The sequence below is a fragment of the Sphingobium sp. LMC3-1-1.1 genome (assembly GCF_040676285.1).
Taxonomy (GTDB): domain Bacteria; phylum Pseudomonadota; class Alphaproteobacteria; order Sphingomonadales; family Sphingomonadaceae; genus Sphingobium.
In genome coordinates, this window is the sequence record NZ_JBEGHQ010000006.1 from 54913 (window position 1) to 108747 (window position 53835).

At 59.6% G+C, this 53835-nt stretch carries 60 protein-coding genes, 2 tRNA genes and 1 pseudogene (2 of these 63 cut by a window edge); 37 read left to right on the top strand and 26 right to left on the bottom strand.

Annotated elements, in window-relative coordinates; genetic code table 11:
- From MRBLMC3_RS09175 to MRBLMC3_RS09195, 5 genes are all read right to left on the bottom strand, one after another.
- A protein-coding gene (locus MRBLMC3_RS09175; protein ID WP_363827803.1) for an aspartate carbamoyltransferase catalytic subunit crosses the window boundary here: on the bottom strand, positions 1–110 show its 5' end (the start). It extends 886 nt beyond the left edge of the window; the window shows 110 of its 996 coding nt (coding positions 1–110); it begins with the start codon at positions 108–110; the stop codon falls past the left edge of the window.
- 67 nt (positions 111–177) lie between these two features.
- Positions 178–1788, bottom strand: coding sequence for a phytoene desaturase family protein (locus tag MRBLMC3_RS09180; protein WP_363827806.1), 1611 nt, complete (start codon positions 1786–1788; stop codon positions 178–180).
- Positions 1789–1795: 7 nt separating this feature from the next.
- The gene (locus MRBLMC3_RS09185) at positions 1796–2005 is read right to left on the bottom strand and encodes a hypothetical protein (RefSeq protein ID WP_363827810.1); all 210 of its coding nucleotides are present in this window, start codon (positions 2003–2005) and stop codon (positions 1796–1798) included.
- Positions 2006–2097: 92 nt separating this feature from the next.
- Positions 2098–2613, bottom strand: coding sequence for a phosphoribosyltransferase (locus MRBLMC3_RS09190; protein ID WP_363827813.1), 516 nt, complete (start codon positions 2611–2613; stop codon positions 2098–2100).
- A 4-nt stretch (positions 2614–2617) separates the two neighbouring features.
- A complete protein-coding gene (locus MRBLMC3_RS09195) occupies positions 2618–3607 on the bottom strand; it encodes a bile acid:sodium symporter family protein (RefSeq protein ID WP_363827816.1) in 990 nt (329 codons plus the stop codon).
- A 120-nt stretch (positions 3608–3727) separates the two neighbouring features.
- Between MRBLMC3_RS09195 and MRBLMC3_RS09200 the strand changes: the two genes are divergently transcribed.
- Positions 3728–4483 carry an enoyl-CoA hydratase-related protein gene (locus MRBLMC3_RS09200; RefSeq protein ID WP_363827819.1) on the top strand — a complete coding sequence of 252 codons (756 nt, stop codon included), beginning with the start codon at positions 3728–3730 and terminating at the stop codon, positions 4481–4483.
- Here the strand turns inward: MRBLMC3_RS09200 and MRBLMC3_RS09205 are convergent.
- The 3 genes from MRBLMC3_RS09205 to MRBLMC3_RS09215 form a co-directional block, all read right to left on the bottom strand.
- On the bottom strand, positions 4480–5373 hold the full coding sequence (locus MRBLMC3_RS09205) for a DMT family transporter (protein ID WP_363827941.1): 894 nt from the start codon (positions 5371–5373) through the stop codon (positions 4480–4482). The two genes, MRBLMC3_RS09200 and MRBLMC3_RS09205, sit on opposite strands and share 4 nt — an antisense overlap.
- A gap of 95 nt (positions 5374–5468) precedes the next feature.
- Positions 5469–5783, bottom strand: coding sequence for a hypothetical protein (locus tag MRBLMC3_RS09210; RefSeq protein ID WP_133654620.1), 315 nt, complete (start codon positions 5781–5783; stop codon positions 5469–5471).
- Between the two features lie 73 nt (positions 5784–5856).
- Positions 5857–6378, bottom strand: a complete 522-nt coding sequence (locus tag MRBLMC3_RS09215; RefSeq protein WP_133654621.1) for a MarR family winged helix-turn-helix transcriptional regulator — start codon at positions 6376–6378, stop codon at positions 5857–5859.
- A gap of 129 nt (positions 6379–6507) precedes the next feature.
- On the opposite strand from MRBLMC3_RS09215, the gene MRBLMC3_RS09220 reads away from it, so the two are divergent.
- Both MRBLMC3_RS09220 and MRBLMC3_RS09225 read left to right on the top strand, forming a co-directional pair.
- Positions 6508–6582: transfer RNA gene (locus MRBLMC3_RS09220), tRNA-Gln, on the top strand.
- Positions 6583–6744: 162 nt separating this feature from the next.
- Complete coding sequence (locus tag MRBLMC3_RS09225) at positions 6745–8034, top strand: tyrosine-type recombinase/integrase (RefSeq protein ID WP_363827822.1); 1290 nt, start codon at positions 6745–6747, stop codon at positions 8032–8034.
- 550 nt (positions 8035–8584) lie between these two features.
- On the opposite strand, the gene MRBLMC3_RS09230 is transcribed toward MRBLMC3_RS09225, so the two are convergent.
- The gene (locus tag MRBLMC3_RS09230) at positions 8585–10615 is read right to left on the bottom strand and encodes a putative bifunctional diguanylate cyclase/phosphodiesterase (RefSeq protein WP_363827825.1); all 2031 of its coding nucleotides are present in this window, start codon (positions 10613–10615) and stop codon (positions 8585–8587) included.
- A gap of 159 nt (positions 10616–10774) precedes the next feature.
- Between MRBLMC3_RS09230 and MRBLMC3_RS09235 the strand changes: the two genes are divergently transcribed.
- The 6 genes from MRBLMC3_RS09235 (at position 10775) to MRBLMC3_RS09260 (ending at position 16178) form a co-directional block, all read left to right on the top strand.
- The gene (locus tag MRBLMC3_RS09235; protein ID WP_363827828.1) at positions 10775–11347 is read left to right on the top strand and encodes a hypothetical protein; all 573 of its coding nucleotides are present in this window, start codon (positions 10775–10777) and stop codon (positions 11345–11347) included.
- On the top strand, positions 11337–11684 hold the full coding sequence (locus tag MRBLMC3_RS09240; protein WP_363827832.1) for a hypothetical protein: 348 nt from the start codon (positions 11337–11339) through the stop codon (positions 11682–11684). The genes MRBLMC3_RS09235 and MRBLMC3_RS09240 overlap by 11 nt, the downstream gene beginning before the upstream one ends.
- Positions 11685–11698: 14 nt before the next feature.
- Positions 11699–12793, top strand: a complete 1095-nt coding sequence (locus tag MRBLMC3_RS09245) for a hypothetical protein (RefSeq protein WP_363827834.1) — start codon at positions 11699–11701, stop codon at positions 12791–12793.
- A 76-nt stretch (positions 12794–12869) separates the two neighbouring features.
- Entirely contained in the window at positions 12870–13598 is a 729-nt protein-coding gene (locus MRBLMC3_RS09250) for an ATP-binding protein (RefSeq protein ID WP_363827836.1), read from the top strand.
- Positions 13599–13759: 161 nt separating this feature from the next.
- The gene (locus MRBLMC3_RS09255; protein ID WP_363827838.1) at positions 13760–14809 is read left to right on the top strand and encodes a nucleoid-associated protein; all 1050 of its coding nucleotides are present in this window, start codon (positions 13760–13762) and stop codon (positions 14807–14809) included.
- Complete coding sequence (locus tag MRBLMC3_RS09260) at positions 14781–16178, top strand: hypothetical protein (protein ID WP_363827840.1); 1398 nt, start codon at positions 14781–14783, stop codon at positions 16176–16178. The genes MRBLMC3_RS09255 and MRBLMC3_RS09260 overlap by 29 nt, the downstream gene beginning before the upstream one ends.
- 280 nt (positions 16179–16458) lie before the next feature.
- On the opposite strand, the gene MRBLMC3_RS09265 is transcribed toward MRBLMC3_RS09260, so the two are convergent.
- Together MRBLMC3_RS09265 and MRBLMC3_RS09270 are read right to left on the bottom strand one after the other, a co-directional pair.
- Positions 16459–18711, bottom strand: coding sequence for a catalase (locus MRBLMC3_RS09265; RefSeq protein WP_414714639.1), 2253 nt, complete (start codon positions 18709–18711; stop codon positions 16459–16461).
- Positions 18712–18883: 172 nt separating this feature from the next.
- A complete protein-coding gene (locus MRBLMC3_RS09270; protein ID WP_363827843.1) occupies positions 18884–19540 on the bottom strand; it encodes a DUF6766 family protein in 657 nt (218 codons plus the stop codon).
- A 197-nt stretch (positions 19541–19737) separates the two neighbouring features.
- Here MRBLMC3_RS09270 and MRBLMC3_RS09275 point away from each other — a divergent pair, with 197 nt between their 5' ends.
- Both MRBLMC3_RS09275 and MRBLMC3_RS09280 read left to right on the top strand, forming a co-directional pair.
- Positions 19738–20280: a CinA family protein gene (locus tag MRBLMC3_RS09275; protein ID WP_363827845.1), complete on the top strand. Its 543-nt coding sequence runs from the start codon at positions 19738–19740 to the stop codon at positions 20278–20280.
- Positions 20281–20287: 7 nt separating this feature from the next.
- The gene (locus MRBLMC3_RS09280) at positions 20288–22327 is read left to right on the top strand and encodes an NAD(+) synthase (protein WP_363827848.1); all 2040 of its coding nucleotides are present in this window, start codon (positions 20288–20290) and stop codon (positions 22325–22327) included.
- 47 nt (positions 22328–22374) lie between these two features.
- Here the strand turns inward: MRBLMC3_RS09280 and MRBLMC3_RS09285 are convergent, their stop codons facing one another.
- Together MRBLMC3_RS09285 and MRBLMC3_RS09290 are read right to left on the bottom strand one after the other, a co-directional pair.
- Positions 22375–22674: a hypothetical protein gene (locus tag MRBLMC3_RS09285; RefSeq protein ID WP_363827852.1), complete on the bottom strand. Its 300-nt coding sequence runs from the start codon at positions 22672–22674 to the stop codon at positions 22375–22377.
- A gap of 17 nt (positions 22675–22691) precedes the next feature.
- Positions 22692–23243 (bottom strand): hemerythrin domain-containing protein, encoded by a 552-nt coding sequence (locus MRBLMC3_RS09290; RefSeq protein WP_363827855.1) that lies wholly within the window; start codon positions 23241–23243, stop codon positions 22692–22694.
- Between the two features lie 179 nt (positions 23244–23422).
- Here MRBLMC3_RS09290 and MRBLMC3_RS09295 point away from each other — a divergent pair, with 179 nt between their 5' ends.
- From MRBLMC3_RS09295 to MRBLMC3_RS09320, 6 genes are all read left to right on the top strand, one after another.
- The gene (locus MRBLMC3_RS09295) at positions 23423–24013 is read left to right on the top strand and encodes an SRPBCC family protein (protein ID WP_363827858.1); all 591 of its coding nucleotides are present in this window, start codon (positions 23423–23425) and stop codon (positions 24011–24013) included.
- Complete coding sequence (locus MRBLMC3_RS09300; RefSeq protein ID WP_363827861.1) at positions 24013–25227, top strand: zinc-dependent alcohol dehydrogenase; 1215 nt, start codon at positions 24013–24015, stop codon at positions 25225–25227. Before MRBLMC3_RS09295 ends, MRBLMC3_RS09300 begins: the two co-directional genes overlap by 1 nt.
- Complete coding sequence (locus MRBLMC3_RS09305) at positions 25214–26011, top strand: SDR family NAD(P)-dependent oxidoreductase (RefSeq protein WP_363827864.1); 798 nt, start codon at positions 25214–25216, stop codon at positions 26009–26011. Before MRBLMC3_RS09300 ends, MRBLMC3_RS09305 begins: the two co-directional genes overlap by 14 nt.
- Positions 26004–26201 carry a hypothetical protein gene (locus MRBLMC3_RS09310; protein WP_363827867.1) on the top strand — a complete coding sequence of 66 codons (198 nt, stop codon included), beginning with the start codon at positions 26004–26006 and terminating at the stop codon, positions 26199–26201. The genes MRBLMC3_RS09305 and MRBLMC3_RS09310 overlap by 8 nt, the downstream gene beginning before the upstream one ends.
- Positions 26202–26315: 114 nt before the next feature.
- A complete protein-coding gene (locus MRBLMC3_RS09315) occupies positions 26316–28286 on the top strand; it encodes a hypothetical protein (protein WP_363827869.1) in 1971 nt (656 codons plus the stop codon).
- Positions 28287–28436: 150 nt separating this feature from the next.
- The gene (locus MRBLMC3_RS09320; protein ID WP_363827871.1) at positions 28437–28676 is read left to right on the top strand and encodes a hypothetical protein; all 240 of its coding nucleotides are present in this window, start codon (positions 28437–28439) and stop codon (positions 28674–28676) included.
- Positions 28677–28891: 215 nt separating this feature from the next.
- On the opposite strand, the gene MRBLMC3_RS09325 is transcribed toward MRBLMC3_RS09320, so the two are convergent.
- Genes MRBLMC3_RS09325 through MRBLMC3_RS09335 form a run of 3 tightly spaced genes read right to left on the bottom strand, consistent with a single transcriptional unit; the run spans position 28892 to position 30485 of the window.
- Positions 28892–29944, bottom strand: a complete 1053-nt coding sequence (locus MRBLMC3_RS09325) for an ATP-dependent DNA ligase (RefSeq protein WP_363827874.1) — start codon at positions 29942–29944, stop codon at positions 28892–28894.
- Positions 29941–30333, bottom strand: coding sequence for a hypothetical protein (locus tag MRBLMC3_RS09330; RefSeq protein WP_363827876.1), 393 nt, complete (start codon positions 30331–30333; stop codon positions 29941–29943). The genes MRBLMC3_RS09325 and MRBLMC3_RS09330 overlap by 4 nt, the downstream gene beginning before the upstream one ends.
- A complete protein-coding gene (locus MRBLMC3_RS09335) occupies positions 30330–30485 on the bottom strand; it encodes a hypothetical protein (RefSeq protein ID WP_363827878.1) in 156 nt (51 codons plus the stop codon). Before MRBLMC3_RS09335 ends, MRBLMC3_RS09330 begins: the two co-directional genes overlap by 4 nt.
- 491 nt (positions 30486–30976) lie before the next feature.
- On the opposite strand from MRBLMC3_RS09335, the pseudogene MRBLMC3_RS09340 reads away from it, so the two are divergent.
- Positions 30977–31610: pseudogene (locus MRBLMC3_RS09340) on the top strand (tyrosine-type recombinase/integrase).
- A gap of 121 nt (positions 31611–31731) precedes the next feature.
- On the opposite strand, the gene MRBLMC3_RS09345 reads toward MRBLMC3_RS09340, so the two are convergent.
- Entirely contained in the window at positions 31732–33279 is a 1548-nt protein-coding gene (locus MRBLMC3_RS09345) for a PAS domain-containing sensor histidine kinase (RefSeq protein WP_363827881.1), read from the bottom strand.
- 421 nt (positions 33280–33700) lie between these two features.
- Here MRBLMC3_RS09345 and MRBLMC3_RS09350 point away from each other — a divergent pair, with 421 nt between their 5' ends.
- Positions 33701–34240 (top strand): PAS domain-containing protein, encoded by a 540-nt coding sequence (locus tag MRBLMC3_RS09350; RefSeq protein WP_363827883.1) that lies wholly within the window; start codon positions 33701–33703, stop codon positions 34238–34240.
- A 219-nt stretch (positions 34241–34459) separates the two neighbouring features.
- On the opposite strand, the gene MRBLMC3_RS09355 is transcribed toward MRBLMC3_RS09350, so the two are convergent.
- Complete coding sequence (locus MRBLMC3_RS09355; RefSeq protein WP_363827886.1) at positions 34460–35089, bottom strand: general stress protein; 630 nt, start codon at positions 35087–35089, stop codon at positions 34460–34462.
- Between the two features lie 14 nt (positions 35090–35103).
- A complete protein-coding gene (locus MRBLMC3_RS09360; protein WP_363827889.1) occupies positions 35104–35418 on the bottom strand; it encodes a hypothetical protein in 315 nt (104 codons plus the stop codon).
- Positions 35419–36758: 1340 nt separating this feature from the next.
- On the opposite strand from MRBLMC3_RS09360, the gene MRBLMC3_RS09365 reads away from it, so the two are divergent.
- From MRBLMC3_RS09365 to MRBLMC3_RS09400, 8 genes are all read left to right on the top strand, one after another.
- Complete coding sequence (locus MRBLMC3_RS09365; protein WP_133654965.1) at positions 36759–36977, top strand: hypothetical protein; 219 nt, start codon at positions 36759–36761, stop codon at positions 36975–36977.
- Positions 36978–37033: 56 nt separating this feature from the next.
- Positions 37034–37252 carry a hypothetical protein gene (locus tag MRBLMC3_RS09370; RefSeq protein ID WP_133654964.1) on the top strand — a complete coding sequence of 73 codons (219 nt, stop codon included), beginning with the start codon at positions 37034–37036 and terminating at the stop codon, positions 37250–37252.
- Positions 37253–37723: 471 nt separating this feature from the next.
- Entirely contained in the window at positions 37724–37930 is a 207-nt protein-coding gene (locus MRBLMC3_RS09375) for a cold-shock protein (protein ID WP_133654963.1), read from the top strand.
- A gap of 69 nt (positions 37931–37999) precedes the next feature.
- On the top strand, positions 38000–38335 hold the full coding sequence (locus MRBLMC3_RS09380; RefSeq protein ID WP_133654962.1) for a DUF6481 family protein: 336 nt from the start codon (positions 38000–38002) through the stop codon (positions 38333–38335).
- 428 nt (positions 38336–38763) lie between these two features.
- Positions 38764–38973, top strand: a complete 210-nt coding sequence (locus MRBLMC3_RS09385; protein ID WP_133654961.1) for a hypothetical protein — start codon at positions 38764–38766, stop codon at positions 38971–38973.
- A gap of 112 nt (positions 38974–39085) precedes the next feature.
- Entirely contained in the window at positions 39086–39784 is a 699-nt protein-coding gene (locus MRBLMC3_RS09390; RefSeq protein ID WP_363827894.1) for a spermidine synthase, read from the top strand.
- Positions 39785–40041: 257 nt separating this feature from the next.
- On the top strand, positions 40042–40737 hold the full coding sequence (locus tag MRBLMC3_RS09395) for a CDP-alcohol phosphatidyltransferase family protein (RefSeq protein ID WP_133654958.1): 696 nt from the start codon (positions 40042–40044) through the stop codon (positions 40735–40737).
- A complete protein-coding gene (locus MRBLMC3_RS09400; RefSeq protein ID WP_133654957.1) occupies positions 40734–40922 on the top strand; it encodes a hypothetical protein in 189 nt (62 codons plus the stop codon). Before MRBLMC3_RS09395 ends, MRBLMC3_RS09400 begins: the two co-directional genes overlap by 4 nt.
- A gap of 751 nt (positions 40923–41673) precedes the next feature.
- On the opposite strand, the gene rtcR is transcribed toward MRBLMC3_RS09400, so the two are convergent.
- Positions 41674–43269 carry an RNA repair transcriptional activator RtcR gene (gene rtcR, locus MRBLMC3_RS09405; RefSeq protein ID WP_363827899.1) on the bottom strand — a complete coding sequence of 532 codons (1596 nt, stop codon included), beginning with the start codon at positions 43267–43269 and terminating at the stop codon, positions 41674–41676.
- 247 nt (positions 43270–43516) lie between these two features.
- On the opposite strand from rtcR, the gene MRBLMC3_RS09410 reads away from it, so the two are divergent.
- The 8 genes from MRBLMC3_RS09410 (at position 43517) to MRBLMC3_RS09445 (ending at position 47810) form a co-directional block, all read left to right on the top strand.
- Positions 43517–43594: transfer RNA gene (locus MRBLMC3_RS09410), tRNA-Pro, on the top strand.
- A 50-nt stretch (positions 43595–43644) separates the two neighbouring features.
- The gene (locus MRBLMC3_RS09415; protein ID WP_363827902.1) at positions 43645–43905 is read left to right on the top strand and encodes a hypothetical protein; all 261 of its coding nucleotides are present in this window, start codon (positions 43645–43647) and stop codon (positions 43903–43905) included.
- Positions 43832–44476, top strand: a complete 645-nt coding sequence (locus tag MRBLMC3_RS09420; protein WP_363827905.1) for an RNA 3'-terminal phosphate cyclase — start codon at positions 43832–43834, stop codon at positions 44474–44476. Before MRBLMC3_RS09415 ends, MRBLMC3_RS09420 begins: the two co-directional genes overlap by 74 nt.
- A 197-nt stretch (positions 44477–44673) precedes the next feature.
- Complete coding sequence (locus MRBLMC3_RS09425; RefSeq protein ID WP_192668410.1) at positions 44674–44817, top strand: hypothetical protein; 144 nt, start codon at positions 44674–44676, stop codon at positions 44815–44817.
- Positions 44807–45292 (top strand): hypothetical protein, encoded by a 486-nt coding sequence (locus MRBLMC3_RS09430; protein ID WP_363827908.1) that lies wholly within the window; start codon positions 44807–44809, stop codon positions 45290–45292. The genes MRBLMC3_RS09425 and MRBLMC3_RS09430 overlap by 11 nt, the downstream gene beginning before the upstream one ends.
- Complete coding sequence (locus tag MRBLMC3_RS09435) at positions 45289–46398, top strand: RNA ligase RtcB family protein (protein WP_363827911.1); 1110 nt, start codon at positions 45289–45291, stop codon at positions 46396–46398. The genes MRBLMC3_RS09430 and MRBLMC3_RS09435 overlap by 4 nt, the downstream gene beginning before the upstream one ends.
- Positions 46395–47021, top strand: a complete 627-nt coding sequence (prfH, locus tag MRBLMC3_RS09440; RefSeq protein WP_192668412.1) for a peptide chain release factor H — start codon at positions 46395–46397, stop codon at positions 47019–47021. The genes MRBLMC3_RS09435 and prfH overlap by 4 nt, the downstream gene beginning before the upstream one ends.
- 156 nt (positions 47022–47177) lie before the next feature.
- Positions 47178–47810, top strand: coding sequence for a tyrosine-type recombinase/integrase (locus tag MRBLMC3_RS09445; RefSeq protein WP_363827914.1), 633 nt, complete (start codon positions 47178–47180; stop codon positions 47808–47810).
- Positions 47811–48174: 364 nt separating this feature from the next.
- Here MRBLMC3_RS09445 and MRBLMC3_RS09450 read toward each other — a convergent pair whose 3' ends face one another.
- Complete coding sequence (locus MRBLMC3_RS09450; RefSeq protein ID WP_363827917.1) at positions 48175–48672, bottom strand: GNAT family N-acetyltransferase; 498 nt, start codon at positions 48670–48672, stop codon at positions 48175–48177.
- A gap of 463 nt (positions 48673–49135) precedes the next feature.
- Here MRBLMC3_RS09450 and MRBLMC3_RS09455 point away from each other — a divergent pair, with 463 nt between their 5' ends.
- Complete coding sequence (locus tag MRBLMC3_RS09455) at positions 49136–49603, top strand: hypothetical protein (protein ID WP_363827920.1); 468 nt, start codon at positions 49136–49138, stop codon at positions 49601–49603.
- A gap of 35 nt (positions 49604–49638) precedes the next feature.
- Here MRBLMC3_RS09455 and MRBLMC3_RS09460 read toward each other — a convergent pair whose 3' ends face one another.
- Both MRBLMC3_RS09460 and MRBLMC3_RS09465 read right to left on the bottom strand, forming a co-directional pair.
- On the bottom strand, positions 49639–49971 hold the full coding sequence (locus MRBLMC3_RS09460) for a hypothetical protein (RefSeq protein ID WP_363827922.1): 333 nt from the start codon (positions 49969–49971) through the stop codon (positions 49639–49641).
- A 38-nt stretch (positions 49972–50009) separates the two neighbouring features.
- On the bottom strand, positions 50010–50681 hold the full coding sequence (locus MRBLMC3_RS09465) for a hypothetical protein (protein WP_363827925.1): 672 nt from the start codon (positions 50679–50681) through the stop codon (positions 50010–50012).
- A gap of 2 nt (positions 50682–50683) precedes the next feature.
- Between MRBLMC3_RS09465 and MRBLMC3_RS09470 the strand changes: the two genes are divergently transcribed.
- Positions 50684–50806, top strand: coding sequence for a hypothetical protein (locus MRBLMC3_RS09470; protein ID WP_363827928.1), 123 nt, complete (start codon positions 50684–50686; stop codon positions 50804–50806).
- Positions 50807–51255: 449 nt separating this feature from the next.
- Here MRBLMC3_RS09470 and MRBLMC3_RS09475 read toward each other — a convergent pair whose 3' ends face one another.
- From MRBLMC3_RS09475 to MRBLMC3_RS09485, 3 genes are all read right to left on the bottom strand, one after another.
- Complete coding sequence (locus MRBLMC3_RS09475; RefSeq protein ID WP_363827930.1) at positions 51256–51831, bottom strand: hypothetical protein; 576 nt, start codon at positions 51829–51831, stop codon at positions 51256–51258.
- Between the two features lie 213 nt (positions 51832–52044).
- Positions 52045–52569: a hypothetical protein gene (locus MRBLMC3_RS09480; RefSeq protein WP_363737248.1), complete on the bottom strand. Its 525-nt coding sequence runs from the start codon at positions 52567–52569 to the stop codon at positions 52045–52047.
- Between the two features lie 970 nt (positions 52570–53539).
- Positions 53540–53835 carry the 3' portion of a hypothetical protein gene (locus MRBLMC3_RS09485; RefSeq protein WP_363827932.1) on the bottom strand. Its footprint extends 259 nt past the window's final position, so only the last 296 of its 555 coding nucleotides appear in the window; its start codon lies off the right edge, out of view; its stop codon occupies positions 53540–53542.

Genomic DNA, 53835 nt, shown 5'->3' on the forward strand with positions numbered 1-53835 from the left:
AAACGGATTTCCCAGGGCTTGAGGTCGGCGATGGACAGCAGGTGCCGATGCGGAAACAACGCCCGGCCGGTCAGGTCGGGCGGGGCGGAGGAAACGGTGATGTCGGGCATGAGCCCACCCTTTAGGCGAGGGTGGGGGACAGGGCAAGTATGCTCCCCCTTTCCTTCCCCCGCGCGGTCAGCCCCGGCCGAGCCAGCGGCCGAGCAGCGTGCCGTCCTTCAACACCTCCCGCGCCGCATTATGCCCCGGCGCGCCGGTCACCCCACCGCCCGGATGCGTGCCCGCGCCGCACATGTAGAGGCCCTTCAATGGTCCGCGATAGGCGCCGTGGCCCAGGACCGGGCGAGCCGCCCAGAGCTGGTCCAGGGTCATGTTGCCATGCATGATGTCGCCGCCGACCAGGCCGAATTTCCGTTCCAGGTCGAGCGGGGAGAGGATGTCCCGCGCGATCACCGATCGGGCGAAGCCGGGCGCATGCGCGTCGACCGTCGCGATGATGTGATCCGCCGCCGCCTCTCGTTCCTCATCCCAGCTGCGGCCGTCGGGCAGGACCGGCGCGAATTGCTGGCAGAAGAGGCTGGCCACATGGCATCCGGGCGGGGCGAGGCTTTCGTCCACGGTCGAGGGGATCAGCATCTCGACGATCGGCTGGCGCGACCAGCCCTCGCGCTTCGCGTCCATATAAGCGCGGTCCATATAGTCGAGCGTCGGCGCGATGGTGATGCCCGACTGGTGATGTTCGCCCACGCCGGGCAGGCAGGTGAAGTCGGGCAGGGACGACAGCGCGACATTCATGCGGAAGGTGCCCGATGCCGCCTTGAACCCGCGGATACGCTTCAGGAAATCCTGCGGCAGGTCGGCCGGGTCCATCAGCCGCTCATAGAGCAGTTTGGGGCCGACATTGGCGATGATCGCCCGGCCCATCACTTCCTCGCCGCTTTCCAGCCGGACGCCCACGGCGCGCGCGCCGTCGACCAGCACGGACGCGACCGGCGCCTCCAGGCTGATCTCCACCCCCAGGTCGCGCACGACCTGGGCCATGATGCGGGTGATCGTGCCCATGCCGCCGACGCTGTGGCCCCAGGCGCCCTTCTTCCCGTTCACCTCCCCGAAGACATGGTGCAGCAGCACATAGGCGCTGCCCGGCGCATCGGGCGAGGCGTAGTTGCCCACCACAGCGTCGAAGCCGAAGGCGGCCTTCACCGCCTCGCTCTCGAACCAGCCGTCGAGGAAGCCGCGCGCCGAGCGGGTGAACAGTTCCAGCACGTCCCGCTGCTGTTCCAGCGTCAGTCCGCCGATCCGCCGGCCCTGCCGGAGCGCGGCGGCGATCATCGCCAGCCCGTCGCCTGCATTGGGAGGTGTGCGCAGCGTCATGTCGCGCAACAGGTCGGCGACGACCTCCAGCGCGTCATAATAAGCGGGGAGGGTGGCGGCATCCCTGCTGCTGAACTTCGCGAACTCCGCCTGCGTCCGTTCCAGCCCGCCGCCCAGCTTCAGATAGCGGCCGTCCGGCTGGGGGAAGAAGTTGCTGATCGGCCGTTCGAGCACGCGATAGCCATGTTCGGCCAGCGCCATGTCGCGGATGACCCGGGGGTGGAGCAGGCTGACCGTGTAGCTGGCCACGGAATTGCGAAAGCCGGGGTGGAATTCCTCCGTCACGGCGGCGCCGCCGACAATGGCGCGCCGTTCGACTATCCGCACCCGGTACCCGGCGCGCGCCAGATAGAAGGCGCAGACCAGACCGTTATGGCCGCCGCCGATGATGACCGCGTCATAGGCCCTGGTCATGCCGGCTTCATCCCGCGGCCGCTGCGCGCTGCAGCCGCGTCACGCCTGGCTGCGCGGGATATTTGTCGAAAGTGAGCCACGGCCCGGCATAGGGCGAAAGCGGCCACCGCTCATCCCCCGCATAAGGTATGCGGGAGAAGAAATGCCGACGGGTCCGTTCCGCGCATCGGGAATGGATGGCATGCAGCGCCCATGCCGCGTCGGAACACGCCTCCATGCCATATTTCACTATCTTAGCCCCACCCAAGCTGACACGTTTTACACATGTACAATAATCGCCTGCCCACGGCAATGGCGGGAGGACGCGTCCTATGCGGTCCTTTCCGGCACGTCGCTCCAGTCGGCCAATATGCTGTCGCGGTTGGCCACGGCTTCCCACGGGAATACGAACCAGTCCTTCGTGACGCTGCGGTCGATCCTGTCCGCGCAATAGTCCACGCTCGCCGCGGACCGGATATTGTCCATCAGGACGGCAAAGCGCGCCGATCCCGCCGGAGCGGCGGCCAGGGCATGGCGCACGGCGTTGATCGTCCGTCCGCTGTCGTTGATGTCGTCGACGAACAGCAGCCTTTCGCCGGCTGCGGCGCGCTCCGCCAGTCTGGCGAGCAGCGCATCGCCGAAGTCGGGCAGCTTGGCCGAGAGATCGACGGACAGCATGGCGATTCCAGTGGCATGGCTGAGATAGGTGGCGGGAACGAGGCCGCCACGGCCCATGCCCACCAGATGATCGGGTCGCCATTGCGACGCTGTCATGGCCCGGACCAGCGCGTCGATCTGACCGAGAAAGGCATTCATGGTGATGGGCGTCAGGATCGGCTGGTCCATCGCGTCACGTCGCCGCAGCCAGATGCGCCCTGGCGTCTGCCGCCGCGCCGTAGCGGCGCGCCAGCACCGCACAGGCCATCAGCTGGATCTGATGGAAGAGCATGAGCGGCAGCAGGATCGGTCCCACCGCGCTGGCGGGGAACAGCACGCCGGCAATGGGGACGCCCGTCGCCAGGCTTTTCTTCGATCCGCAGAATTGCAGCACGATCGCATCCTCCCGCGACAGGCCGAGCAGCCGCCCCAGCAAATGAGTGAAGAGCAGGACGGTGGCCAGCATGGCGATGCAGATCGCCGCCAGCAACAGCAATTCGCCGCGCGACACTTTCTGCCACAATCCTTCCACCACCGCCGCGCTGAAGGCGGCATAGACCACCAGCAGGATCGACCCGCGATCCACCCGACCCATCATTGCCCTGTGCCGGCTGATGAAGCCGCCGATCCATGGTCGCGAAAGGTGCCCGACGATGAAGGGCAGCAGCAGTTGCAGCAGGATATCCTCGATCGAGGAGAGCGAGATCAGGTTGCCGGTCCCGCTTTCTTCCATCGTCAGCGCGACGAGCGCGGGCGTCAGCACGATACCCAGCAGGTTGGAGAAGGATGCGCTGACCACCGCCGCCGCGACATTGCCCCGCGCAATGGCGGTGAAGGCGATCGAGGATTGGACGGTCGAGGGCAGCAACGTCAGGAACAGCAAGCCCGCACGCATCGAAGGTGGGATTGCCGTCGCCTGTCCGGTCGCAAGCCCGATCAGGGGAAAGACCGCGAAGGTCGTGCCCAGCGTCGCCAGATGCAGTTTCCAGGCCCGGGTACCGTCCCAGATCGCGTCGCGCGACAGCTTTGCGCCATGCAGGAAGAAGAGCAGGACGATGCCGGCGTCCGCAGCGGCGCCGGCCACAGCAGCGGCGCTTCCGCGCGCGGGCAGCAGCGATGCAAGCGCCACCGTACCGATCAGCAGCAGCAGGAAAGGGTCCAGAATCTCGCGCAGGCGTTGCATTGGGTCGCCTTTAGGCAGGATGATCGGAAAAGGATAGACGCGCCTGCGCCGATCAGCCAACAGTCGCGGCGGACCAGGGCGCGCGGAAACGGGCGCAGGAACAGCAAGGAGATTCCGGTCGTGAGCGAGGGGATAGGCATCCTGGAAAATCAGGGCATTATCGAGATCCATATCGACCGGCCCGACAAGAAGAATGCGCTGACCGCAGACATGTACCGTGCGATGACCGCTGCGCTGGCGGACGCGGCCGCCCGGACCGAAATCGGCGCCGTGCTGTTCGCGGGAAAGGGCGACGCCTTCTGCGCGGGCAATGACCTGAAGGATTTCATGGCCGGCCCGCAGGGCGGCGAGGCGGCCTTTGCCTTCATCCGCGCCATCGCCAATTTCGAAAAGCCGATCGTCGCGGCGGTCCAGGGGCTTGCCGTGGGCGTGGGGACGACCATGCTGTTCCATTGCGACCTGGTCTATGCGGCGCCCGATGCGCGCTTCGTCATGCCCTTCGTCAATCTGGGGATCGTGCCGGAGGCGGGGTCGAGCCTGCTGGCGCCGGCAGCGCTGGGCTATGCCAAGGCGGCCGCCATGCTTCTGCTGGGGGAACCACTGGACGCGCAGGCCGCCGATCAGGCGGGCCTTGTCACCGCGATCGTGCCGGGCGACGCGCTGCTGGACCACGCCCGGCGGAAAGCGGCGATGCTGATGGCCAAGCCGCCCCAGGCGCTGGCCGCGACGCGCCGGCTGATGAAGGGCGACCTGACGGCGCTGAACCAGCGGATCGAGGAAGAGGCGCGTCTTTTCCGCGAGACGCTTCAGTCCGCCGAGGCGCAGGAGGCGTTCGCGGCCTTCTTCGAAAAGCGCGCGCCAGTTTTCCGCCGCTAACGCCGTCCGAAGCGTATTTCACTGATGATCACGGCCGCGACCACCAGCACGCCGCCCAGCAGGGCGCTGCCGGGCAGGCGTTCGCCGGCGATCCAGCCGATGAGGCCGGCCCAGACCGGCTCCCCGGCATAGATCAGCGTCGCCCGCGTCGCCGACACGCTGCATTGCGCCCAGTTCATCACGAGCTGGATCAGCGCCGTCATCAGCCCCAGGCCGCAAGCCGACAGCGTGACGATCCAGGAAAAGGGCGGAGCAGCCTCTCCCGCTGGCACCATGCAGGCGAAGGCCAGCAGGGACGTCACCGCCAATTGGATGAAGGTGACGCGCGCCACGTCGACGCGGCCGGCCCACAGGCTGATGAAGATGATCTCCAGCGCAATGGCGATCGTGCTGACCAGCGTCAGCGCCTCGCCCCGGCCGAGCGACAGACCTTCGGCCGGCGCGGCGATCAGCAGCAGCCCGACAAAGGCCAGAGCGACGCCGATCCAGCTTGCCAGGCGCGGCCGCCGGCGCAGGATGGCCCATTGCAATATCGGGACCAGCGGCACATAGGCCGCCGTGATGAAGGCGGAAGTGCTGCTGGGGATTGTCTGCAAACCCCAGGTCTGGAGCGTGTAGCCGCAGAAAATGCCCGAGCCGATCATCGTTCCGGCCAGCCATTCGCGCCGCGTGACGCCGCGCAGGACGGGCAGGGCGAAGGGCAGGGCCATCAGCGCCGCGGTGCCGAAGCGCAGCCCGACGAAGAACAGCGGTCCGCTGTGCCGCATGGCCTGATGCACGATCAGGAAGGTGCCGCCCCACAGCAGCGTGATGCCGATCAGCGCCAGTTCCGGGCGCCCGATCATCAGCCGGTGGGGAGGCGAGGGGTCGGTCGCGGCGCCATGCATGATGCCGCTGGTGCTGCGGATGAGCGCTCAGGTCAAGGGCCGCCTGCGAAATGGAGGACCGTGGCGCCCTGTTCTGCCCACGGGGCCTTGCCCGGCCGTCAGTCCTTGCGCATGTCGTTGCCCGCGCGTTCCATGGCGGCGCCGACGTCGCGCTTTGCTTCGCGCGCTTCGCGTTCGGCGTCGCGCGACGCATTGTCCATGGCCGCGCCGACGCGATCGGACCCTTCGTTTATGGCATTGTCCGCCCTGTCGAGGCCCCGGTCGATCCTGGCGCCGGCCTGGTCCATCGTGTTGCTGACGTCATTGCCGATCGCGGAGCCGGCATTTTCCAGATTATCGGCCGCTTTTTCCGAGCAGGCCGAGAGGCCAAGGACGGTCAGTGCCGACATGGCGGCCAGGAATGATGTGCGCATGGTTCACCCTTATCTTGCCTTCAACAAAGACCTGATAAGCGCCCCGGCGGCGATAAGGTTGCGTAACGATCCTTCACCGGCCGCGCAAACCGAACACCATGGACCTGTCCTGATCCGGGATCAGCCCCTCCAGCACCCGCCAGAATCCGGTGACGGAGCCTTGTCCCGCCTGGGCATAGGCCGCCGCCATCTTTTCCCGCAAAGCGCGGAACAGCTCTGCCTCCAGCGCCATGCCGGCAGCGCTGAGCCGCAGCAATTTCTGCCGCCGGTCATTCGCGCCCTGGCGAGTTTCGATATAGCCCTGCTCGATCAGGTCGTTGAGCACGCGGCCGAGCGACTGCTTGGTGATCGCCAGCAGGCGCAGCAGGTCCTTGACGGTGAGGTCAGGCTGGCGCGAGATGAAATAGAGCGCGCGATGATGCGCCCGGCCCAGCCCCTGCGCGGCGAGCCCCTCGTCGATCGAGCGGGTCAGCGCGGAATAGCCGAAATAGAGCATCTCTATGCCGCGCCGGATCTCGTCCTCGCGCAGGAACAGCGGCGAAGCGGGTGCGATCTGGGACGTCGGGGCGGGGGAGGAAGAAGGGGGAGCGGGCATGCCGGTCGGTTCCAGGCTGAGAGGACAGGGCGGCGTGCATATTGGCGGTTCCGGAAAATAATGACTAGGCTTTCCTTTCGCGCGGCAGGCGCTATATGGCGGTCCGCGCCGGCATTGTCCGGCCGATGCTGGGGCGTAGCCAAGCGGTAAGGCAGCGGTTTTTGGTACCGCCATGCGCAGGTTCGAATCCTGCCGCCCCAGCCAGCCGAATCCTCTAGTTTCGGCCTGTATTCAGTGACTTATCGGAAAATCGCGACATCAGGGAGTTGGACCCGGTTGGCCTCATTTGGCCCGGATTCGACTCCTCTTTTATCGCGATTTTTATCGCGATTTTATCTGGATAGGGGCCGACCAGGATGTCGGACTATGAATCGCACCATCACGCTTACCCCTTCGCTCATCGACGGAATGGCGAAGGATTCCCTAAACGATCCGCTCACCCCCGGGCTGGCAATCCAGATGCTCTCGAGCGGCAAGAAGGTCTGGAAATATATGCGCTGGGTTCCAACTAAGCGGGGGTTCCTGCGACGAACGCTTGGGACCTATCCGGCTTTCACCATCGCCGCCGCTCGGGAATGGGCGAACGAACTGAACGCCATGATCGATGCCGGTACCGATCCCCGGGATATCTGGCAGGAGCAGGAGCGCCGCGACACCATGACGGTGAACAGGGCGCATGCCTTATATATGGCGGCGGTTCGGGAAGGGCGGGCCTCCCGGTCCAAGCGCAAGAATAAACCGCGGACGATAGCGGACAAGATCGCCATATTCAGCCGCGATGTGGAGCCCAAGCTGGGTAAGAAGATTATCTATGACGTCACCGAGGACGACCTGATCGCGCTGGTGGAAAAGAAGGGAAAGACGGCAAAGGTTCGCGCCAACCGGCTCGCTGCGGAATTGAAGGTGTTCTTCGGCTGGACAGCGTCCCTGCGGGGAAAGGAGGTCGGGCTTGAGGTCGATCCGGCGCGCCGCTTGGGCGATCTGCGCTTCCCCGAAACGCCACGGGCGCGGAAGCTCAGCCTGGATGAACTGTCATGGCTTCTTTTGGCGCTTGCCGAGGAGCGGCGGGATTTCCGTCGTGGTATGCTCCTCTGGTTATTGACGGCGGCGCGCTTCTCCGAGGTCGTCTTCGCAAAAACTGCTGAGCTTCAGGATGGTATCTGGACCATTCCGGCGGAGCGTTCCAAGAACGGACAGGCGCATCGGATCGCGCTGGGGCCGTGGGGCCTTCGTCTGTTCCGTTCCAATTCGGAATGGCTGTTCCCAGCGGAAAAGGTGGAGGGGCCGCGAACGCAGGGCTGGTATGAGGCCAGGGATCGTGTCGTCGCCCGGATGGCGAAATTGGCCGGACGACCAATCGAGCGGTTTACGCCCCATGATTTTCGCCGGACGGCGCGGTCCAATACGAAGCGTCTGCATGTCGATTTCGAAACCGCCGAGGCGATGCTCAACCATCTGAAGACTGGACTTGAGCGGACCTATGACCGCTATGATCTCGAAGAGGAGAAGCGGCGCTGGTTTGCGCGTTGGGAAAATGAGGTGCTGGCGATAGCGCGCCGGGCTGGCGTGCATGAACAACTGGAAGGGGCCGATGCCGTTTCAGGTGCAGCGCGATCACCACAGGGCCCGGCTGTCGAGCCAGGCTTGCACCTCTGAAAGTCGGAACCGGGGGCAGCGGCGGTGTTTGCTGCTCCCGGTGCCCAATTCATATTCTCGGGGGAAATTTCCTGGGCGGCGCGTGCGCAGGCGGTCGATCTGGCGGCGTGAAAGGCGTGCAATTTCTGCGAAATCGCTCACGGTGATCAATCGATCTATTTGGTCAGGCAGCGGCTTTCGGGGCATAGGGCATTCCAAATTTTTGCTACCCATCATTTTCCCACATTCAGATGATGTCACTGGTGCAAAACGGCATAAAATAGGCCCAAATTGATCCGTTGCCGCAAAGATGAAATCGCTTCGGTGGTCCCGGCATGGGCGGTTAGCATGGGGACATTTTGCTCAGTCCGGTCTGGAGCAGTCATCCTTCGAAAGCGGCCGTTCTCGAGCCTGATCAATGGCAGCTTCGGAGTGAAGGATGGGGCTTCCTGCGCAGTCCGGCGGGGCAAGACCGCGGAGCTTTCCCGAAGCGGGGCATCATCACTATGCTGAGGTAGCAACATGGCTCAAGCGGAGGTTGGCCAAAGAATATTAACGCGATTTGGAGCGGCTATCCAGCAACTGCGCAAATTTGATCAGCGCTTAACGGCCGTCCCAACATGTAGCCTTGGACATGGGTGCAGCCTAAAAACTCGACCAACTCCAGTTCACTTTCGGTTTCGATGCCTTCAGCCGTAACCTCGATCTTTACACTATTTGCGAGCGTGACTATCGCTTCAATAATCGCAATATTTCGACTGTCGGGGTTTGTGGCACCGCGAACAAAGCTTTGGTCTATCTTGATCCTGTCGAATGGTGCTGTTCGTAGATACCCAAGTGATGAGTATCCCGTGCCGAAATCATCTAGTGCGAGGCGTACACCAAGCGATTTCAGATCGCTGAACGTTTTGTTGGTGTCTTGGTCCTCGTTCAGGAAGATGCTTTCGGTGATTTCCAATTCCAATCGGTTGGAGGGAAGCCTGGTTTCTGTAAGCGCCTTCGCCAAGGTCGAGGGGAACTCCGGATTCGCGAACTGGTCTGGTGATATGTTCACTGCGACCCAGATATCATCAGGCCAGTCCGCCGCTACGGCACAAGCGGCTTGCAGTATCCAGCCACCCATCTCGCCAATCAGGCCAGCGTCCTCGGCGATGGGAATGAAGATCGCAGGAGAAATTAGGCCACGTTCCGGATGTAGCCAACGGACAAGCGCCTCATAGCCAACAACCTTTCTCTCGCTAAGTGATAGGATAGGCTGAAACACAAGCTGCAATCCATCCGCTTGGAGTGCGTACCTGAGATCGCTTTCGATCTGCCTGCGGTCCTCAGCGTCGGAATGCAATTCGGGAGAATATATTACAATGTCCCGTGCGCCATAACCTAAGGTGGAGCGCAATGCCAAGTCAGCGTTGCGTTGGAGCGCGTCGGGTGAGAAACCATGGTCAGGCGAGACCGCTACTCCAATTTTTGGTGTCAGCGTGAAACTGCTGCCGCCGATTTCAAAAGGTCGAAAGAAGGCGGTCAAGATATTATGGCACCGATCCATCGCGTCCTGAATACCCGCAATTTCTTTTATGATGACGTCAAACTCGCCCCCATCAAACCTACCGACATAGGAAAAGCTCCCAGCCGCGTTCATAAGTCGTGACTGGACTTCTCGAGTAAGCAATTGCCGATCGATTCGGCTCAAACCGTCAACATTCCGGTATGATCCGAACGCGCTTACAAATATCAGCGCCACAGGTGTTATCTGTCCTGACAAGCCATACATCGCGCTTGCCAGTATGCGATCGGACATTTCAGGACTTGCGACACTGCCAATTTGATGGAGGAGTCCGCTGAGCTTTTGTAACTTTGCGAGCTGATCGTTATGTAGCAGAATCAGTTGATCGACCTTGCCATCAACTCGACCTAATTTTGCGTCCACGACATCCAAACTAAATTGCATACATTTTGCCGCGGCCTGTAGCCTATCATTGCTGTCGGCAACTTCGCTCAGTTGGCTGGTCACGAGCAGCTTTTCGAAATCCGCGTTTCTGAGGAGCTCGGTTGCAAGTTCGTCTCGGTAGTTCATGATCCATGGCGGGGAACCGTTCGGCGCCTGTTCAGTAAGCATTGCCCTGAAATGGGGCGGCATGGCACCGGCGACGCTTTCGCACCAAGCCACAATCGGACTGATCAGAGGCGTGGTTTCGCTCCAACTGGCTACACCAGATATGCTTGCCAATAATGGGCGGATGGTGTCAGCGAGTTGCAAAATCGCATCCAAACTAGGGTCCTCCAGACCGGACCTGGTCGCGGTCTGCAGGTCTTCTACAAAAAGGCGTTCGGCCATGTTGGTAGCTTGAGAAGATAGCGTATCGACATAAGTCGCGAGGCTTCGCTGGAATGCCAACCGAACGGCGCTGACAATAACCTGCGCGGCTTTGACATCGGGACCAGCGGCCAGTTGCCGGAAACCCGCAGAAATCGCTCGATACGACCGGACAAGAAGCGCATCAGCGCGATTTCCAATGACACCGCTCGCCACCGTACTGACAGTGGCAGCGGTAGCCACTTCCGCGAGCGCTCCAGCTAAGGCTGCCGTGAAAACATCTACCAAGTGCGCATTTCCCGTTTGCGGTTGCCCAATCGAATGTCGAGTGAATACATCTAAATGTCCGCCGGGCGATGCGCCAGTTACATATCCGGGCCCGCCAACGGGTTGCCGTCCTCATCCGAATCATGTATCTCACGTAAATAACATGAGATTGAGGTCGATGTGATTCTGAGTGTTGCAAAGCTGGCAGGTGAGAAAATTTTGTCGGGCGCCCCAAGCGGCCGGCAGTTTTACGCGAAGCTGGTGGAGATGTTTCCCGCTGAGCCATCGAATCCCGAGCCGCTCTTCCTCGACTTTAGCGGCATCGACATCGCCACCGCGAGTTTCCTCAGGGAGGCGGTGATCGCCTTTCGCACCTTCGTGCGAAGCCGGAAATCCAACTATTATCCCGCTGTGGCTAATGCAGTGAGCGATATTGTCGATGATCTGGTGGAGGTTGTTCAGCCTCGCGGCGACGTTGTCATGGTCTGCACGCTTGGCGTTGATGGAGAAATTATCCGCTGCCGTCATGTAGGCACGTTGGATCCCATGCAGCAACTCACTTTCGACCTTGTGAACCGTTATGGTGAAACGACAGCAACTCGTCTAATGGAAGTACAAAAGGGCGACATAAAAGTTACTGCATGGAATAACCGGTTATCCTCTTTGTCGTCTTTGGGACTGATTAGCGAACAGTCGCAAGGGCGTACCAAGACCTACAAACCTATATTTGCAGGAGGCGAAGGTGGGAGCTGATTTCAAAGCAAAGACAAAACGGTCTTTTGAAAAATGCTGGGACAATGCAGCCCTCGCAGCTAACACGCCGGACCTGTTTGCGCGGCGGGCGGACCGGGCTCCCAGTCGCTATGAAGCTGAGGCAATAGGTAACGCCAAAGTGTCTGTTGGCGAATCCTTCTCCGTCCGCTTGGAAGGCAGTCAATTGGTGGGGCGACGCGGAATGTCGCCCGTCATCCTTCTTTCCAACCCGACCCAAAATCTTCGGCTATCTTTAGCGCAGGGCTGCAACATCGCTCGGGCGAGCGTCGTGGCATCCGACCCAATCAGCGGGATGTTCGAGGTTACTATCCACTAAGAGGCAAATGGCAGATGTCCCGTGAGCAACGTGCATTCAGACGTCTTTGGAGCCGACCCGATGCGGCCATGTCATTGGGGTGCATTGACTGCCCAGAAAAAGGTATTTGCGGCGGCCAGACGGTAGACGGCGCGAGCTTCAGCTGCCTTGATAACTGCTGTGGTGATCCGACCACCTGTCAGATCGTTTGTCCGAACGCCCATATCTACGCTGACCGGGTGCGAGAGGTACAGGGCTTTCAGTTTGAGACGCCGCAAGGCCCATTCCACTCTGTTAAACAGCTTCCGCCCTACATTCCGCTATTCTTTCACGGCAGCGCGCTCAAAGACGGCGTTTCAGCCCCGGCGATTGCCATCCCCCTTTATCGCTTTTTCGACCGCCATGGAGACTGTCGGTTCGCGGACATCGAGGCGGTACGAACTGCATTCAAGTTGCAACCTGGTTCGCGGATCATCCTTTCAGGTGTTGCTCAGGACCGGGAGGTCGAAAAGTGGTGGAAGCTGGAACGAAAGGGCCGGCAGAAAGCCATAGCAAATTTGAGGCGACTGGGCATCGCCATGGTGACTACACCAAATTTCAGTCTGATCGTTGACCGTCCGCGTTGGGATGATCTTCATTCAATGCGCCGCATCGTGCTGTCATATCATGAGCTTATTTGTGAGGGGCAGCCAGCCGCGCTCCATGTGAATGGCCGGACGCGGACCGATTTTCGACGGTGGGGAGATTACATCGCGAACCACCCCGAGGTCACGCACATCGCCTATGAGTTCACAACTGGCACTCGCAACCCTGGACGGATGATGCAGCACACGCGCTGGTTGTGTGAATTATCGACAGCCTCCTCCCAGCGTCTTGGGCTGTTTCTTCGCGGCGGGTCCATGGTGGGCGGCATGCTGGCTGAAAATTTTGACGTGAGTTTTATCGATAGCTCACCTTTCGAAAAGGCTCAACATCGCGAGGTCGCCATCCTGGACGAGGACGGGAATCGCGATTGGATCAAGCATCTCACAGACGTTGGGCAACCTGTCGATGCGCTGCTTGAGGAGAACATCCGTGTATCGAACCTCTGGTTCGCGTCCAACATGCCGAAAGCCAAACTTGCAGCCTGACCTTCTCACCCCCTCGTTCGATTACAATGTGGTCGATGGGCTCGGCAGGGCCTGGCAACGCGGGCATCCGCCAAGGATGGACGGCCTGCTTTTCCGAGCGGGGGCGATCGGCCCGTTGATAGAAGTGGCGTGCCTCGGTTCAGCCGAGAAGCTGCGGGAGATCAGGCAAAACCGCTGGCTCAACGATGGCTCTCACGAATTGCTGCTGGACGCATTTCTGGCGAAGCGCCGACAATGGCGCGCCGGAGATCATCGGCAAGGCGTGGCGACTGGTGCTGCGCTGGAGGATGCAGAGACTGTCAGGAGCTTCAAGATGGATGCTCACATGGCGGCTAAAAATGCCGGATTTGGATCACAGGCAGGTTATCTCGTCGCCGCATTAGGCGAAATCATAGGCAATGCGATCGATCATTCCCAGTTTCCTACTTCTGCTGTCGCACTTTTTTCTTCCGGTAGGGGAGAGTTCGAATTTGTCGTCGCTGATCAGGGAATCGGTGTGCTGGAAAGCCTAACCCAGAATCCCGAACTCTCAAGCTTGAGCGATTATGGCGAAGCACTCGAGGCGATGACCGAAGCAGGGGTTTCGCGCTTTGCGCGCAGCACGGGACATGGGAATGGTTTCCGACCGATCTTCGAGAAGCTTGCCGACATGACGGGTGAGCTGCGTTTCAGATCGGGCGACTACGCTTTGACGCTGGATGGACGGTTTGGGGACAAGATTGCTCGACAGATTGTCCAGAAGCCGAAGATGCAAGGTTTTCTGGCAGCTGTCACATGCCGGGTTCAACCGCATTTGCTCCGTTGAGGCTTTGCAAACGGAATTGACTATGTTCACTATATGTTCTATATAATTTGCTCCAACATGGTGAAAGTGCGTGAAAAAGCCTTACGCTTCGTCCCTCGATGAGTATGTGCTTTCTGACCAGCGTTGTGGAATGCACAAGAGCTCGCTGGAGGGGGTGAAATTTGCCGTTTCTAAGTGATGCTGAACGCGATGATTTACGTATTGATCGGATGATATTCCATGTGGTCGGCCCTGATCTCGCGGACCCGATCCTGCTTGCCGAGTTCGATCCACCTATCTTCACGGAGTTCTTCCTGAAGCGGATCAAGTCTGCGTTAGGTGGAAATGCTTATCGCTTCAGACCGGATTCGCCGACCATGGCGACGCTGCGGGACGTCAGCGCCAACGAGGCACGCTTCGTAACAGGGTCCGAGGCGTTAGCGGCGGCATTCCAGCATGAGCATAGGCAGAACTCGATCGATGGCGTGTTCTTTTTGTTCCTCCTCAGTACTTTCGAAGGTGCGAGGCTGTTCGCGCTAGTGAAGTACGACAACGACCAGGTACTGAAGTACGACATCGCTGATGCCGATGGTCGCCGTACGGCGATCCTTGAGGAGTTCCGACAGACATTCTCGACCAAGCGCGAATCCCTGCAGAAGATTGCGCTCGTGCGCCTCGGCGCTGAGGACGGCGAACTTATGGTTCGCGACCGATCAAAGCCAGATGGGATCTCGGAATACTTTGGCAAATTCCTTCGCGTTAAGCGGGCTGCAACTCCAGCCGAGTTCACGAAGAAGGCCGAGCGCGTGCTCAAAGACGTAATGAGGCACCATCGGGACGACTTGGATCCCGAGATCCGAAAGGGCGGGGCGCGGCGAATCAACGAGCAGCTGCGTGCCACTCGTGAATTTGGGCCTGAAACTCAGGGGCAGCTTTTCGACGCAGTGTTTGGCGTGCTTCCCGAAAATTCTCCGGTGCGTCGGACTTATCAGCGCAAGCTGGCGGCGGCGAGGCTTGATGAAGAGACATTCCAAGTTGATCCCGCCGCGATTCCCCGGACGCCGCGGCGGCGTATCGAAACGGTCGAAGGTATCCAGATTTTGTTCAATGAGGAGGATCGCGGACGGATCGTGAAGCGGGAGTTGGAGACTGGCGACACGGAAATCCTGATCACGACCACGTGCGTCACCGTGGACGACGACGATGCCATCGACCGTCGCCGCAGCACTTGACGCCTCCGCTGGACTAACGGTCAGCGAGATCAACGGCACGTTGACGGTGACCGGCCAACTGTCCCATCCGGCTCTCGCCGCTTGGCGGGAGGTGGCCAAGGCCTGCGCGATCGACCACTGTCGCCTCACTTGCCGAGACGAGTTCGACGAGATTCATGATTTGCGCGTAGCGGATCTAAATGAACTTGAGGGTGTCGATCTGCGCCTTACGGTCGAGATCGCCCATCCGGCGAACGCCGTCCATGTGGCGACAGCTGATGGTCTTCGTCGTGTCCTTGCTGCCTTGAACGACCTTCCACCAGTTTCGGTGGTGCGTCTCCTTGGTCTCGCTGAGCCGATTCGAACGCTCGGCATACTCATCGAGCCTTGGATGGATGGCGATGGCGACGCCGCCCCTAAAATGTTCGGGTCGGGCCCGAGTCCACGTCGTTTCGCACGGACTATTGCTGGTAGCACCAGGGCGCCGAGAGAGATCGGTTCGTGGCTGATCGAGGGGGAGTGTGCCCGAACCGACCAGGCGTTCGCAGTTTGGCGTGGCTTTTCGATCAATTCCATCCGCCGATCGCTCGTGAATGAGATTTACGATGCTGACGGCGTTGTGCGAGTGGTTCTGGCGGGTACGCCAACGCGGCGTCTGGAATTGGGTGAAGCTGATGTCGATGCCGCGTCATTCGCAGGCCTCCAAGCAGCGGCGCGCTGGGTATACGTTGAGGGCCCTGACGCCGAGCTCCGGCATACACTTGTCACCAACGAGCTAGCCCGGGAGTGGCGTGATGGCGAAGCCTTCGCTTGCGGGCTGGAGAAAAGCCTTCCGGTTGCGCTGGAGAGCGCCGGACTTGCCTACCGCGCACATATCCAGCAGGGCAGCAAGGATACGATCAAGAGCCTTTCGGATCTGCGCAAGACGTTAGCCGAGGAGATGGGGAAGGTCACGCAGCAGACCCGCGATCTGACCTCCGGGTTGTGGCGCGACGTCGCGGTGGCGATCGTGACGATTGCGTTTCGATACTCGATGGATGCTGCCAAGGTTGCGACGATGAAGCCGACCTATGCGTTGGTTTTCGCGCTGGTCGCCGCATATATCGTTACCAGCCAAGTGGTGACTGTTCGGAGCAATCGCGCCTTTTTAAAGGTGGCGGCAGACGCTCGGGTCCTTTGGCGGCAGAAGGGGTATGCCTATCTCTCCAACGACGAGTTCGACGCACTGGCTGGAACACCGTTGTTGCAGGCAAGAGGGATTTACGACCGCGTCGAGGCGACAGCGAATTGGGTGGCGGGTATCGTTGCGACGGGCTTGATCGCTTCGGCAGGATGGGAAGTGAATGTATGGCAAACGCTTTTCCGTCGACTTGCTGAAATGTCCTGTTGATAGGGGACGACCAACGTTCGCCAGTCTGCGAGTGGCCAATTTAGAGCACGCTGCGCTAAATTGGACGCAGGTCGCGTGCTCTAGTTCTTTGTTTTCGCATCATTTTAAGTGCAAAACCGGTTCCCATTTTTGCACACGATGCTCTAGAGCGCGCAGTGCGACTTGCAGACCGTCCGCTCCTGGCAACGGAATAATGGCCGCTGAACGACGGCAAAGGGTCGTCCACACCCCATTCAACGTGCATCCCCTTCCCATCAGAAACTTGCGCCGACCGCTAAGATTACGCAGGCGACGCCTTGGGTTTGGGGCTCGCGTCGAGATCGACTTTCAGTTCACGTGGCCAGTGGCGAAGCGAGCGGCACGCCGCGATGAACGTGCGGGCGTCGTCGCTCTTGCCAAGCGGCAGGCAGGCCTCGTCCAGATCGCCGGCAATGCCCGCCTTAGCAAAGATCGCCTCTGCCTCGGCACTGATCCCAATAAATTTGCAATGGGTAAAGGCGTCAGTGACAAAATCCTTGGCTGCCGCGTCGAGCGACAGCAGCGCTGCCCCCTCAGCGGACACGATGATGGCGACTGCATCGAACAGCACCGATGGCCCGCCGTCAATCTTGTGCTTGGCAGCTGCCCGCGTCCCATCGGACAGGGTTACGCCACCGATCTTCGGGGCGATGATCTCGAACACGGCTCCCTCTGCATCCACTTGATCGATAAGCACCTTGAGCAAGTTCGCATCCGCCCCGTCGCTCAACAGGATGCCCAGCTTTCGACCTCGAAAGCTCTCCGGCCCATTTTTTATGATGCTGAGCTTGTCGGAAGGCGGCAGGTCCATAGGCTTGCGCGCTGCGATTGCCGGATCGGGCAAAGGTAGGTCAAGGCCATCTGCCACCTTGGCCGCCAGTGTCGTATCGATGTTGAGCAAGTGTGACACCGTCCGCGACCGGATGTCCGGGCGTTCGACCTTGGACAGTTCGAATATGAGCGCGTCGACGATATGCTTCTGTTCGATCGGAGTTTGGCTGACGAAGAACTGCCGCGCTTGGCTGTAATGATCGGCGAAACTTTCCGACCGCACGCGCTGTTTGGAGCCGTCCGCGGTCTCAGCAAAGCTGCTGAACCCGCGAACGGGGTCTTCGCGCGGCCCGCCGTGCGTGGGACCCCAGCTGTTGGGCTCGTAGTTCACGCGCCCCTTCGGATTGCGCATGGCCATGTGCCCATCCTGCTGGAAATGGGCCATTGGGCATTTGGGCGCGTTGACCGGGATATGCGTAAAGTTTGGCCCGCCCAGACGCTTAATCTGGGTATCTAGGTAGGAAAAGTTGCGTCCTTGTAGCAGCGGGTCGTTTGAAAAATTGATGCCCGGCGGGACGTTTTGGGTGCAGAAAGCCACCTGCTCCGTTTCGGCAAAGAAATTATCGACGACGCGGTCGAGCACGAGCCGACCGATGACCCGGATGGGCACCAGTTCCTCCGGAATGATTTTAGTGGCGTCGAGAACATCAAAGTCGAAGCTGTCGGCGAAGGCATCGTCGAACAGTTGGACGCCAAGCTCCCATTCGGGGAAATCTCCGCCGTTGATTGCATCCCACAGGTCGCGGCGATGAAAGTCGGGGTCAGCGCCATTGATCTTCACCGCTTCGTTCCAGACCACCGACTGCAGACCCTGCTTGGGCTTCCAGTGAAATTTGACGAAGGTGGACCGGCCCTCCACGTCGAGCAACCGGAAGGTGTGAACGCCAAAGCCCTCCATCGTGCGGAAGGATCGCGGGATCGCGCGGTCGGACATCGCCCACATGATCATGTGAAAGCTCTCGGGCGTCAGGCTGATGAAATCCCAGAAATTGTCGTGAGCGGTCTGTGCCTGAGGGAAGTTGCGATCCGGCTCGGGCTTGGCCGCATGGATCAAGTCGGGGAATTTCATCGCATCCTGAATGAAAAAGACAGGAATGTTGTTGCCCACCAGATCCCAATTGCCCTCCTGCGTGTAGATCTTCACCGCGAAGCCGCGCACGTCGCGCGCGAGATCGAATGATCCCTTCGAACCTGCGACTGTCGAAAAGCGGACGAAGGCGGGCGTACGCTCCCCCACACGCTGGAAAATATCAGCGCGACTGACATCGGCCAGACTGTCGGTCAGTTCGAAGAAGCCGTGCGCACCATAGCCCCGTGCATGCACGACGCGCTCGGGGATGCGCTCATGGTCGAAGTGGAAGATTTTCTCCCGGAAATGAAAATCTTCAAGGAGCGTCGGTCCGCGCGCGCCCTGCTTCAGGCTGTTCTGATCGTCCGCGACCGGGATTCCCTGCTGCGTGGTGAGCGTGGCGACCTCGTCCGCAGCCGCCTGATGCGTTTCGCCACCTTGTTTCTGAGGTTCGGCATAGGAGAAGGAAATGGCCGCATCAGCGGGAACTGGCGAAACCTTCTGTGGCGACTCTCCGCCCATATCGGCGCCGACGAGATCCGGAGGCGTCAGCTTGCGGACTGACTTTGGGGAAGCTTTCGAGGCGGCTTTCGAGGGTGCGGGCTTCTTCGCCATGACGGCTCCTTGTCAGTCGGGAAGGTCGTGAGCCGACGAGCGCTGCCGCCGGCTCAACATTGTCCCGACATGAACCCGAAAGCCCCGCCGGAGTTGCCTGCGGTGAAAATTTTTGGGTCTTTGCGTTTCGTCCGGCGGTACCGACAGCGAATTTTCAGACCCTGGTGGTAAGCTATTCTCCGGTCTGCTCATGCGACGCCGCGACGGCTTTGGATTCTGGCGATTCCTGTTGCCGAAGGAAGATCGAAAGCACAATCAACACAGCTGTGGATAGAAATTCGCTCTGCCAGTTCTGGAAGGATTCAAACCAGAGTTGCGGATCGCCCAGATAATGCAGCGTGCCAAGTGGCGCCTCGCCATGGGACAGCGCTTCCTGCGCCGCGACCCGGGCGCTTTGCGTCCAGTGAATGATGAATGAGACGATGAAGAGAATGCCGAGGGCAAGTCCCAAGGACCGGGCATAGACCGCGCGCCATATCGGCCCCCAGCGCAGTATATGCGGAGACCCAGGCTTGCTCGCCTGGAGGTCGAGATCCTTGTCACGGGGAGGACTGTCGGGATCTTTCGATTCAGCTGAACCGCGTTGAATCAGGAAGGCCGTCAGAACGACATAGGCGGACATTTGGAGAAATTCACTTTCCCAATTCTCAAACACGCTTGAGAGGAATTTGGGGCTTGTCGTATAAGCCGCGAGCGAAAGCATGGTTTCGCCGTGACGTCGAGCGTCTTCCATCTGCACGTGCCAGCCGGCAATCCATTGGCCTGTTATACTTCCGCCGAATAGAAGCAGGAGGACGATCGTCAGCCCATTGTCGCGTAACACCCGCATGCTGCTCTCCCATATCGGCTGCAAAAGAAACGCTGAACCGCGCTTTTAAGGTCCGCGATCGCCTGTTGGCTCGCTGTCACGATACATGGGGAGGAGCCGGGTAAAATTTCTACATGCGTGATCGCCCGAGGCGGAACTCAAGCACCAGACACTCCTTTGATATAACCGAGAAGCAGGCAGGCATAAGGCGACGCATCATGGGCAAGCCGCAAAATCGAGAAACGAAGTCAGCCGAAACGCTATCCCCTATATTGCCCAACGATGTGGAGGACACAGCCGCGGCCGTATTAAAGGCGGCATGTGAGGCAGAACTACGGCTTGCAACGGCGGAAAGTTGTACGGGCGGTTTGCTCGCCTCGCTGCTGACCGATGTCGAGGGGGCAAGCCATGCGTTCGAGCGGGGCTTTGCCGTATATAGCGAGGAGGCGAAGTGCGAGCTGCTGGGTATTCGCCGGGAACAGATTGATGTCTGCGGAGCGGTGAGCCGCGAAGTCGCTATTGCCATGGCGGAGGGCGCGATCGAACAATCCCATGCCGACATTACGCTTGCCATTACCGGCTTTGCCGGTCCGGCGACGGAAGGAGATGAGGCTGGTCTTGTCCATTTCGCTGCCGCCCGCCGCAATGGAGCGACCGTTCACCGCGTCGAGCATTTTGGAGATATCGGACGCGGACCGGTGCGGATCGAATCGCTTCGGGTCGCGCTGGAGATGATGGGGGAAGCCATTGACCATTTCTGAAAATTTCATGTCCATTCATCGCCACGGTCTTGTTCGGCTCGCCGCCGCAACTCCGCATGGGACGGTTGGGGATGTGGCCGCCAATGCCGCAGCAGTGATGGAACTGGGGCAGCAAGCGGGGGCGGACGGTGCGGATCTTGTCCTGTTTCCCGAACTTTGCCTGTCATCCTATGCGATCGATGACCTTCACCTTCAGGATGCTTTGCTGGACGGTGTCGAGGCGGAAGTGGGAAGGCTGATCGAGGCGAGCGTGGACCTGCCGGTGATGCTGGTGGGCGCGCCGCTGCGGCGGTCGGCGCGCGTTTACAATTGCGCTCTCGTCATTGCGAAAGGGGCGCTGATCGGCGTCGTGCCAAAAAGCTACCTGCCCAATTACCGGGAATATTATGAAAAGCGATGGTTTGCGCCAGGGGCCGGTCTGGCGGGCCTGACGATCGAGGTTGCCGGACATAGCGCGCCTTTCGGAGCCGACCTGCTCTTTGCCGCCGAGGGGCAGTCCGACTTTGTCCTCCATGTGGAAATTTGCGAGGATTTCTGGGCGCCGCTGCCCCCGTCCACAATGGGCGCGATGGCCGGGGCGCTGCTGCTCTGCAACCTCTCCGCATCCAACATCACCATCGGCAAAGCGCGGGACCGCCATTTGCTGTCCGCTTCCCAATCGGCGCGGTGCATTGCCGCCTACGCTTATTCCGCGGCGGGTGCGGGCGAGAGCACGACCGACCTTGCCTGGGATGGGCAGGCGATGGTGCATGAACTGGGCGAGTTGCTGGGAGAATCGAGCCGCTTCGGCGATGAACCGGAATTGCTCTATGCCGATGTTGATCTACAGCGGCTGCGGCTGGAGAGGATGCGCAATGGCACTTTCAACGACAGCGTGGAAGCGGCCGGGCATCCGGAAATGCGATTTCGCAAGCTGCGCTTCCCCTTCGAGCCGCGATGCGATGGTATCGGCCTGCGACGGTCGGTGCACCGCTTTCCATTCGTTCCGGCCGATCTGGCCGAACTGGATGCCGATTGCTACGAGGCTTTCAATATCCAGGTGGAGGCGCTTGTCACCCGCTTCCGCTCGACGGCGGGCAAACATTTCGTAATCGGCGTGTCCGGCGGCCTCGATTCCACGCATGCGCTGATCGTGGCCGCCAAGGCGTGCGATCGGCTGGGCCTGCCGCGCTCAACGATCCTTGGCTACACCATGCCGGGCTTTGCGACCGGTGAGCAGACCAAGGGTAACGCCTGGGCGCTGATGAATGCGCTGGGCGTGGCGGGGGAAGAAATCGACATCCGGCCCGCGGCGCGACAGATGTTGGCGGACCTGGACCATCCCTTCGCGCGGGGCGAGCCGGTCTATGACGTGACATTCGAAAATGTGCAGGCGGGCCTGCGTACCGATTATCTGTTCCGGCTCGCCAACCGGCATGGAGGCTTTGTCGTGGGCACCGGGGATCTCAGCGAACTGGCATTGGGTTGGTGCACCTATGGCGTGGGCGACCAGATGAGCCACTATGCCGTGAACAGCGGGGTGCCCAAGACGCTGATACAGTTCCTGATCCGCTGGTGCATCGCCACGGAGCAGTTCGACGAGGCGACCGACGGTATCCTGGATGCGATATTGAACACCGAAATTTCCCCGGAACTCGTTCCAGCCGATGCCAGTGGCGCGATGCAGAGCACGGAGGCGCGGGTCGGGCCCTACGCGCTGAATGATTTTTTCCTGCACCATATCGTACGGCAGGGTTTGCCGCCCTCAAAGGTCGCGTTTCTCGCCTGGCACGCTTGGAGGGACATTGAGCATGGCGTCTGGCCAGCGGGCTATCCGGACAGTGGCAAGGTCGCATATGAGCTGCCCACCATCCGCCATTGGCTGGACAATTTCCTCTATCGCTTTTTCGCCATCAGCCAGTTCAAGCGGTCCGCGCTGCCCAACGGACCGAAAATTTCTTCTGGCGGTGCACTGTCGCCGCGGGGCGACTGGCGGGCGCCTTCGGATGGCACGGCGGGCCTTTGGCTGGATGAGTTGGCCACGGCGTTAGGACCGGCTCCGGACTGATCGGATAGGCGGAATACAGAACAGTTGTGCGTTGGGAGGCTGTAACCCTAATCCTTCGAGGTCTGCGCGCCCTCATTGTCGGCTTGCGTGCCGGTGTCGGGCTGCACCTTGTCCTGCTTCGTCACCCGCGTCGGCTCTGGATCGCCGCCAGTGGCCGTCCGCTCCTCATCGCGCGATCCGATGTCGCGCGCGAGATTGCCACCGCCCGAACCGCTGTCCGCCTCCGGCCCGTCTAGCGTGTCGCTGGGCCGCCGGCCTGAGCCCTTGGGCTGATTTTCAGTGGAGATGTTGGGCTCGCGCGTTTGTTCCGTTGGCACGGTGCGCCGATCAGGGTCTGGAGTGTTCATATGTCATGTCCCGTCTTTCAGGCCAGTTTAAGCCCTTCCTGATTCATCCGCCGCGTGAGGCGGCTGGTTGCGCTGTCGTCGAGCGCCTGACGGAGGCGGGGGAAAAGTTCCTGCTCCTCCTGCTTCATATGCCCTTCGATGTCGGCGCGGAACTTTGCCAGTTTCTGCTGGAAGGCCGGATTATCGTCCAGCAGGTCCGAAAGATCATAGAGATATTGCTTCACATAGCCATGCTCACCGGTAAGTGCGTCAGCCTCCGCCTTCATCCCATGTTCGCGCATGGCGGGATAAATGGCGTTCTCCTCCTCCAGCGCATGTTTGCCCAGAGCATGTTTAAGTTGCATCAGCATCATCCGGCGCCTGCCGCTGGCTGCATCGTCAGTCGCGGCAAGGCCGTCGAACAGGGCAAGAGCTGCCTTATGCTCGGTCGCGAGTGCCTTGTCCCAGTCGCCGGCCAGCATGGTGGGAGCCTGAACCATCAGCTTGCGCCCGGCAAGACCGAGGATGGCAAGGCCAGCGCCGAGTAGCAGGCTTTGGGATCGGGAAGGGTAATGGGTATGAAGCGCCATGGGCTTTCTCCCTTTGACTGATGGCCGGTCAACGATGGCTATTCGCACATGTTCCGCAGCCTGCCTCAGGAACGCTCTATCACTATTATCGAGCAGACGTGTTCAGTCTGTCGTGAATGGAGGGAACGAGCTTCCCCGCCCGCTAGTTGGGGCCTTGATCACTCTTCAGGAGGCTCAGCATGGCCGACAAAAAGGCGCCGCTCCCGAGCGACGACGCACCCCTTACCACGCGCAAGGAAGATCGCATCGAGCAGATGGGTGACCAACTGCCAGAACCCCAGGGCGATGCGCTCGCCAGCAAGACGGTGACCATCAGTCGGCCCAGGGCAGAGCTATATGCCTTTTGGCGCGACTTCACCAATTTGCCCCGTTTCATGGAGAATATAGTGTCGGTCGAGCCGGTGGGAGAGGGGCGCACCCACTGGACGGTTAAGGCTCCCGCCGGGAAGACGGTGGAATGGATTTCTGCCATTACCGAGGACAGGCCCGATGAAACGATCGTCTGGGCTTCGGAGGATGGCGCTGACGTTCCCAATAGCGGCCGGATTGATTTCCGCGACGCGCCGGGCGGGCGCGGGACATGGGTGAGCGCGACGATCCTTTATGACCCGCCAGGCGGGATCATCGGCAAGGTAATTGCCAAAATGTTTCAGCGGGAACCGGGCATTCAGGCGCGGCGCGATCTGCGGCGTTTCAAACAGTTGATGGAGACGGGCGAGATAGCGACTTCGGCGCGTACCCGCCAGGCGCATGAGGAGGAGGAAGTCTGATGCGGGCGCTGACATGGCATGGCAAGCATGATGTTCGGGTGGAGACAGTCGATGACCCGGAGATCATCAACCCTCGGGATGCGATTATCCGGATTACCTCGACCGCGATTTGCGGATCCGACCTTCATCTTTATGACGGCTACATTCCCACGATGAAAGCGGGCGACATATTGGGCCATGAATTCATGGGAGAGGTCGTCGAAACGGGGCCGAGCTCCACGTTAAAAAAGGGGCAGCGCGTTGTCGTGCCCTTCACCATTGCATGCGGCGGATGTTTCCATTGCAACAAGCATCAATATTCCGCCTGCGATAATGGCCTGCCCGCCGACAATCAGGACATTGCTCAAACCATCTATGGCCAGCCCATGTCGGGCCTCTTCGGTTACAGCCACATGACCGGCGGCTATGCGGGCGGGCAGGCAGAATATGTCCGCGTTCCCTTTTCCGATATCGGCCCGATCGTCATTCCCGATGGGGTGGAGGACGACAAGGTGCTGTTCCTTTCGGACATCTTGCCCACCGGCTGGATGGCAGCTGAAAATGCCGGGATCGAGCCGGGAGATACCGTCGCTGTCTGGGGTTGCGGGCCGGTTGGGTTGTTCGCCGTCCAGTCGGCGTTCCTGATGGGGGCGGAGCGGGTCATTGCCATCGACCATTTTCCGCGAAGGCTGGAACTGGCGGCGCGCTTCGGGGCGCAGACAATTAATTATGAGCAGACCAAAACCTATGAGGCGCTGATGGAGATGACCGGCGGCATCGGGCCGGACGCCTGCATCGATGCGGTCGGATTGGAGGCGCATGGCTTCTTCGCCGATAATGTGTGGGACCAGATCAAGGTGTCGACCTTCCTGGGCACCGACCGGACGCACTCCATCCGCCAGGCCATCCTCGCCTGCCGCAAGGGCGAGCGGGTGTCCATGCCCGCCGTTTATGGCGGCTTCGTCGACAAATTTCCGCTGGGCGCCTTCATGGAGAAGGGGCTGACGCTTAAGACCGGGCAGACCCATGTGCAGCATTATATGCCCGGCCTGCTCAATGCGATCATGGAGGACAAGATCGACACGACTTTCCTCATCAGCCACCGCTTGCCTCTGGAGGAGGCGGCGGAGGGATATCGCATGTTCCACGATCATCAGAATGAAGTGACCAAGGTCGTGCTGAAGCCCGGCATGACCCCCAGCCCGAAAGAGGAGAGCCGCCATGGCAGCCACTAAATTCGCCATCGTCACCGGCGCTTCCACCGGCATTGGTTTTGAACTGGCCCATCTCGCTGCGCAGAATGGTTATGATCTGCTGGTCGTGGCCGACGAACTGTTGATCGAGGCGTCGGCCACCGATTTCCGCCGGCATGGCGTGAAGGTGGAGGCAGTGGAGGCTGACCTCGCGACGATACAGGGCGTCGAGAGACTGATCGACGCGGCGAAGGGGCGCAAGGTAGATCTACTCTGCGCCAATGCCGGCCGCGGTCTGGGCCACGGCTTTCTGGAGCAGGAGGTCGCAGACTGGCGGCGGGTAGTCGACACGAACATCACTGGCACCCTTTATTTGTTGCAAAAGGTCGTGAAATCGATGGTGGCCCGCAATGAGGGCAAGGTGCTGATTACGGGTTCGATTGCCGGGTTCGTGCCCGGCTCCTTTCAGGCAGTTTATAACGGGACCAAGGCATTCATCGACAGCTTTGCCGACGCGCTGCGTAATGAGATCAAGGATGCCAAGGGCGTCACGATCACCAACTTGATGCCGGGCGCGACGGAAACGGAATTTTTCGACCGCGCCGACATGCTGGATACCAAGGTGGGGGCAGAGGAGAAGGACGATCCTGCCAAGGTCGCCAGGGATGGCTGGGACGCGCTGATGGCCGGCAAGGCGCATATCGTGTCGGGCTGGAAGAACAAGCTTCAGGCCGCGGCCGCGCATGTCACGCCCGCCTCCATCCTGTCGGAGCAGCATCGCAAGATGGCCGAGCCCGGCACAGCAGAGGAGAATGACAATGAGTGAAGGGCAGCATAAGCCGGGCAATGCCGAAATGCCGCGCGGGCCGATGGGCGACACACTGCCGGGACGGGAAAAAGAAGATCCCCGGACGGGCGGCGGCCAGCGGCAGGAGGATGTCGAGGATCGCCCTAATGTCGGCACGGTAAAGCCGGAAGATTATCCGGAAAAGGATCGGCGGGATTCCCGCCCGTGAATGCTACAGCGGAGGTGATCCGTGGGATGGGAGCCGCTCAGTCCAGATCCGGTTAAAGGCTTTCGGGGCGATGACCTCCCAGCCTATGTGGCGAACGGCCTTGTGGGTCTTCGCGTGCGCGAGATTCCGATTTTGCCCGGTTCCGCCATCGTCAGCGGTGTAGTGGGCCTGCATGTCGAAGAGCCGGTCGAGGCCGCCGTCCCCATCCCCTATCCGCTTGCCGCCGACATCGGCATCGGGGAGACTTGGCTGACCGAGCAGCCCTGGCTGATCAGCGATGCGACGCAGCGATATGATTTCGCTGCCGGGGAACTTTTCAGCGGATTTGCTTTTCATGTGGGCGAAATTGCGCTCTACGTAGAGGTTCTGACCTTTGCCAGCCGCAGTGACCCTGCGCTGGTACTGCAACGCATCGAATTGACGGCGGACAGTCCCTGCACGATCAGGCTGCGTGCGGGGGTCGCAACGGCGGGCGCGCGCGGGCGAGCGGACGAGCGGAAGGTGGGCGAGCAAGCGGCTCCGGGCGAAGGCGCGATGCTTTGGGTGCCAGAGGGCGCGTTCAGTTGCTGCGGCATCGCTTTTCACAGCGAATGCCGTGCAGCTAAGGATGAGCCCTGCTTTCGGGAGAAGCACGGCTCGGGATCGCTGACGGCCGAACATTCGGTCGAGTTGAGGCGGGGCAGAGCCGTACGGCTGGAGCAGATCGCCGCTCTCGTTCCTTCCCTCGTCCATCATCGCCCGATGGACGAGGCCGTTCGGCGCCTTGCCAAGGGCACAGAGCTGGGCTTCGATCAGTTGCGTGACCTCAATCGGGAAAGCTGGCGGCAGTTGTGGCAAAGCCGGATAGTGGTCGATGGCGCGAACTCGGATCATCAACGTCTGATCGACGCGGGATTCTTCTATCTGAACAGCTCCGCGCACAGGTCATCGCCCGCCGCGACTTCGATGTTCGGGCTCGCGAGCTGGCCCAATTACAATTATTATTTTGGACATGTGATGTGGGACATCGACGCCTTCTGCGTTCCGCCCCTGTTACTCGTCCAGCCCAAAGCGGCGCGCAGCCTGCTCGGCTTTCGCGCCCAGCATATCGATGCCGCGCACATGTATGCGATGCTCGACAACAAGGATGGAATGCGTTTCCCGTGGGAGGCGGCGCCGCGGTCGGGCGAGGAAGCGACGCCCGGCCCCGGATCTGGCGCGGCACATGCGGCGCATGTGTCGCTGCATGTCGCGCGTGCCTTTGCGCTCCAGGCCGAGGCGGTTCGGGATATGCGTTATCTGCGCCAGACGGGCTGGCCCATATTGTCGGGTGTAGCGGATTGGCTGGCGTCCCGATTGACGCAGACGGGGCGCGGCTTTGAACTATTGCGGGCGACCGGACCGGCCGAGGTGCCTGAGCCGCCCGTCAATGACAGCTTCACGCTGATGACGGCCTATGACCTGCTGCGCCGGACGATCCGGATCGGTCTGTCGATCGGTGAGGAGGTGCCCGCCATCTGGCGCGATATGGCGGACAATCTCCATTTGCCGATCCGCAGTGATGGCGTCATCGCATCGCATGACGAGTTCCGCATCAGCGAGCCCAAGGGGGCGACGCCCTCGCCGCTCGCTGGCCTGTTCCCGATGAACTATCCGGCGACCGTCCGGCAGCATGAGGCGACGCTCGACCTCTTTTTGTCGCACTGGCCGGGCTATGTGGGATCGCCGATGCTGCCGGCTTTCTATCCGGTTTGGGCAGCGATGCGGGGGGATCGGGCGATGGCGCTCAAGCTGTTCGAGGAAGGGTATGCCGCTTATGACAAGGGGCGGTTCCACCAGTGCCTGGAATATCGCGAGGATCATCCGGACTCCAAGGTGCCTGCCGGTCCTTTCATGGCAAATATCGGCGGAATGCTGATGACGATGCTGTTTGGTTTGCCAGGGGTCGAGATTTCGGATGCCGATCCGTCGGATTGGGGACGGCGCCCAGTCATCCTTCCGTCCGGGTGGAAATGCATCATCGTGGATCGGCTGTGGGTCAGAGGGGCGCCAATGCGGATGGAGGCAATGCACGGCGCGGCGCGAGCGCGGCTTTTCCCGGCATAAAGGGCTTTGCCGGGTTTGGACTTCGACGGGCAAAACTGCAGCGCTCAACTGCCCAGCAGATACGTTGGTGGGAAGTTGGCATCGGGAACGGCCACATGATGTCATGGGTTTTTGACGATGTGCCACTTCGGCGCGAGAGAGGATCCTCAAATGGCAAATCAGAATCAAGACAATCAAATGGGCAACCAGCAAGGCGGACAGAGCCAGAATCCTGGTCAGCAGAACCAGCAGGATACCGGCCGCACCCAGCAGGGTGGCGGGCAGCAAGGTGGCCAACAGGAACGCAATCCTGGCCAGCAAAATCAGCAGGACGAACAAAGCCGTCAGCAGGGCGGCGCGGGTCAGCAGGAACGCCGCGACGATGATCGTCCTGGCGGTCAGCAGCGGTGATAGGCTGATTATGGTATCGAGGGCCGCCCATTACTGGCGGCCCTTTTATTGTGGGTGACGATGGGAGCTGCTTGTTCTAGCCGGACAGGGCGGCTGATCGGGTTAGTTGAGTTGTGCAATCTTAAATATGTGACCGTTCGGTTCTAGGATCATAAATTCGCCGCTAACGTCTGGGTTGGGTGGATTCTCGGCCGAATGGCGCAGCAGCGAGGGAGTCAGCCTTTCAACAGCTGGTCGACCTCGGCAGGCCGCAGCTCTGCCTGCAACTGATCGCATGTGCATTGATCAGCCGCCTTGTCCGGACGCCAGCGCATAAAGCGTGTGCCGTGGCGGAAGCGGCCTGCGGTCACCTGATCAAAAATCACTTCCACCACCAGTTCCGGACGCAGCGGTTCCCATGCGCTTTCCTCGCCCCGGTTCCAGCGGCTGGGTTCACCCGGCGCCTTGCCCGTGAAGCCCGGCCCGCCTGCGAACGGCTCGAGCCGTTGCAAAAGAAGCGGACGCTCGCTGACCTTGAAGCTGGAGGTGAAACCGACATGGTTCAGCGCGCCTGTCTCATCATAAAGCCCCAGCAGCAATGAAGCAGCGCCTTGCCCGTCCCCAGTTCGACGAAAGCCGCCGACGACGCAGTCAGCACTCCGGTAGTTCTTCATCTTCATCATTGTGCGGTCGCCGGAGCGATAGGGCAGGTCGAGCTGTTTGGCAATGATCCCGTCCAGCGCACCGCCGCTCCGTTCCAGCCAGCGCATCGCATTCTCTATCCGGTCGCTCGCTGGCGACAGCCGCAGCATCCTTGTCCCATTCCTGGCGTGAAAGCGCACCAAGGCAGCGCGGCGGTCTTGCAAAGGCGCATCCATAAGATCGCTGTTGCCTAGCGCCAGGCAGTCGAAGAGCATGAGCTGCGCCGGGGTCTCTCGTGACAAACGCTGAATCCTGCTTTCCGCTGGATGCAGCCGCTGCTGAAGCGCATCGAAGGAAAGCGCGCCATTCAAAGGGAGGATCAACTCGCCGTCGAGAATATAGCGGCGCTCAGCCGTCGCCAGCAGAGCTTCAACAATTTCCGGAAAGAACCGGGCTAGCGACTTTCCGGACTTGGAGCGTATGTCGGCGCGCGTTCCATCACGGCCGACCACAGCGCGAAAACCATCCCATTTGGGTTCATATTGCCAGCCGGGCGGCAGGGGCAGTTCAGCAACCAGCCGCGCTTCCATCGGCACTGGAAGGAGGATCGGCTGATCTTCGTCCGAGGTAGCAGTTGGCCGAGTCATGTCTCCCCCTGCCCGATATCCAGCGTGATCACGACCGGCGCATGATCGCTCGTTTTTTCCCAGGCGCGGGGCCGGGTATCGACTTCGGCAGCGACCAGCTTGCGAGCGGCTACCGGGTTTAGCAGCGCATGATCGATCCGTAGCCCGGCATTGCGTTCAAATGCGCCACGCCAATATTTCCAGAAGCTGTAGATGACCTCGTCCGCATGCAGTTGCCGGATCGCGTCACTCCATCCCTGATTGAGCAGGCGCTGATAGGCGGCGCGGACTTCGGGCGCGAACAATGCGTCATCGCGCCAGCGATCGGGGGCATAGACGTCGAGATCGGTGTCCTCCCCATAATCGAGCCCAGGTATGACGGGTACATCGAAGAGGCTGGACTGGGTCATTTTTTACGGGAAAGGCGCCGCCGGTTGCGACCCACGGCCTTTCTATAATGGGCGATGGAATTGCGCATCGCGGAAACGGAGTTCATTCCCAGATCGCCTGTCATCGCTCTCCACTGCAATATGCTGACAGCTTCGATCTTCTCGACGATCATGCGCTGAGCCTCCAACGCAGCGGCCGGGTTCCCAGTCAGGAGCCTCGGTATGCGCAGGCCAATCACGGTTCATGCCTCCAGCCCGAGTTGCCAGCTGTCCATGGCGAGGCTGAACGGATTGCTCTTTTGCACCATGATAGGGAAATGGCGCGCGCCCCGCGCGAGTTCCATCTTGGGGGACACTCAATTTATTGGCCGAAGCAGCTGCTCCTGCTTCTCACGGCCTACGCGATCGCCATGTACATGTCCGTGATTCAAACGCCTTTCCTCGTTGTGGCACACAGACTAGAACCTGACGGTCTGCAGCTGGGACTGAAAAATTAGGCACTGAACAACCGGGAAGGGTCGCTGTCAGAGGTGATTTATAAGGAAGTTGGACGAGTTTATCGAATTCCGCTAATTTTGATGCACATTGCGGTGAACCCTCGATGCCGCATCCCGCTTGGTTGAACGTTCATCCCCTTGGCCATCATGGCCACTGGAGATGTGTCATGGGATTATCAGAATTTGATCCCGCCGCTCGTGAGCGGGTGTCGTGGAACGCTGGACGCAAGGTCGGCGCAAAGCGCGCGCTCAAGCCCCGCCAGATCTGGGGCGATTCGCTTCTTTCTTGATCAGCATGGTCGAACCCGGGATCGGGCGCTCTTTGATCTCGCGATCGACAGCAAACTTCGCGGCTGTGACCTGGTGAAGATCAAGATCAGCGATATTGTTTGTGACCGGAAAATCCGGACGCGAGCGATCGTCGTCCAGCAAAAAACCGGGCGGCCCGTTCAGTTCGAGCTGATGGATGACGCTCGCGCCAGCCTGCTAAGATGGCTGGAGCTGAGGGGAGGCTCCCTGGAGGATTATGCCTTCCCGAGCCGCACCGATCACGCGACCCATATGAGCACCCGCCAGTATGCCCGCCTAGTGGATGAGTGGGTCACAGGCATCGGCCTGCCAAGCGAGGATTATGGTACGCACTCGCTGAGGAGGACGAAGGCGTCGATCATCTACAAAGCCACCGGGAATCTGCGCGCGGTCCAGATCCTGCTTGGGCATACGAAGATTGAAAGCACCGTCAGATATCTCGGAGTGGATGTGGAGGACGCCCTGACCCTGGCGGAAGGCACGGAAATCTGAATGCGGCTGGCTCCTTGCACATGCGGGGAGCCAGCTTCCAAATTGCGTCTGCCAAGCGCCATTTTTTGCCGCCCCTGCGGCTCCGCATCTTTCCGAAAGCTGACACTGCTCGGCCCGGCACCTAAGTACCTCGGCCAAGGATCGTCATAAGAGCTTCCATCGAATAGGGCTTGCGAAGCAGCTCGAAGCCGTGGCTGCTCTCTTCGGCAAGAACGTGGCTGTAGCCGCTGGTCAGCACTATCGCGAGCTGAGGCCACCGCCCGGCAATCTCGCGAGCCAGCTCCAGGCCGTTCATTCCTGGCATGATAACGTCACTGAAGATCAGGTCGAACTTTGCCGCCGACGTCTCGAGAACGTCCATTGCGGCTTTGCCATTTTCTACCCACGTCACCACTTGGCCCAATTCCTCGAGCAGTCCCCGTGCGAACTGGCCTACTACTTCATTGTCCTCCACCAACAGGATCCGACGGGTCGTGATTTGCTCGCGAGAGGCAGCCTGACGCGATGCAGATTCGACCTGCTCGGCTTGCGCCAAGGGAAGGTAGAGCGTGAACTTCGTCCCTGTCCCGATTTCGCTGCGGACATCGACCTCACCGCCGGATTGTTTCGCAAAGCCGTGAACCTGGCTAAGGCCAAGACCGGTGCCTTTATTCAGCCCCTTAGTGGTGAAGAAGGGTTCAAAAATATGCTGCAACACGTCTTCGCCGATGCCGCTGCCGCTATCTTCCACCTCGACGGCAACGAAGCTGCCCTTCGCTGCCGCATGTCGGCGAACGGCAGGTACCCCTTCGAGAATGCGGGTCGTGATGGTGATTTGCCCTCCCGCCGGCATGGCATCTCGCGCATTGACGACAAGATTAAGAAGGGCGGTTTCGAACTGATTGACGTCCGCGTTCACGGCGGCAGAGGTGAGTGCCTCAAGGGAGACGAGCACGGGTGATCCCACGCTTGTCTCGATGATCTGGCGCATCCCCTCTATTCGTGATCGAACATCGAAAACCTCTGGCTTCAAAGGCTGTCGCCGGGCAAAGGCGAGCAACTGGGACGTTAGTGATGCCGCCCGATCGGCGGCATCTGCAACCGCATCGATGTAGCGCTGGCGCTTCTCTTCACTCAGGTTCGGTAATTTCAAGAGGTCCGCAGACGCTCTAATGACCGTCAGGAGATTGTTGAAATCGTGCGCAACGCCTCCAGTGAGCCGGCCCATCGCCTCCATCTTCTGGGCCTGCGCCAGCGCCTCCTTGGCGCGTTCTGTTTCCTGCTGCGCCTGCCAGCGCTCTGTGAGGTCTCGCGTCACCTTGGCGAAGCCGATCAAGATGCCCTCATCGTCGATCACAGGATCGATGACGACGCTTGTCCAGAAGCGCGTACCGTCTTTGCGGACGCGCCAACCTTCAGCTTCGAACGTCCCGAATTCGGCCGCTGTGGCTAATGCGCGCTGCGGCAACCCGTCTGCCCGATCTTCCTCGGTATAGAATTTGGAGAAGTGCTGTCCAATGATCTCGTCAGCCTTATAGCCCTTGAACCGCTCAGCGCCCGCATTCCAGCTTGCTATGTAACCTTCGCGGTCGAGCAGATATATGGCGTAATCCTTGACGGCATTAACCAGGAGTTCGAACCGGCGGTCTCCACCTAGTTCATTTGGAATCCGCGTTTCTATTGGATGCATTGCTACCCATCATTTTATTCGAGACTCCGCATACCGACAGGCTCAAGCTGGCAGTGCACAGGAAAATGGCGGCAGCAATATCCTTCCTGCGCTCCGAAGTCCTTGATGCAGGTGAAGGCACTTTCGATCCTGTTCTGCGCGAGTGACGGGCAAGCCTGAGGACCCTCGCTGGCGACCGGTCGCGAAAATTGGTGGCCGACCATCGGCCGGGAACGAACTGCCAGTTTGGCTGTATTGACTGGATGGATGCCGGATGGAACATGACGGGCGAGCACGTCCGCTACTCGCCACCTTTAAACCAGCTCGAAGGCGCGTGCCGCACGGCAGGCTGGTCGAACTTCTTGAACCCGGTCCACCGCCGGTCTTTCGCAACGAACATCCGTGCTGTCGGTCGGCTCAGAGCGGACAAGAAAAAATGCCGATGATCGACGCCCAGCTCGCACAAATGATCGTCGAAAGTTCAACTGACTTCGCGATCATCACCTTTGATCAGTCGGGACTGATCACCAGCTGGAATATCGGAGCTGAGGCACTGCTCGGCTGGTCCCTTGAAGAGGCGATCGGCCAACATGGTCGCCTCATTTTTACACCAGAAGATCAGGCGGCCGGCACCGCGGAGGACGAATTCGCGCGCGCTTCCGTACAGGGGCGGGCATTAAACGAGCGCTTCCATGTTCGAGCTGATGGTAGCCGCTTCTGGGGCTCGGGCCTGCTCATGCAGCTCAAAGGCGGAGAAGGCTTCGTAAAGATGGTGCGGGATCGGACCGCCGAGCGCGACGCCGAGCGGCGACTGGTCATGCGCGCGCGCCATCCCGACGTGCCGGTCGTTCTCACGAGCGGCTATAGCCATGTCCTTGCCGCGGAAGGAACACACGGGTTTCATCTGCTTCAGAAGCCTTATACTGGCGAGCGCCTGGCGCGAGCGATCAAGCGTGCGCGCGCAGGAAACAGAAAAGGATAGTTGAGCGGAAGCCAAGAGGCGCGGCAACAAGGCCACTGCGGTACATTTTGCACGGGGCAGCGGGGGGGGGGGGGAAGCCTCGCCCCGACAAAGCGAGGCGGGGCCCAGGTGTGACCCAACTGCTCTGACGATGAGCACCCGCGGCGCGGTGACGTACCCCGCTGACCATCCTGGCCCAAGCAGAAGGAGCCCCGCTGTAAGTGGCGGAGCTCCCATAATTCATAGGCCGGTAGTCGACGGATGCGAGGAGTATCGCGCCCGTTCGGCGCTTATCTGATCACTTGTGTAAGGTTCAGCATCCGGGTCGAACGTGTTCCATCCGCCGGCTCGATAATCCGCGCCCCTCGTTGCCGCATCAACGGAGCGATGCTGCAGCAGAATGGCTTCGGCTTCAGCTCTCCGCTCATCGGGTACGCGAGCGCTGACCAATGTGCCGCCACGACGCACACCTTCGGAATAGACATGAGCTTCGTCGTCATCGTGTCCGGCGTTTTTCAATGCTCCGACTATGCCTCCGGTTGCCGCGCCGCCAACACCACCGACGGCGGCGCCGACCGCCGTGGAGGCGAGCCATCCAGCAGCGACGATCGGACCTAACCCAGGAATGGCGAGCAAGCCCAATCCAGCCAGTAGGCCGCCGACGCCGCCTAGGACGGCCCCAGTCGTGGCGCCCTTGGTGACATCACCATCTTCATTGATGCTGTCATCATCACGGTCATGGCTGCCATGGGCATCCTTGTTCGCGATGATGCTGATGTCATCGCGGGAGAAGCCGGCACTTTCAAGCGTCCGAACGGCGCTGCGAGCGTCACCATAATCATCGAACAGTCGGGTCACGGTCTTGGTCATGACGATCTCTCCAATCACTTATTATGCGGCAGAACAGTGACATTGCCCTTATAATCGAGCGCCACCTTGGACTTCTTCCCTTTCTTCACGGCTGTGCCGACCCAATGGCCTTTATCGTCCTTCCGAAGGTCGCTGATCTTGGTATAGCCAGCCTTCGTCAGGCGGCCTCTCGCCTGATCCTCAGTGAATGAATTTGCGCCCTCGGCAGCGTGCCCTACATGAGTGACCTTGCTGTCCTTGATTGCGGGGTTGCTATCTTGTGCGAGGGCCGTGACAGCCGACCCGGCGAGAGCTCCAACTGCCAGAACTAAAAATATTCTCTTCATCATTCTCTCCTGTGACGGGATCTCAACGCTCCGCGGCTTCATGGGGTCCAATCCCCGTCGGCGTAAAAAGCGGGAGAGAAGCATGCAGGTGTCGGCATCGCTCGTGGCGTGCCGAGCGCCCCTAGATCCTATTCATCGGAGAGCTGAGTTATCTCGGCGGCTGAAAGGCTTCGTGTCGAACAGTACCCCGGATCTCTAACGGGCCCGCGAGGCGTGTTATTTACCCGACGTTCGCAGAGGCATTCCGCTTGCGCCGTTCAAGAATGCGTTCTGCGCTTTCGGCTTCTCTCATCCAGGTTTTGGCTGCGGTTAGAGCGACCGCACGGACGTTCGGCAGGTTGCTGGCTTTCGCTCGCGCCAAGTGGGTAGCTGCCTGGGCCCTGCAAAATTCTATGGTTGGCGTGTCCATCGGATCTCTCACCTGAATGACTGAAGGGCCCGCTCCGGAGAAATAGGAGCGGGCCTCAAGATACCGAACATGAGCGGGGAGCCATCAATGTGTCCGGCGAAATTACAACAGAACGGTAGGATTTAAGTTCCGGTGGCAGTGCGGCCGATCAATCTACGCTCTCGTCCAGGCGGAATGTCGTATCGCAGGCGGAATTTTGGGCACTTCACTCGACCAGGAGGGTTCGCAAGTGAAGGAGAACGGTATGGTCAAGAAGATCATCTCAGTCGGCCACTTGACCAACAGACACTTTGAAGTTCTGCGGCAATGGGTGAGGCGGCATTGCCCGATCGGTACAGACACGCCATTCGATGAGGTGATAGACAGGCTTGACCGCGTGCCAGATGATCTACCGAGCAGGAAACGATTGTGAACGATCCCAGCCGCCGAGCGAGCTGCTTGCTACTTCTCGCAGCGATTCTGTTGTGCGGAGTCGCGGTTCTCGGTTTCATGGTTTACTCGAGCATGAAGGCCCCCGACCCGGCATCGCGTCCGCCAAAGGGTGCCTTGCCGCCGAGCAACGAACCGGTTCGTCCAGTCAGTTGAGCAATAGTGCATCTGCTAATAGTCGATGGACTTGGAACTGAATAACCTTGAATACCAATTCAAAGTAATGAAGTACTACTGAGTAAATCATGGCGTATTGCCTGTTATAATGATTTAGGATGATCGGCGGCAGCAGGAAAATCTTTTTTCAACATTGATGAGCGCGCATGTTCCCGTGGATGATGATTTTTAGAAACAGAAAGTTCAGCAGATATATTTCTACGGCTCCTAGGCAGTGCCCCTTGTTTGATAGAGAAGGCGTCCTATATGGACACCATCAAGGGCATAGGCATAGTAGGCGTTCTTGACTGAGAGACCATCGCGCTCCCGCTTACCAGGGAGCTTTTGCATGGATATCAATCACCTTTATTCCGAGCATCAGATTTCGTTGATGCGCGCCGCGGACGCGCTTTGCGAGCCGGCCCGGCGCGAGCATCTGTGTGCCGCCGGAGTCATCGGCGGTCAGATATTCGATTTACTTTCATCGAAGAACGCGCCTGCTTCGGCTGGCTGGCTGCCATGGACTGTCCGAATTGGCACTGCGCCAGAGCGGGCCATTACTGCATGACAGAGGAGACAACCGCGCCCGTACGCCCGCGGAGGCGGGCATTCGTTAATCGGGAGATGAAGATCTCTCCTGAGCAGGCGAGGCGGCAGGGATTAATCACTCACCTCGCATTTGTGCTTCTAGGCCAAGAGCAGGCGATCCGCTTTCTGAACACCCACAACGTGTCGTTGGGCGCGAGGCCGCTCGATCTGGCGATCGCCGACCCGACCGGATACTCAACGGTGGAAAATGCAGTAAAGCTGCTCGCACAACCCCCGGCTGGCGGCCGCCAGTGATCTTGTCAGTCGCCCCTTGCTTGTGACGATCGGGGAGCAAAATGGCTGTGGAACCTGCTGACGAAACCGAACTCATGGCTCGCTATGGCATCACCAAGGTGCCTGTATATCGCTTTCATTATCGTGACTGGCGATAGGCGACTTTGAACGATGCGGTTGCGCAGGCGAAGCGGGATGAAGCGGCGCGTCCGAAGTAAATAGAAATGGCGGAGGTGTTGCCGACCCCCGCGCGTTCGCGCGGTGCAAACTGTTCAAGAACTGGCGCTGCAGCAGATTTCGATCTATGGTGTATTTGATCCGCCCAGCTCGATTTTGCATTTCCCATGAGTTGTGTTATCAGCACCTTGCTGAACGTCGCGTTTTGACGGATATCGGGCCGCTTCGGCTCTCCCTTGTCCCCACATTGCCTCTTTTAAGCCGGAGTGCGCGAATGGTCGCGCGTTCCCAGGACATGCGACAAGGAGACCGAGCATGATCACCGGAACAGTCAAATTTTTCAATGCCGACAAGGGCTATGGCTTCATCGCTCCTGAAAATGGCAGCAGCGATGCCTTCGTTCATATCTCTGCCGTTGAACAAGCAGGGATGCGCACCCTCGAAAAGGACCAGCGCGTCACTTATGATCTGGAACAGGACCGCCGCGGCAAGACCTCGGCCGTCAATCTCCAGCCGGCCTGAAATGGCGCCGGGCGGTTAACTCTGCCCGGCGGCTTCAGGTGAATGCTTGAACACAGGACAATTCCCTGCATGAAGAGATATAAAGAGCCACCCTTCCAGGAGCGTATTGCCTCAGCGGCGCGCGCCCGGACGGAGGGTCTCCAGCAACTGCAAAACAAGCCGCCGGTTGACCAAGCCGCTGCGGCCGCAAAGGCGGAACTCCGGGAGGCCAAAGAGGCCGCTGCGCGCGAAAAGCGCCAGAAGGCTCTGCTCTTGGCCAAGGAGCAAAAAGCTGCGAAACGTGCGCAGGCGCTTGAGGCAGCCGCTGCGAGCGCCCTCCGGGAGAGGACCGTCCTCACAGAAGCTGAGAAAAAGGCTGCACGGGATGCGCGATATCTCGCGCGAAAGAAGCGCGCATCATCCTGACGACGCGTGTCCTGCACTATTGTGGAAGCCGCAATCCAAGAAAATGAATTCTGGAGCGGCCCTGCGCGGACCTTGTCGGAACCGAACTCCACTGGGTCGCGTCGTGTCGGCGGGTCGGCTGCCAGTCGTCTGTCGTTAGTCTTGGGCGGCCCAAAAATGCCGCGCTCCTTAGCGCGTGAACTCCAATTACAAACGACGCGGCGGATGCCGCGAGGTTAATCAAATGAATGTTATCTTTCCGAATAGCAATGGCGCCACTCGCCGTCTGCCCTTTAGCCAAAGACCGGAGCGACCGTTCGTACCCGCGCCTGCGGGCGTTCTGTCCACCAGTGAGTTAAAGCAGATCGTTGCGGCCATGCTTGGCTGAACCTGTATATAACGGCAGCCGGACACGCTGCCGATTTTTCGCAATCCAATAAGGAGCCACCATGAGCCGAGAAAAAGTTGCCCCCTTCCTCATCACGAAGGACGAGGACGGAAATTTCCGGCTCACGGTCCGAGAAACACGGTATAACTCCCAGGGCTATCCTCTCGTGACATCCCACCTACAGGAGGAGAGCTTCAAGACGGCTGCTGCAGTCCGAAGCCATGCCCGCCTCGTGTTCAAGGCTGAACCCGGACAGTTTGCCATCAAGTGAAGCTCCTTCCTGATTCGGGCGACTAAAATTCGCCCTGCGACTATCTTCTTGCGGATGTCGGATTTCGGCCGGGCGCTGTTTACGCGCGTCGTAGCACTAAAGGAAAAGACCAATGTTGGCATCGCCTGACGAAGCGGCGACCATTCCGGTCGAATTAATCGGCATGGCAGAGCTTCCTGACGGAGGCCGACTACGCCTCTTACGCCGCGGTCAGGACTACTCCATCAGATTCGGCGATAACGAACTGATGGGAAACCAGGTTCGTCATTCTGAAGAAGCGCTGGCTACTCTGGCGTGTCAGCGCATCGCCGAACGAGATGCGCGAGTTCTCATCGGTGGTTTGGGCATGGGCTTCACGCTTGGCGCTGCTTTGCGGTCCCTGCCGCTCACCGCCGAGATCATGGTAGCAGAACTCATCCCTGAGATCGTGGACTGGGCAAAAGGCCCATTAGCCCATCTTTTCCAGGATCATCTTACCGACCGCCGTGTCGTTCTTGAACTGAGCGACGTTCATGATGTGATTGCAAGCGCCGCAGCCAGGTTCGACGCCATTATGTTGGACGTCGATAATGGCCCTGACGGGCTGATCCATCTTGCGAACGAACGTCTCTATTGCAATTGGGGGCTGCGCACGGCCCATGCAGCGCTCAAGACCGGGGGCATTCTGGCGATCTGGTCCGCTTATAGTGACGATGCATTTGTCGCACGCCTCCAAAACAACGGCTTTGCTGTAGATGAAGTTGAGGTGGCAGCGGTGGTGGACGGAGAAAACACCATCCACACTGTGTGGCTCGCTTCGAAGCGGCCGTGAGCCGAAAGAATATATGCGGTAAATTCATGATCACGCCTGCGTTTCATGAACGTGCATCACTCGGGTCATAGAAGCCTTCCTTCCGCGCCCAACGGTGAAGGGCTAAATAGCCTGAGCCAACCGCCCGCACGGCGGAAGGGAGGCTGGTGCGTTGCGCCAGCCAAGCGCGAAACGGGTATTGCACCATGCAGACCAACTTTGCGGCTGCCCCTCGTCAGACAGATTGCTCGATATCGGAGATTCCCTCATAAGGACCCATGTCTGTCAAACTTGAAGCCCCGGCCGCATTGTGCCGGATCCAACAAAATTGGCTCGCCGCGAACGAGCGTCGAATTCTCAATTGGTTGTGCCAACGCATGCCGGGATGGGTGACTCCTGACCGCTTGACGGCAACTGGCATGATCGGCGCAGGAATGACCTTTGCGGGATATGTGGCGAGCAATGCCGATGCTGCGTGGCTGCTGGTCGCCATATTGGGTTATCTCGTGCAGTGGTTTGGGGATTCGATGGACGGCAGCCTAGCCCGGTACCGCCGGATCGAGCGTCCCTCCTACGGCTATTTCATCGATCACAGCTGCGATGGTCTTGCGACCCTGCTGATCTTGGCGGGGATCGGCCTCAGTCCCTTCGTCAGCATGGATGTGGCCCTAATCGCCTTAGCTGGTTATCTCCTCTTATCAATCCATGCTTTTCTCTCCGCTCGCGTGCTGGGCGAATTCAAGCTCTCCTATCTCTCAGCCGGCCCGACAGAACTCAGGATCATGCTTATTGGCCTCACCGTCATGATGATGATGCTGGGAGCGGGGCCCGGTTTCTTCGGAACTTGGTCAGGCTTTGATCTGTTCGTTGGTGGCGTGGGCTCCATCTTGATCCTGCTGTTTGTAGGGCAGACGTGTGTAACGGGACGCAGGCTCGCGCGGATCGACGGCGAAAAACTGAATCGGAGAACATGATGACCGCGTCACTCTCGCATTTTGCTGTCGAACTACATGGCGATCGATACTGCCTGCGCCTGACTCTGGACGATGGCACAGTGCTGGCTGTACCTGCGACATTCGATCAACTTGACCAGCTAGGAGAGGAGATCGACCGCCGCCTTGACGCAGATCAGGAAATTCCTTTGCCTCAAGATCTTTAGCAGCTTCGGCTCTCGCTGTGAAAAGGTGATGTGCGCTTCATGCGGTTGCCGAAGCTGCGCCAAACAAGTTCCGAATGTAGCCGAGACAAGATGCGGCGGCCTCATCGCCGGAACACCCTTGCCCCACCCGCGTTGACTGGGTTGCCGTAGTGTCAATCCGCTTAGCCGGTATGCGACAGGAGCGAAGGTCGAACATGGATGATTCAGGCGACGTCGAGCAACACTCACGCATGCGAGAAGATGAACTGCTCAGGCGCTGGTGCTCATGCGATGATCACGAACATCTGACGCCGCATAGTAGGGCGCTGGTAGAGGAAATGGAATGTCGAGGCATTGAGCTCTAACCAAATTTCCTCTCATTGAAAGCAGGGTGTCGGGGAGGGATCGCTTTTGCGCCGGCCGCGCCTCTATCATTTCTCGGATTTCCATGGAGGCGCGTGAAACTCAGGCCAACTTTGTCGCTCATCGGCTATTGCCAGCCCCTCCATCAGCTCAGCTTTCCGCCCCGCAAGCTCAACTCCAGGCGCCTTTAGGTCAAGGTCGCGGTCGCGGCTTTTGGGGAGCATCTCCGTCTCCCGTTCCTCGACATAATGGTTCATATACTCGCCAGAAGCGGTGGTCTTATCCCTGCGACCTCGCTCCGGACTGAACATTTGCTTATCGGCCAGTCGCTCGCATCGAATGAGAGACCTGACGGTCCGCAGCTGGGCGCAAGATTTGACGGCTGAGCGGCCGATAAGGGTCGTTCATCTTAGCCGTTCACCACCGACCATTCCAAATCGAACCGTGCCAGATATTTTCGCAGGCGATCCGCATCATTCGAGCTGCTGCGGCGCGCGCGTGAGGCGTTGAAGAGGGTTCGCCCAGCTTCCGAGAGCGACCGGCTGACGCGGCATATCCTGATCGTCTCGGCGAGTTGGACGCGATCGAACAGGTCGAGTTCGACAATCTGCTCGTCAGCAAGTATCTCGGACAGAATATCGGCGCCCTTGTCAGCGTGACCTGACCATAGCCGCCGCAGCCGTTCGATTTCCTTGTCGACGCAGCCCACATCGATCCGGCCCTTCGGGCTGAGTGTCGCCATGCGCGTCACACTAGCGGCCAGATCACGGAAATTGCCCGGCCAGCTTGCCTCTCCGGAGGTCGCGAAAGTCAGATAGCGCTGGCGCGCTTCCTTGTTGAAACTGGCCTGATCGCCTTCGCGCTCGGCGAACCGATCGAGCTCATAGTCTAGATTGGGTTCGATATCCTCGCGTCGGTCAGCGAGGCCGGGTAGGCGGAAGGTCCAAAGGTTCAGGCGCGCGTAAAGATCGTCGCGGAACACACCCGATGCCACCGCTTCGCCCAGATCGCGGTTGGTGCCGGCGATCAACTGGAAATCCGACGCGACCTCCTTGTCTGCGCCTACAGGGAGGAAGCGTTTGTCTTCGATGGCGCGCAGGATCATCGCCTGCTCGTCGAGGCCGAGTTCGCCGATCTCGTCCAAGAACAGCATTCCCTTATCCGCCGAGCGGAGCAAGCCGGGACGGTCGGCGACAGCCCCTGTGAAGGCACCCTTGCGATGGCCGAACAGAGCCGACATCGCGCTATCCCCCTTCAGCGTCGCACAGTTCACTTCCACGAACGGCCCGGCAATCTGATGCTTGGCCTTCTTGAGTTCGTAAATCCGACGCGCGAGTTGGCTCTTGCCTGCGCCGGTCGGCCCCATCAGCAACACCGGCGCGCGAGATCGCAGCGCGACCTGCTCAATCTCGTCGATCATGCGGTTAAAAGCAGGATTGCGCGTGTCGATGCCGGACTTGAGGAAGGACGTGCTCTCCGCACTCGCGACGGCGAAGCGGGTCGCGATGCTGTCATAGCGCGACAGGTCGAGGTCGATGATGCTCCAGCGGCCGGGTGCTCCGCCATCCTCGGCGCGCTTGGCTGGCTGGGTCTGGAGTAGGCGCCCCGGCAAATAGCGCGCCTCGGTCAGCAGGAAGAGGCATATTTGCGCGACGTGCGTGCCGGTGGTGATGTGGAGGAGATAATCCTGCTCATCCGGATCGAACGGCTCGGCCCGCGCGAAATCGAGCAGCTTTCCATAAACCTCCTCAAAGTCCCACGGATCGCGGAAGTCGAGCACGCGCATGTCAACCTGGGTCTCCGGTGAGACCGAGGCGATATCCTCCGCGACATATTCGGCAAGACGCCGGTGAGCGGTGCCGTGGAGCAGTATCAGCCGATCGACCCGCAGATCTTCATGCATCGTGAGTGCGACTGTCGGCCGCCACTTGTTCCAGCGTGACGGCCCGAATTTGCTCGCATCGAGCGTAGAGCCAAGGAAGCCGATGACGGTCAGAGGTTTCATTCTTATACCATAGGATAAAAGCATATCCTTTACGATATAAAATTTGGTTACTGTCTAGCGAGTTGCATCGCGGGGTTAGAAAATAAATCGCTATATTTCAATGTTATGTGATTTTCGCGCGACGCAATCTGCGGATTGGCACACCTCCTGCAAATTAGATTTGCGTTGGCCGAGGCGGATTACTCGGCCGGCAGGCGGAACTGGGGCGGCCGGAATGGGCTGGCCGCCCCAAGGACCGGAGAATTCACAGGGCGTAGCTCAGTCTGCGCAGAGCGCCTGCCTTGGGAGCAGGAGGCCGCAGGTTCAAATCCTGCCGCCCTGACCAGATGTGGCTGAGGTGGAAGCCGGACGCCGAGAGCGAATGAGGAGGTCGTAATGACCCAGTTGAGTAATTTCGATGTTCAGCATGTCGAGGGCGGCAAGCCGATCAAGCTGTGGACGCGCGGCGTGCCCGTCGACGAGAAGGCACATGAGCAGCTGCGCAAGGCGGCGCAGATGCCCTTCGTCTTCAAGCATGTGGCGGCCATCCACCTGCCCGACGAGGATTTGGCCTACGCACAACATGCTGGCGCCGCCTTTCGACTTCATCGCGAAATGCTTCCTGCCGATCATCAATCGCATGGGGCCGAAAGTTGAGGCTCGACTTGTACGACACGGCTTCTACCCGCGCGGGGGAGGGCGGATCGAGGTCGACATCAGCCCGGCGCCGTTGCGGCCGATCGATTGCCTGGAGCGGGGATCGCTCATGGGCGTCAGCGGTCAGGCGCTGTTTGCCGGCCTGCCGTTCGAGATTGCGGAGCGCGAGATCTATGTCGTGCGCCGGGATCTGGGCTGGTCGGAGCGAGAAGCCTGCGTGCGCGAACTGCCGGAGGATCAGGGGCCGGGCAACATCCTGTTGCTGGAAGCGCAGTTCGAGCATGGAACCGAGATCGTCAGTGGCTTCGGCCAACTGGGCGTAACAGCCGAGCGTGTGTCCAAGAAGGCTGTTGGGCGGATGTTGGGGTTCCTGGAGTCCAATGCCTTTGCCGGTCCCTATATGGCGGATCAGTTGCTGCTTCCCTTCGCACTTGCCGGCGGAGGCAGCTTCACGACCGTCAAGCCGAGCCAGCACAGCCTGACGGCAATCGATGTGATAGGGTGTTTCCTAGACCGGCGGCTTAGTTTTACCCAGCAGCCAGGGGGAATGCATCTGCTGACCGTCCGATGAAGATGCAGCCATGCTCCGTACCGCGCGGAGTATGGTTGGCCGCCCATATTGTCGCGTTGCCAAGTCACGGTGAATCGATTAAAGGGCTGACAGCCAATCCCGGCCGGTCCTGAATGCGGAAAGGAGAAAGACATGCGAGCAGCATTTGCACGCCAGCCAGATATTCTTCTTATCCAGAACATTCAGGATGACATTGCATGGGCAATTTTCCTGCAGGTGACTTCGCTCACCTGACGCATATCGCTGGCCTGCATTGCGCGGGTCAGGTCAACTTCAATAATTTCGACGTTAGCGACACAACTGCCTTCTCCAACGTGAAGGAGGCCGTTCATGCGCGCTGACATGTTCAAGGTCATCGTGGAACGGCCGCGCTGGGGCGCGAGCCATGCCCGTTCCGCAAAGCTGAAAGCAAAAGCCAGCCAGGGGATCAAGCAAATCGGCCTCAAGCGCCATGCCAAGATTGCGGCTCCCTATACCAAGATGCTCAACGAGAACCTCGCCCCGCTCGTTCGTTTCCTGCGCAGCAGGCGCGGCGAGCATTGGGACACGGTATTCAGCGAGATCTGTGCGGGCCTCGATACCGGTAGCACGGTGAAGATGCATGTTCGCCAGCATCTCGAGGATTATGTCCTCACCCGCATCTCCATTGGCCGTCATGGCGAATGGATGTTCGAGGGGGAGGTGCTCGAACGGGAAGGCCGTTGGTTCCGGCGTCGCCAGTTTTTCGTGGACCCCGAAGATGGGATTTTGAAGGACTATGCCCAACTCCGGGACAGGCTGCCGTCTGCCAATCGGTCGAGGGAGGGAGGTGCATGATGCAACAGTCCTGCATTACCCTCATCGCGAACGATCCTGCTCGCGTCGATCCTCTCGCGATTGATCAACTTCACGCCACGGCACGGTTGGACGGCATCAGTCGCGTGGTCGGTCTGCCCGACCTCCATGCCGGCAATGGCATTGCGGTCGGCGCAGCCTTCTGGTCGGAAAACCTTATCTACCCGCATCTGGTCGGTAGCGACATTGGATGCGGCATGGCCTTATGGGAAACCGACCTGGCCCTGCGCAAATTCAAGCTGGGAGCGGCAGAACGGAAGCTGCATGATCTCGACACGCCTTGGCAAGGCGACAGCCAAGGCGCGCTCATTGCGGCCGATTTGCCTGCGGCCATGGCCGATCCATCGCTGGGCACCATTGGTGGCGGCAATCACTTTGTCGAGTTGCAAAGGGTCGAGGAAGTCGCCGATAGCGAACGGTTTGACGAACTGGAACTTGACCGGGACCGACTGTGGATGATGGTTCACAGCGGATCTCGTGGGCTGGGCCATGCGATCCTGACAACGCATGCGGCCAAGCATGGCAGTGCCGGATTGAAAGCCGATCAGCCGGACGGTCTCGCCTATCTCGCCCGGCATGATCAGGCCCTGAACTGGGCCATGCTCAACCGGCGGATCATCGCCGGGCGTTTCGCGGAAAAGCTCGGATTCGAGGGGCGTTGCGTCCTCGATATCTGCCACAACAGCGTCACGCCCCATCATGGTGGATGGCTGCATCGCAAGGGTGCCGCACCGGCTGATCGGGGCCTCGTCGCGATCCCCGGTTCGCGGGGGGATTTCAGCTATCTGGTCGAGCCATTGGCTGATCGCGCCGATGTTGCGCTCCATTCCCTTGCACATGGTGCGGGGCGCAAATGGAGCCGCAAGGATGCCCATGCCCGCCTGTCCCGTCGCTATCGGCCGGCTGAACTGGAGCGGACGGAGCTTGGCAGTCGGGTGATCTGCGAAGATCGGCGACTTATCTTCGAGGAGGCCCCCCAGGCTTACAAGGATATCGGCGGCGTGATTGGCGATCTGCACGATGCTGGCCTGATCCGGGTGATCGCGCTTCTGCGTCCCTTGCTCAGTTACAAGACGAGGCGCGTATGAGCGAAATTATTCTGCATCTGACTTCCGGCAGTGGGCCGGAGGAGTGCCGCTGGGTCGTTGCCCAGCTGGCCATGGCTTTCGCGCGGGAAGCGAAGGAGGCTGGTGTTGCCTGCGAACTGGTCGAAAGCCATGATGGCCTGCCGTCTTCGCTCCTGCTTCGAATATCTGGTGAGGGCGCGGCGACCTTTGTATCCGGGCGTGTGGGCACGATCTTGTGGAAGGGCGAAAGCCGATTCCGACCTCATCACAAGCGTCGCAACTGGTTCGTCGGCGTAAGCATCGCACCAGAAGCCGATGCGATTGCCGATTTGCGAGAGGAGGATATCGACTATCAAGCGATGCGGGCCAGTGGCCCGGGTGGCCAGCATGTGAATAAGACCGACAGCGCTGTGCGTGCAACGCATTGCCCCACGGGCCTCGTCGCCACCGCCCAGGAACAACGATCCCAACACGCCAACCGGAAACTGGCGAAACTGAAGCTGGCGATGTTGATCGAGGATCAACGGGCCCATTCACAAGCCAAAGGGCGACAGGCAGAATGGACTTCTCACAAACAATTGGAGCGCGGCAATCCTGTGCGCGTCTATTCTGGTCCGCATTTTATCTCAAAACGCACATCATAGGCGATCGGAGAGGCTGGTTTCGCAGGAGCGACATCAGTTTTCTTCTGATTCGCAAAACAGATTTCGAGGGAAAGCGTTGAACCCATATTGGCTACGAAGGGTTGACCGATTTTGAAGCGTTATCCCTGCGGCCATCATGGCCCTAGGAGACGTGTCATGGGATTATCAGAATTTGATCCCGCCGCCCGGGAGCGGGTATCGTGGAACGCCGGACGCAAGGTTGGCGCAAAGCGGGCGCTGAAGCCTCGTCAGATTTGGGCGATCCGCTTCTTTCTCGACCAACATGGGCGCACTCGGGATCGCGCCCTCTTCGATCTAGCCATCGATAGCAAATTGCGCGGCTGCGATCTGGTGAAGATTAGGATCAGCGATATCGTTTGCGATCGGAAAATTCGAACGCGTGCGACAGTCGTTCAGCAAAAGACCGGAAGGCCAGTCCAGTTTGAGCTGATGGACGATGCTCGCGCAAGCCTGCTGAAATGGCTCGAACTGCGCTGTGGATCCTTGGAGGACTTTGCATTCCCCAGCCGCACTGATCACGCAACCCACATCAGCACAAGGCAATATGCGCGTCTGGTCGATGAATGGGTCACTGGAATTGGCTTGCCCAGCGAGGATTATGGGACCCACTCTCTACGACGGACCAAGGCATCGATAATCTATAAGGCGACCGGGAATCTCCGCGCGGTCCAGATTTTACTTGGGCACACGAAAATCGAAAGCACGGTCCGATACCTCGGAGTTGATGTGGAGGACGCTTTAACTCTCGCAGAGGGCACAGAAATCTAAGCTCGCCTGGCTCCTTGTCGCTGCGAGGAGCCAGGACCGGGGCTGCGGCGGTCACGCACCAATCATGAAAATCGCAAAAGCGGAAGGTCTGCTGCCGGGAATGAGAATTTAGCCACTGGATGGCCGGAATGGGTCGACGTCGGTAGGCGGCGGGCGGGCGAACCCGGACTTTCCCGCCATTACCGCTGGCAGAGATGAGCGGCAGCTTCTGCCAACTACAGTCGTTAACGGACGATGGTCGAATTTGACCGCGAATGCCTGAGTAGGGTGGATAACAGGCAACCCGCCTGTGGGCCGAGAAGCGACAAAGCGGACATCTATGTCAGTGGAGGCGGGTTACACGTTGTGGCCCGCCTCCCTCATTTTATTGAGCGCCAAAGGCCGCGTGGTATTCGACATGGCCAGCTGGATCACTGCCATCCAAAGTCAGTCGCATGAAATATTCTGGCGGCGGGCCCGGGTACCGCAGATCGGATTCATTCTCGAACCCAAAGCGACGATAATAGCCGGGATCTCCGAGGACTACGCACCCTGCCGCACCTTGTGCGCGCAGTTCGTTGAGACCTCGCCGGATCAGAGCGCCTCCAATGCCACGGCCCTGCAGGTCAGGCCGGACCGATACCGGCCCCAACCCGAACCAATTGCAATCTTCGTCGTCGATCGTGACCGGCGAAAATGCGACGTGCCCGATGATCTCATCTCCATCCGTGGCAACTAACGAAATCGTTAACGCCTCTGCATCACGCAAGGCGGCAATGATCGCTGGCTCCGTCTGATTGCTGTGTTCCATCAACGCAAAAGCGTCAGCGGTCACCTGCTTGATCGCGTCATAATCATGCTTTTGTTCTTGTCGTATAATCATGATGAAAGTTCCTTATCGATTGTCAGGCTGCGCGCACAGGGAGCGCCGTCCGAGATACGAATTAGCAGTCATTTATACCTTCGTCCCAGAACGACTGAAACTGGTCGGCTGCGGCTGGGTGACTTTCCCCGGTGAGCAATGGCGGTTTGCTTGGGTTCAACCGCCACTAAGCCGCCAATCTGCAAACGGTGAGCGTGGTCATTTCCTGAAAGCCGCTGATGGACGAAGCACCGCATCATTCGTTCGGGCATGATTTGGCCGATCAGACATGGTCGCTGGCCCTCTGACGATTGCTGGGGAAGGCCGGAATTTCCCATGGGAGATATACAGCCTATGTGCCGCACGGCTTGATCGGGCAAGATGTGTGGGGCAGCCTGCCACCATGTCGATTCGTCTTTCTTCCCTGTATCTCGCGCCTGGCTTGCTGCTAGCCACGCACGCTTCGGCTGAAGATGCGCTACCCATGTCGGCTTTTTTCGACGCCGCACTCTGCCTACCTCCCTATTCGATTGATCGTGCAACGGTCCTTTACGAAGCTGCTGAAAAGCTCGCCAAGCCCGACCAATCTTCCCTGGGAGCGGCCGTCTATCACCTTCCCGCGCCGATCGAGCGGGATGGCTTCACGACGCAGGATGTTCTGTTCGCCAACATGACCATCGGCGTGCTGATGGAAGGGAACGTCGCGGACCAGCTTGCCAAGCGCTATGAACTAACGCCGGAGACCAGCCATTTGCTGGGGATCTCGTCCAGAGGCTTCTCCCGCCTGCTGCCGGACGCCCAGCAGAGCATGAAAGAGATGGGGCTGATCTCCATCATCGCGCGGGAGGGCGATGCGCTCAAAGGCAAGACGTTGCTGGCCTGTGAATTTGTCGATGCGGCCGATCGCAAGGCGATGGAAGCGTGGGACAAGGAAGCTGCGGAGCAGAAATAACGCGGCTTTGCTGTGACGCGGCGCTGTGCCCCCTATTACCCGGATGCGCATATGGACTCAGTGCTGTTTTTCCTTAGTTCCACCCCCGCACGGCCGATATTCCACAATAGTCCAGCGGACAGGAGCGCACAGAGGAGACCGGGAACGAGAAAGCGCATCTGCCTCCATCGGTGAAGGAATATGACGCTGGCGATGCCATAAACAAGCAGGGCTGGCACTGCGAACATCAGCACGGAAATCGGGTCGTCGCAATCGACGGCGTCGATGCCCATGGCCCGATATTCGTTCGGTGTTCCCGACAGACCGAGCATGACGACGGGCGCCATGGTCAGCAGGACGGTGATACCGAGCAGTTTTCTTGCGATCATCCCTCACCCCATCGGAACGGGCTCGGTCGGTGAATCCGTCATCTACGCGGCAGAGCATCAAGAGTGCGCTGATATCTCTCGATCAGCGCAGGATCGGCATCCGTCCGGTGCCTGTCGAGGAATTTCTTCAGGGCGCCGCGATATTCCGCGAGGAAATCGGGATTGGCGGGGCTGGCCGCAAGCTGGTTAGCGGCCTTCTCCACCGGCCCGCGATCCTCATCGACCATCTGCCTGATCCCATAGGGCGACAGAGTGCGCATGATGGCAAAGTTCTGCGGGAATCCGGGAATATATTTGATAATGAACCGCTCGCCCTCCCGCGGGATCTGGATCGCGTTGGTGATCGGATAAATGCTGGCGGACATCGTATCGAACTCCGCCACCACATCCTTGCCATCCGCCGTCTTGAGCGCCGCGCTGTAGGCCCAGACATTCTGGTCATTCAAGGTCGAACTGGTAACCTCCGAATGCGTGACGACGCCTGTTCCAAGGACCCCGAAGGCGTTGAGGAACAGGGTATTGAAGACATGTGCGACGAAGATATTGAGCTGACCGTAGATGAAGAACGGCAGGATCAGAAAATACCAGCGCCCGCTTCTGCGCCACCTCGCCAGCAAATGGGACAACAGCACTCCAAAGATCAGGATCAGCAGCCAAGACCAGAAGGGATGCTGCGTCAGGAAGAAGGAGATGGTTGACAGGAGGACCATTGATGACTTTCCATTTCGGCAATGATGATATTTTCATAGCCCGCAGCGGCACGATATCCACCTTGTATTTCAGGGAGATGCGCGAAGGTCTGTCCGGGATCATCATCAAGGAAGAACTCAGCTGACCAGTTTGAGGGTATCCCCGGCTATGTTTCCCCGAGAGCCGATAGAGACTGCGCCTGTTTGACCGGTCCTAGCGTCTCTCGACCGGGATCGGGGATGCCCAATGTGCATTCGACCGGTCACGTCCATCTCAATTAGACGATGATCAGATGTTCGCCGACGGCCTCGGTCAATCGGCTAACGGACATTTGAGCCCACGATGTTGACAAGCGGCTGGTCCGCAGTTGGGAGCAGAAAATGGTCGACTGAACGGCGACAAAGGGTCGGTTTCGCCAGGAGCGAGCGCCGGGTCGTGGCCGATTTGAGACGGTCCGGTTATTGGCGGACATAAGCAGAAAGCTGCCCTTCCGCTGTCATGGCCCGGCACTATGGTAGGCGGGCAATAGCCGCCGGTCGGCCGTCGACCAGTTTCGGACGTTGCACGACTACTGCGAATGTCCTCAAATCGGACCTATTGACGCTTATGGATCATCGATTCAAACATTGCCGCTGGCATGAGTTTTACGTGAACGGCCCCTTGATCCCCTATGCCATCCCGCACCACGTTCCGGGGAGCTTGAAGCGAAATGAGCATGTAGCCGTCAGGCGCTTTTGAAACAAAAAGCATGTCAATGTCGGAGCCGGGGATGGTGTTTTCATGGACAACTTGGAAACCTCCAGCCTTCAAAAGGGCGGCAACCTTGTTGCGGACTTCCACCGTCTGCTTTGTATTAGCCAAAACGACATGACAGGCTCCCGGACTGTCCCCGACACCGATAAAAACTTCGGCTGGCTGCGCCTTCAATCGGAACCATGAGGGAACCCGACTGAAATGGGCCTTCACCGTTGGAGGGACTTCCGACGCAATTTCGAGGAGAAGGCTCGCCGCCGTCTCTCGTGTGGGCGGTTTCCCCCGCGCCGTTTGAAAACAAACATCCGGAATGGTGTTGAAGAACCGCGTAGCAAGGTCGGGTGTGTCCGCTGCCTCTGCCTGCGAAGGGCTAGCAACCATTAGTCCCACAATACCCAGCACTGCTATCCGACGCATACATGTCTCCCTTACGGAGCGCCTAGCCAATTCTGCCTAATTTTCTTTGAAGATAGGGTTCTGCTTTCAGGCAAATTTGATCCAGAGCCGCCTTTCCGCTCACCACCCCGCATCGTCATTCCAGCCCTGCGAATCGCCTCACGTCACAGGTAACCTGCCGGTCTGGTTCGCGTTGGGGAAGTGGCCCGGCGGCACGCGACCAGAAATTGCCGTTCAATGGCGCAAGAGCCATGCCCGAAAGCGGTCCATAAGCGTCGGCTTTTGCAGCAAGCGAACAGCATCAGGTTCGGGGATGCCAAGCAGATAGGCAATCTCAGCAAATGAGATGTCGGGCTTTTCTCGACGTAAGTCTTCGGCTGTCCATACCAATCCCGGCGAACGACGGTCGAGAAATGTCCACGGTGTGCTCATGGTTCGGCCGATCCTTAAAACCTGCTCGTAGGTCATGAACTCGTCGGGCCACTGCCCATTTTCCACGGCGGCTTGCCGCACGGACGGCGTGATGCGGCGCAGATAGTGATTGTCGTAAATGCGCTCGTCGGATGCGATCATCCAATCCTGCGAACACTGGTGGCAGTTTGAGATATAGAGCCACCATTGATCGCCTCCATGCTCGACCAGCCGCTCAAAGGACGCAAACACGCGTTCATCCAAACCATCGGAACCCATCGGGACCACGGCAAGATCAGTCAGCGATCCACAATAGCAATCAGTGTCAGTTGAGGCTTCATCGGTCATGCTAGCGACATACTGTCGTTGCGGAACGGCAGCTATAGCGTTTTCAACTTCCAGAGCCGACAGTCCACTCACCACCCCCGCCAGCCATAAGCGGCCCCGATTCGCGCAAGAGCCGCTCCATTGGCGACCGTCCGGTCCGGAACGGGCAAGCTGCCGGACGGCTCGCGACCAAAAGTGGCCGTTCAAATAGCCCAGCGTCGATACCGAAAGCAGACGTCAAACGTCTTTTGAACCCGACAGGGCTGCACCAACCTCACCAGGCAAGACATCCTTCTTAGCGCCAATTGGAGTGGATAGATCATGCGGGGCCGCTGGCATCAGCATGGCCCACGTTACACAGCACAATAAGCCAAAGATCGGCCCCGCATTGCCGTCAGGATCGTATGGAACCGAGGGAGCCCCACCCCTAAGCCATTGGACAGAAATCCACCTGCCTAGAAGCCAACCTGCGATGCCTAACAGGAGAGCAGAGATAAAGCGATGCCGCACGAGCAGACGGCGCATCGGCCAAGTGATGGGTGCCACGATCAGGCCCATTGCTGCCACCGCTACCGGCAACCCTGCGAGGAACGCCGGTGGGCCAAAAAGTAGTAGCGAGACAGGAAGCCAAACAATGCTGCCTCTTGCCTCGCCGAACAGTAATAAGAACGTGGCGTATGCGATACCACTAATCGCGCTACCGACTACTGCCGACAAAAGGGCGCGTTTAACAAAATGCTGGACGTCTCGATTCATCTCACACGTGATAGGGTGATAAAAGGCCAAGAGCTACTTCATTGCGACCGCTTCTCACCAATCTCACCTAATTGCGGTCCGTCTGAAATCCACCCGTCAGCGCCGTTCTCGCGTTGGATTTCGTGCGGATTCAAACCGGACCGGCAGCACCGGCGCGACTCGCCGCGCCTTTAACCCGACCAGATTGCCGGGAGGGGTGGGAAGCGGACTGGCAGAAATCAGACGCTAGTTGCAGTCAGTAGACATTGCCGAGCGCCCGGTCGAACGCCGAACGGGCGGTGTCCGTGTCGAAAGGGGCGCAACCTAATTCGGGGAATGACTGCGCCACGCGCGCAGCCTCATTGAGGCGAGCCGCCGCTACCCCTGCATTATAACAGGCATGAAGGGTCGGGTCGTTGAGCGAAGAATTTTCTTCGTGCGAGAAGCCTGCATGGAAGGCGCGGAACACTTGGTTTCTTGCTGCAAAATATCCGATTTTCAGTTCGAAATGCTCCACCGCAGCATCAATCAGCAGCGCTTCATCATTTGCGT

Bases quoted from the DNA above. Each gene is read 5' to 3' on its own strand.
- MRBLMC3_RS09290 (WP_363827855.1), bottom strand. From the start codon at position 23,243: ATGGCGCTTCATACCCATTACCCTTCCCGATCCCAAAGCCTGCTACTC.
- MRBLMC3_RS09455 (WP_363827920.1), top strand. From the start codon at position 49,136: ATGTCGGCTTTTTTCGACGCCGCACTCTGCCTACCTCCCTATTCGATT.
- MRBLMC3_RS09380 (WP_133654962.1), top strand. From the start codon at position 38,000: ATGAAGAGATATAAAGAGCCACCCTTCCAGGAGCGTATTGCCTCAGCG.
- MRBLMC3_RS09325 (WP_363827874.1), bottom strand. From the start codon at position 29,944: ATGACTCGGCCAACTGCTACCTCGGACGAAGATCAGCCGATCCTCCTT.
- MRBLMC3_RS09330 (WP_363827876.1), bottom strand. From the start codon at position 30,333: ATGACCCAGTCCAGCCTCTTCGATGTACCCGTCATACCTGGGCTCGAT.
- MRBLMC3_RS09465 (WP_363827925.1), bottom strand. From the start codon at position 50,681: ATGGTCCTCCTGTCAACCATCTCCTTCTTCCTGACGCAGCATCCCTTC.
- MRBLMC3_RS09450 (WP_363827917.1), bottom strand. From the start codon at position 48,672: ATGATTATACGACAAGAACAAAAGCATGATTATGACGCGATCAAGCAG.
- MRBLMC3_RS09305 (WP_363827864.1), top strand. From the start codon at position 25,214: ATGGCAGCCACTAAATTCGCCATCGTCACCGGCGCTTCCACCGGCATT.
- MRBLMC3_RS09180 (WP_363827806.1), bottom strand. From the start codon at position 1,788: ATGACCAGGGCCTATGACGCGGTCATCATCGGCGGCGGCCATAACGGT.
- MRBLMC3_RS09365 (WP_133654965.1), top strand. From the start codon at position 36,759: ATGGATATCAATCACCTTTATTCCGAGCATCAGATTTCGTTGATGCGC.
- MRBLMC3_RS09300 (WP_363827861.1), top strand. From the start codon at position 24,013: ATGCGGGCGCTGACATGGCATGGCAAGCATGATGTTCGGGTGGAGACA.
- MRBLMC3_RS09475 (WP_363827930.1), bottom strand. From the start codon at position 51,831: ATGCGTCGGATAGCAGTGCTGGGTATTGTGGGACTAATGGTTGCTAGC.
- MRBLMC3_RS09210 (WP_133654620.1), bottom strand. From the start codon at position 5,783: ATGCGCACATCATTCCTGGCCGCCATGTCGGCACTGACCGTCCTTGGC.
- MRBLMC3_RS09390 (WP_363827894.1), top strand. From the start codon at position 39,086: ATGTTGGCATCGCCTGACGAAGCGGCGACCATTCCGGTCGAATTAATC.
- MRBLMC3_RS09360 (WP_363827889.1), bottom strand. From the start codon at position 35,418: ATGATGAAGAGAATATTTTTAGTTCTGGCAGTTGGAGCTCTCGCCGGG.
- MRBLMC3_RS09425 (WP_192668410.1), top strand. From the start codon at position 44,674: ATGGGCAATTTTCCTGCAGGTGACTTCGCTCACCTGACGCATATCGCT.
- MRBLMC3_RS09400 (WP_133654957.1), top strand. From the start codon at position 40,734: ATGATGACCGCGTCACTCTCGCATTTTGCTGTCGAACTACATGGCGAT.
- MRBLMC3_RS09460 (WP_363827922.1), bottom strand. From the start codon at position 49,971: ATGATCGCAAGAAAACTGCTCGGTATCACCGTCCTGCTGACCATGGCG.
- MRBLMC3_RS09270 (WP_363827843.1), bottom strand. From the start codon at position 19,540: ATGCGGGTGTTACGCGACAATGGGCTGACGATCGTCCTCCTGCTTCTA.
- MRBLMC3_RS09190 (WP_363827813.1), bottom strand. From the start codon at position 2,613: ATGGACCAGCCGATCCTGACGCCCATCACCATGAATGCCTTTCTCGGT.
- MRBLMC3_RS09225 (WP_363827822.1), top strand. From the start codon at position 6,745: ATGAATCGCACCATCACGCTTACCCCTTCGCTCATCGACGGAATGGCG.
- MRBLMC3_RS09420 (WP_363827905.1), top strand. From the start codon at position 43,832: ATGCTGGCGCCGCCTTTCGACTTCATCGCGAAATGCTTCCTGCCGATC.
- MRBLMC3_RS09265 (WP_414714639.1), bottom strand. From the start codon at position 18,711: ATGGCGAAGAAGCCCGCACCCTCGAAAGCCGCCTCGAAAGCTTCCCCA.
- MRBLMC3_RS09185 (WP_363827810.1), bottom strand. From the start codon at position 2,005: ATGGAGGCGTGTTCCGACGCGGCATGGGCGCTGCATGCCATCCATTCC.
- MRBLMC3_RS09215 (WP_133654621.1), bottom strand. From the start codon at position 6,378: ATGCCCGCTCCCCCTTCTTCCTCCCCCGCCCCGACGTCCCAGATCGCA.
- MRBLMC3_RS09280 (WP_363827848.1), top strand. From the start codon at position 20,288: ATGTCCATTCATCGCCACGGTCTTGTTCGGCTCGCCGCCGCAACTCCG.
- MRBLMC3_RS09415 (WP_363827902.1), top strand. From the start codon at position 43,645: ATGACCCAGTTGAGTAATTTCGATGTTCAGCATGTCGAGGGCGGCAAG.
- MRBLMC3_RS09430 (WP_363827908.1), top strand. From the start codon at position 44,807: ATGCGCGCTGACATGTTCAAGGTCATCGTGGAACGGCCGCGCTGGGGC.
- MRBLMC3_RS09350 (WP_363827883.1), top strand. From the start codon at position 33,701: ATGATCGACGCCCAGCTCGCACAAATGATCGTCGAAAGTTCAACTGAC.
- MRBLMC3_RS09370 (WP_133654964.1), top strand. From the start codon at position 37,034: ATGAAGATCTCTCCTGAGCAGGCGAGGCGGCAGGGATTAATCACTCAC.
- MRBLMC3_RS09260 (WP_363827840.1), top strand. From the start codon at position 14,781: ATGCCATCGACCGTCGCCGCAGCACTTGACGCCTCCGCTGGACTAACG.
- MRBLMC3_RS09355 (WP_363827886.1), bottom strand. From the start codon at position 35,089: ATGACCAAGACCGTGACCCGACTGTTCGATGATTATGGTGACGCTCGC.
- MRBLMC3_RS09345 (WP_363827881.1), bottom strand. From the start codon at position 33,279: ATGCATCCAATAGAAACGCGGATTCCAAATGAACTAGGTGGAGACCGC.
- MRBLMC3_RS09295 (WP_363827858.1), top strand. From the start codon at position 23,423: ATGGCCGACAAAAAGGCGCCGCTCCCGAGCGACGACGCACCCCTTACC.
- rtcR (WP_363827899.1), bottom strand. From the start codon at position 43,269: ATGAAACCTCTGACCGTCATCGGCTTCCTTGGCTCTACGCTCGATGCG.
- MRBLMC3_RS09335 (WP_363827878.1), bottom strand. From the start codon at position 30,485: ATGATCGTCGAGAAGATCGAAGCTGTCAGCATATTGCAGTGGAGAGCG.
- prfH (WP_192668412.1), top strand. From the start codon at position 46,395: ATGAGCGAAATTATTCTGCATCTGACTTCCGGCAGTGGGCCGGAGGAG.
- MRBLMC3_RS09195 (WP_363827816.1), bottom strand. From the start codon at position 3,607: ATGCAACGCCTGCGCGAGATTCTGGACCCTTTCCTGCTGCTGCTGATC.
- MRBLMC3_RS09250 (WP_363827836.1), top strand. From the start codon at position 12,870: ATGGACGGCCTGCTTTTCCGAGCGGGGGCGATCGGCCCGTTGATAGAA.
- MRBLMC3_RS09320 (WP_363827871.1), top strand. From the start codon at position 28,437: ATGGCAAATCAGAATCAAGACAATCAAATGGGCAACCAGCAAGGCGGA.
- MRBLMC3_RS09435 (WP_363827911.1), top strand. From the start codon at position 45,289: ATGATGCAACAGTCCTGCATTACCCTCATCGCGAACGATCCTGCTCGC.
- MRBLMC3_RS09310 (WP_363827867.1), top strand. From the start codon at position 26,004: ATGAGTGAAGGGCAGCATAAGCCGGGCAATGCCGAAATGCCGCGCGGG.
- MRBLMC3_RS09285 (WP_363827852.1), bottom strand. From the start codon at position 22,674: ATGAACACTCCAGACCCTGATCGGCGCACCGTGCCAACGGAACAAACG.
- MRBLMC3_RS09395 (WP_133654958.1), top strand. From the start codon at position 40,042: ATGTCTGTCAAACTTGAAGCCCCGGCCGCATTGTGCCGGATCCAACAA.
- MRBLMC3_RS09245 (WP_363827834.1), top strand. From the start codon at position 11,699: ATGTCCCGTGAGCAACGTGCATTCAGACGTCTTTGGAGCCGACCCGAT.
- MRBLMC3_RS09470 (WP_363827928.1), top strand. From the start codon at position 50,684: ATGACTTTCCATTTCGGCAATGATGATATTTTCATAGCCCGCAGCGGC.
- MRBLMC3_RS09375 (WP_133654963.1), top strand. From the start codon at position 37,724: ATGATCACCGGAACAGTCAAATTTTTCAATGCCGACAAGGGCTATGGC.
- MRBLMC3_RS09480 (WP_363737248.1), bottom strand. From the start codon at position 52,569: ATGACCGATGAAGCCTCAACTGACACTGATTGCTATTGTGGATCGCTG.
- MRBLMC3_RS09275 (WP_363827845.1), top strand. From the start codon at position 19,738: ATGGGCAAGCCGCAAAATCGAGAAACGAAGTCAGCCGAAACGCTATCC.
- MRBLMC3_RS09385 (WP_133654961.1), top strand. From the start codon at position 38,764: ATGAGCCGAGAAAAAGTTGCCCCCTTCCTCATCACGAAGGACGAGGAC.
- MRBLMC3_RS09445 (WP_363827914.1), top strand. From the start codon at position 47,178: ATGGGATTATCAGAATTTGATCCCGCCGCCCGGGAGCGGGTATCGTGG.